We start from the raw sequence: 57671 nt of genomic DNA on the forward strand, positions 1-57671 counted from the left end.
AGCCCTGCTCACAATAGTGAGCGCTACCGTCCAAAGTCTTGCCATCCACTACAATCATCGAATAGGTTCATCGGGAACGAATCTGCTGCACGCCAGTGGAGTATCAGCGCAGCAATCAGTGTTCCATTTACACTTTCATCTGATACCGCGATTCGATGGTGATGGGCTGGATGCGTGGCCAAAACTGCCATCAGCACAGTATGATAAAAACGAGCTTTTGGAAAGGCTACAAATGGAAGATTAACATTGACAACGATAGAGCTACGTCGAAAACGAAGCTGATTAAGCGTTGGCAACAAAGGCAAGCTTTGAAAAGGTAAGGCGGAAATTCCACCACTCAATTGTGCCTAAAATCCCATTGCTGCCGACGTGCTTCGCGCACCGAAGCTGATTACACTTCTTTACTGAAGTGGGTAATCTTAGGAAACTTACCTCGACGTCACCCTATCGTCAACTGTAAAAGCACCTGTGCCGTTCCTGCTGACGTAATTTCTCTACAAATCAAGTTTTCTGAATTACTCTCTGCCACAAAAGCGAATTTCCGCTTCTGCTGTCACTTTCTTACACTACTTATTCATGTATTAGTGGTTTTCCTGATAGGTGCAAGATGTGAGCGATCGCGTTCGAGAAGTTATTGCAGGTGTTGTCCATGTACTACGTGCTTGGCTGTTAGGACGAGTCATTTCCATGATTGCGATCGAGGTTGTAATTGGAATTGGATTGACCTTGCTTGATATCTCCCTTGCCTTAGTTTTAGGGGTCATTACCGGATTGTTAGAGTTTATTCCTGTTGTCGAACCAATTCTTTCCGCAGTTTCCGCAATTGTTGTTGCGATTAGCCAAGGTTTTATGCCCGCAGTTTACGTTGCAATATTTTATCTTGTCGTTCAACAGCTAGAAGGCAATGTAGTCACACCAATTGTGCAGCAGAAAACTGTCTCTTTACCACCAGCAATTACACTCGTTGCAGTTTTAGCAATGGGTGCTGTGTTCGGCGTCCTTGGTTCTCAAAGAGGGGCGAGAAGTGAGTGATTAGTGAGTAGTAGCTAGTGGCTAGTGAATAGTCCTGAGATTTGTTCGCGTAAGCGTGCCGGAGGCAATTATTTTGAATTAAAAGACTCTTCATAACTCATAACTCTTTTAAACTCAGCACTCAACACTGTATCTCCTCGTTCCTCACTTCCTCCAGCTTGCCCAGCAACCCCACTCCTGCTGTTGTAAAAAGAATGGCGAGGATCTAGCGATCAAGTAGTACTTCTGGATCGTCGTCAATCGAGAGTAGAAATTGAATTAAGTCAGTTTGATCTTTGACAGAAAAACCAGCTTGTTTGTCAACCCAGTAATTGTGACCGCTACCATCGACATTAACTCGTTGTAAATCAGAATTAGCACGATTTGCAGCAACGACAGGTTTACGCAGATTGCGATCTACAAGTACCCGCAAACTCGCACTTGGATCGGGTTGGATATTTTGTAGTAACGTACCAGCTATTCCTAACTGATCGGGGTTAGCTACCTTAAAGCCTTTTTTATCAGGTTTGAGTGCTTCTGAACTTGCAGCAACACCTCCATCATGTAAATATGGGGCACTCAGGTAAAGTCCAATTAAGTTAGGAACCTTGAATCCTCCTAGAGGATCGCTTTGCGCGTAAGCTAGTTCAATATCTTCTTTGGGTGTGATATCGGTAGGAACTGGGATAACAGGAGGATCAGGAGGCAAAGGAACCGATACATTAGGTGGATAAGTTTGAGGTGGAACAAATAGTTTAGCAAAACCTTTTGATGCTTGGGCGCGGGATGGTTGCGTACCAATTTTGCGTTGAGCAATCACATCGTGGTTTGTAAAGTAGCGTCCGCTGTGACAATCGACACAACCTGCTTTATTAAAGATTGCAGCACCATGTTTTAAAACTTCGCTATCATCTGTAGGTTGATACGGTGGTGGCGCTAAGGTGTTTTGATACGCCGACATACCGTTAATTTGTTCTGCAACTTTATATCCTGGAGAAGCTGCCATTAACCCGTTCTGCATAAATAAACTACCTTTGGGGTATTCTGGCATTTTGATCACTTCGTTGAAACCTGGTTCTCCTGGGGTGGGATCAATTTTCTCAAAAAATTCTGACGGTTTGACTTTTTCTGGCAAGCGGAATTTAGAATTGGAGGCATTTTGCAGCATCGTCCCTAGATAAATCTCTTTATCAACTCCCAAGAGTTCGCCACCCGCATCAGCTGTCGTTGCGGGATCTGCATTGACACCAAACACAGCATTATTTAATGTTGTTAAACCGTGGAACCAGCCAATAGAAGCAACACCACTCCAACTATAAGGCCAAGAGCCGTGAGTGTAAGATGAGGGAATTTGTGAGGGATTGTTTTTTTAAGTCTCCATTTGAGGTAAAGTTTCCAGGAGGCCAAGATAGCAAGTCAGTATCAACTGCATCTTCCATTGCTTTGATATCTGGTAGACGGGCTTCTTGTCCGTCTTTGTTAATGTAAATGCGATCGCCTAATGGCATTTCTGTAGGATTAGCACTTGCTTGACGAAACAATGCTGCGGAGTTACTTGCAAATGCAATAATTAAACCCGTGTCTACATCATTATTTGGCGCACCCTCTAAAACGCGACCTGTTTCTGAACTTACTGCGGCATGACACAACGCACAAGTCACGCCGACACGTACTTTCCCTCGATCTAGAAACGAGCGAATTCCTAAAGGAAACAGCGAACCTTTGGGAACATCGATACCTGTATTAAGTACTGTACCTGCACTAAAAGTGCGATTACCTACCGTAACATCTTCATCCAAAGTGACTTGTAAATTTGTTGTTGGTTTTCCTCCCAATGCCAAGATTGCTTTGCTCAAACTCCCAATATTCAACGGTCCATCCAGAATTCCGATGACATCAGTAAATAAATACTCATTGCCAAACGTTTCTAAGTAAAACGCTTTACGACCGAGATCGACAAGTTCTTCACTAACTTCTACTGCACCATTTTCTGGCGAAAGTTCTTGTCTTCCTATCTCAGTTTGCAACAGTTGGTCAGCTTCCGCCTGACTTACTGCATGACCTAACACATCATAAGAACCAATTTCCTGCGGTGCAGCCTTCGTTAATGGTGTATATGTGTTGTAAAGACTTGGTGGTGTTCCAGGAAGTGCGAGTTCAATGCGAAAGGCAATAAACCCGACAAGAACAATCAAAGAAATCAAAATAATTATTGGACGTAATCGCATACGTACCTCACTACTAAAGCTAAAAGCAATTAGCCGTTAGCTTTTAGCTAATTGCTTTGATAGGTTTCAGTCGCTAAATTTCCATCGAATCCGTTTTTCGCATCCTCTGCGGTTCGTTAATCAGCCTCAACTTTCCAAGGTTGCCAAGACTTCTGTTTAACATCAATCTCACCTTTCTGAAGAGTTGCATCCCAGCGAGTGACTCCATTTTCTTGCCAGAATTGTAATTTAATACAAGCCTCGCCAACCTCTAAACGGTTGAGAGTAATCTCCGGTATCCAATGTGGCAGACAAGGATCGACATAAAGGAGTTTCTTAGGAGCATCTGCCTGCAAGCCTAAAATTGCTTGCAATAAATGAAAGATTGAACCAGCCGCCCAAGCTTGAGGAACATTAGCTTCAATGTATGGTACTGGAAAAGCACCAGGCGATCTGGTCACACCAGAGTAAAGTTCAGGTAAACGATAGCTAGCAAAATAGCTTGTTGCCTCAAAAAGGTCACGCGCTAGCCGCGCTGTTTCTTCTTTGAAGCCATAGCGCTTCAACCCTAAGGCAATAATGCCATTGTCATGAGGCCAGATACTCCCTCGATGGTAAGAGAAAGGATTAAATGCAGGATTATTCGCTGATAAAGTACGAATACCCCAACCACTGTACATATCTGGTGCAAGTAATTTTTGCACAACCTGTGCTGCACGTTCGGGAGAGACAATACCACTCCACAAACAATGTCCTGGATTTGACGCAATAGTATGCACTGGCTTTTTATCAGGGTCAAGTGTCAAAGCATAAAAACCGATGTCTTCACACCAAAAAGTTTCTTCAAACTGTGCTTGGAGTTTTGCCGCTTTAGTGCGTAGATGACTAGCGCGATCGCTCTCATCTAAATAATCAAAAATTTCTGCTATGCGCATCCACGCATCAAAAACATAACCTTGCAATTCACACAAAGCTTTTGGTGCTTTTACTTGACTACCATCAGGATAGACAATGGCATCTCCTGAATCTTTCCAACCCTGATTTTCGACACCACTGGGCGATCGCGTTTGATATTCTTGAAATCCATCACCGTCCAGATCGCCGTAGCGATCAATCCACTCTAAGCACTGCAAGATCGTATCGCGATAGTCGTGCAACAAGGAGTCGTCACCTGTCCATTTCCAAGCCTCGTGCAGCACAATAAGATACAAAGTTGTTGCATCTGCCGTACCATAATAAGGCGTATGTGGAATTTTCTGGAAATGTGCGAGTTCTCCTTTGCGAATCTCGTGTAATATTTTGCCTGGTTGGGCATCGCGCCAATCGTCCATTTCTGTAGCTTGCAACTGCGCGAGTTTCTTTAACGTTCCGCGAGCAAAACCAGGGTGCGTAATCATGTTTTGCAGCGTGACAATTAAACTATCACGCCCAAAAAGAGTGACAAACTTGGGTACACCCGCCGCTGGAAGCCATACATCAGGACCAAAATCATAATCGTACAGTCGTAATGCACCCATATCACTAACCGACTGACGATATGCTCGATAAACTTCTTCATTGGTAACTGTCACTTCTGTAACTGTTTCTAACCAACGATGATAAAGTTTTTCTAACTCGGTGTTAATTTCTTCATCGACTGCTTTGTAGTAGCAAATATGGATCGGTTCGCGTTTTAGGTCATTTTCTACCAAAATGTAGTTCCCACAGGTGTGCCAGCTTTCGCCTGGTTCTAATGCAATTTCAAAGTTAATCCGACCATTTGCGTAGTGGGGTTTTGAGTCATAGTTACGCGGTTGGTAAATTAAACTGCGGAAAAAATCTTTATTTTTGTAGATCGTATGCAGTTCTTTTTTCTCATTATCCCAGTTTGTTTCCAAACAGCCCCGACGCACTAATTGACCAGAGTTCACTTCAAAAATATCGGCAAAGTCTGATCGCAACGCAATTTCTAGAGTAAACTTTGCTGGTCTGAGTCCGTAGTTTGTTAGATCAAGATCTTCATGAATTCCATGTTCTACTGTACGGCTAATGATTAAAGATAGAGAATTTTGTTCAATATTTCCCTCTTCAGTAATAATTTCTGGATTCGTTAAATAAACTCGTGATGCATAATATGTCGTTGTGGTTGAGCGCAAACGTACCCACGAACTACTATTGGCATAACAGGCGTAGTAACTCAAAAAACGAGTATCTTCGGCAAAAATTCCCAAAAAACCATCTTGCTGAATTTGACCATCCAGGTCAGTAACCATGAACGTTCCGCCATGATTAATGGTTAAAATTGGTGGACCGACGGTGATGCGCATATAACTCCTGATAAATAGATAATAAATAAATGTGAAGGTTGGTAATTGGTAATTGGTAACTGGTCATCATCCACGAGTTTTCAATTAGGTAAACTCACTCCTCACTCCTCATAATTCAAAACGTGCTAAGGCACCGCTACGCTAACAAAACTCAAAACTACTTACTGAAGTGCTGGCAAAACTTTTTCGCCAAAGACATCAATAAACGCCTGCTGTTCGCGGTTGACGTTGTGTAATGTAATAACTTCAAAGCCCAGGTCAATATCTTTTTGTAACCATTCGATGTGTTGTTGGGGATCGGGGGAGATGCGGACATATTGATACATATCCCTTGGTTTGACAAAATCGGCGATCGCATCAAATTGCTGAGGACTGCGCAAATCGGCTAATACTGGACTTGTAAAAATGTTTGTCCGCCACTGATCGTAAGCACCCTCAAGTGCTGTTGCTTCATCTGCAGCATAGGAAAGCTGTACTTTAAGATACATTGGCTTACTTTCTCCACCACCACGCCGAAACGCTTCTACGACTTCTTTTAATTTGTCGTATGGGTGTGATATTGTAATCATCCCATCTGCCCACCCTGCTAACCACTCAGCAGTTTGTGGTGTAATCGCTGCACCAATAATTTTAGGGGGAACTTGAGGGCGAGTATAAAGCTTTGCTTCTTCTACGCAGACTAAACCGTAACGAGTGACTGTTTCGCCTCGCCATAAAGCCCGTATAATCTCGGCACACTCTTGTAAACGTGCGTTACGTTCTTCTTTAGCAGGCCAGCGATCACCTGTAATTTTCTCATTTAAAGCTTGACCACTACCCAAAGCTACCCAAAACCTTTCGGGGAACATTTCGGCTAATGTTGCTGCGGCTTGGGCAATAATCGCTGGATGATAGCGCTGTCCTGGAGCACAAACAACGCCAAAAGTCAAGGGTACAGCTTGCATTGCTGCACCTAACCAAGACCAGGCATAACCACTCTCGCCCTGGCGATCGCTCCACGGATAAAAATGATCCGAACATGATATCCGCTGAAATCCTGCACTATAAGCAGCTTGAGCGTATTGTAGCAGAGTACTCGGTTTAAATTGTTCGTGCGAACAGTGGTAGCCAAACTTAACCATAATACTAATTCGTAATTTGTAATTAATTATTCTCCTGTGCTTCCTCTGCCCCTGCTTACCCGTACGCAGCAACCTTAAAAGCAAAACGCTATCTAAAGAAGCGATCGCAAAAACATTTGCGTGATGTAGTACTGATTTCCTTCGCGCCAAACACCCACACCGGTTTCAGCAAAGACGGAACGTAAAATATTTTCACGATGTCCAGAACTCTCCATCCATCCCTGAACTGCAACAGGGACAGGATCGGAGATATTTGAACTGCGAAACAAATTTTCGCCCACCATTAAATACATGATTCCACCATCGCGCACTCGCTGTGCCGGAGTATCACCCTCTGGTCCTGTGTGACTGAAGAAATTTTCCTGCGCCATTCTTTGACTATATTGCCGTGCCACCTGGGCTAATCTTTCGTTGTTTTCCAGCGGTTGCAAATTGTTCTCCAAGCGAATTTTATTAATTTGTTGGCGGATCGCCACTTCCATTTCAGCAATGTTTGGTGTTTGTGCAGGAATTGAAGGTAACGGTTGATTAATGAACTGATCTGCGCCAGGTATTGATAAGACCAATTCTCTTACAGATTCACACCCTCCTAAAATCAAGGCAATAGGTGTACTTAAAACACATAATCTCCACAAAAATCGACTTTTGTTCATGCAGATGCTGTACTAGCTAAAGCTTTAATACGCGTAGATTCACTGACTCTTCTACCCTAAGCTGGAAGTTCAAAAAGTGGCAATTTCTTCCCTATTTGTAAAATTCACCCTTAACTGAAGTGCGATCGCATGTTCAAATAAATTACCAAATTGTCCTCAGCAAGACTAAGCCAATACCTGCAATTTGCGCAACCTAACTCATGACTAAAATGCCACAATTCCTCCAGCGATTGACAACCAGGGAAACAAGAGAACGCGAAATCGCTAATATTACTTAAGAGACGATCTCCGCATCACCACAAGCTTGATATTTGGTAAAGCATAGGAAACTCTAAACATCGCACTGCAGATTTGTGCTAGGGGTTTAGAGGAATGCGATCGCACTTCTTGGCGTTCATTGTGTTTGTGTCATTGCAGTCTCCTAATATTGACTGTAATTGTGTCATGCTAGCGATCGCAACTGTGTTATTAGTCATAGCTTCTTCTGCGCGTCGATAATCGGTTGCGTCTGGGTGTTCTTAAGAAAAACTGCATGACATTTCCTACAGTACTATCTGTACTACTTTCAGCAACACTGCTACTAATACTGCGTAATCCATGCAAATCTAAATAGCTAAATCCCACTTTGGAGAAAAAGGGAATTAAACAAAATAGAAAAGTATCAACTGTTTGATTGAAGACCCGAAATCCTGAAGGTCCCAAAATCCACACTAAGGGATAGCAAATCCACAACACGGTGAAATATGTTGTTAGGCGATCGTAAAAACTTGATAAATCGCCTCCTTGACTGCGCGTTTTAGCGCGTAATGGTCCCCAAATTCCCCACATCACAACCAAGAATGCAACAACACCGTTGATGTACCACAAATAGCGCACCCAAGGTATCACAGACAAATCAGCAACTAAGCCACACACAACAACAATTACCTGAGTCATCATCAATGCAGCAGGCAGCACCCAATCTTTTTTTGGTAAACGATGCATCCCTGTCCAAGATAGAGCTAATAATAATAAAGGCGTCGTGACAACCCAGTCTAAATAACGTGCGTAGTGGGTTATTTGCCCAGCAACTGCAACTTTCCCTTGCTCTAATTCTCCGTGTGGTAAAACCATTGAGAGATAAGCTAATCCTGACCAAATAGGAATAAATGCTGCAACTAAATACTCATACTGCGGTATACCACGCGGGTTTGTGCTTAGCGAAATAAAGTAAATCGCACCAACAGCCATTCCAACAATATAAAGCCAGTGAAATATAGCTTCTAAATCCATTGCTCCTCCAGAAAATTAATGAGGAAAAGTGTATTAAAGTCAACAAAAAAAGTATTTTACAACAATATTTTGATAGTTGATACTCCTTATAAATAAGGGGATATTCTTGCTTTTTCATCTTCTATCTGAAGGATGAATACAAATTAAAATAGAGTCATTTTTTTAGAGTGTACGTTGTATTCTTGGTAACATCAGCAAGTAGAAATAGAGCAGATTTTTAGTCTTATGTACTTCTCTTCTCTTGCTGTCGGTTGGTACGAAGAATTTGCAAAAATTTGTTTAGGTTAAAACTTCGCGGATCTATTCGCGTACCTGACCGATCAACTGCCCGATGTGTCGTAATTCGATTATCCGGAACGCTACTTTGGGCTATTAACCAAGCAAGCGAACGATATTGTTCTTCTGTGTAACCACTATGTCTTCTTGCATTATTTCTGCCACTTGGTGGAGTTTCTAGTGCTACATGATAAGCAAAGTTATTCACAGAAGGAGGAAAATTTGCATGAGTTTTTACAGCTTCTGGTCCTGAAGTACCATCAAAAACAGAATTTCCTGCACCAAAAGCTCGATATTCTGGTGGGACAAGATAAACAACTGTTCCATTTAGTTTAATTAATGCATGATAGCTTGCTTGCTGCCTTTCGTTGTAATGAGGTGTTTGGAAAAAATTAACTGTACTTGCAGCAGAACTGACTGTTTCATGTAAAACAACAATTGGTTGATTGGTAACAGGAACGCCATTAATATCGGTAGTCAGTCTTGCACCATAATTCGTTGGGTGTACCGGAACAACTTCATAATTTGGTTGATATGCGCTTTGGGAATTGCTGAATAATTGTGCTTCTACAGAAGTTGCGATTGCTTGTGAATTAGCTGGTTGACCCCATGATCCGGCTATGTTTGATATTGGTTTTGTTTTCGGTTGTGGTACGTGCCAAAGAGCTAAACTAAAAGTAAAAAAGCAAACTAATACAGCACTGGTAAATACGCTAATCCAAACTAAACGCCTCATGTTTTTAATTTAAAATTCACTTTAGTGAAACATTTTTTTAGCTTGAGGGCAATAATCTGCACAATTAATTGCCTCCTCCGTTAAAGCAATTTTAGGATTAACAGCACACCTCAAATAAGGATTGCTAGAAAAAAAGCGACAGTTGCTACAAGGAATCTTATTTAGTTGCTGTAAATCGATAACAACATGACTTTGTTTTCGTTTACGAAGCTTAGACAGCATACTGAGAAAAATGAATCCACCAGTAAGTAAGCCTAAAGACCCCCAAAAAGCACCTGTGTTAGGTATATTTACTTGATTCGGCGTTGCTGTATTCTGATTAATTTCTGTACGAGTCAGGTTGCTAAAATTTCTTTGTGCAAGCAAAGAGTTTTGGTTAAGCTTGTGCCCCTGCATACTATTTACCTCAAATTACAGTCACTTATCAGGATTTTGAGCGCATTGAAATTTGTATATCACACGTTTTTCTGGCAAGGATCATACGGTAATACCAAGTTGAAATACCATGTAAACTCGTATTCTTAAATCAACACCATTGAACAATTTCTGCTAACGATCAGTATTTGAAACAATTGTGACGAGAGAGTGACAGAAATTAAAAAGGCAAATTTTGTCATAAAATTATCTTGTTTAAGTAGTGCGATCGCAGAGTATAATTTTTAAACCTAAATAATTTGAGTAACAGCCTCTTACTTAGCGAGAAACACAAATGATGTCCGCTCCTCTATAGCCTATTCATATAACCTTAAAGTAGCATCCGGATGGATTAAATCATGTTTACTACTGATGCTTGCCACAATAACCTGAAATTAAGGCATAGTATTATTGAGATCCACCATCGTTTAATTATTCAAAAATAGCTACAAAAATCTTTCAATCAGAGGAGTAAGGTTCGCTGTGAATTTCGGTCGATGGATTGGCTTAATTGTTCTGCTGATTTCTTTGTATATCCTTTGGCAGATTCGGCAGCTGCTTCTACTCTTACTTACGGCAGTTGTAATAGCAACAGCTTTAAATCGGTTAGTTTTACAACTACAAAGATTAAACGTCAAACGCGGTTGGGCAGTTTTAATTACTTTAACAAGTTTATTGGCGCTTCTCGTTGGCTTTTTTGTCCTTATTGTACCTGCATTTATTGAACAATTTCAACAACTTATTGCTCTACTTCCTACAGGCTTGGTGCGAATTCAAACTTGGCTAAGTTGGTTAGAACTGCAGATCGTCGAACGATTTCCTAATTTACCAGGTAACTTACCTGATATTAGTAGCTTAATTCAACAAATTCAGCCGATTGTTACTCAGTTATTAGGTCAATCTGTTAACTTTTTCTCAACTTCGATTACCGCATTACTACAGTTTCTCTTAGTCCTGGTGTTAACACTGATGTTGCTAGCACAGCCTCAGCCGTATCGTCAGTCATTTATCCGACTTTTTCCTTCATTCTATCGCCGTCGAGTCGATGAGATTTTGACACGGTGTGATGTTGCATTGGGAAGTTGGGCTGTTGGTGCAGTGATTGAAGGAATATTTATTGCAGTCTTAAGTGGATTGGGATTATGGATTATTGGCGTACCCTTAGCCTTAGCCCATGCAATGCTTGCTGGTTTATTGAACTTTATTCCTAATATTGGACCGACATTGAGTGCAGTATTTCCGATCGCGATCGCACTCCTTGATGCTCCTTGGAAATCAGTTGCGGTTCTCATACTATACATAGTTATTCAAAATATCGAAAGTTACTGGCTAACTCCATTAGTCATGGCACATCAAGTAGCTTTGTTACCAGCTATTACATTAACAGCACAGTTATTATTTGCAGGCTTTTTCGGTGCATTAGGATTATTGATGGCACTACCACTAACTGTTATTGCCAAAACATGGTTAGAGGAAGTCTTGTTTATAGATATTTTAGATAAATGGCGTCACCCCCAAGCTAAAGTGATGCATGAGGAAGTCATTTATGATACTAATACAGATTACGATCCAGAAATTAGTGAGGAGTGGAAAGAAGTCTAAGTTCAATGACTAACCATGCTCCTTTTGATCTGCTTGAAGTTTATTTAATTCAAATAAACTAATTATTACGCCTGCAATTGGCACTGATAGAAAAACACCGCCTAAACCTGCAATTCTTGCACCTACTAGCAAGGAAAAAAACATGAAAACAGGGTAATAACGATAATTGATACTCAGGCAACTCCGATTGTTGCGCCAATACCAGGAATTAAGTCAAATACTCCGGCGATCGTAGCAAGTAACAAAGCAAAGGGTGCTTATAATAGTAGCAAAACAACGTAAACTGAGACGCCAAAGAAGAGTGACAAAAGAAAACGTCCCCAGAAAAAACTGAGAAAATTGTGTTGAATTGCATGAGTTATTTTATTGCGCCAATGAGAGGGAAAAACTTATAAAAGAAAATACCATAATCGCTTGCCAGCAAGTAGTATAAACAAGGCGATCGCAGCAATAATAATTAAATTGACAATATTAGTAATAGGGCTTGTAATGTAGCAAAGCCAAATCCTACTCCAGCTAAGGCTTGATTGCGAATTTGTTCTTCAATAGCCTCAAAATCTACTTGAAAGTTAAATTGCTGTGGGCTTGTTCTAGTTGTTCTATTGCAGGTAGAACACTATTTAAGAGTTCTGGGGCTTGGTTGATAAGTTGTTTGCCTTGTGACAAAATCGCTAAATCAATTGTGAAAACTATAGCTAGTAGAAGAAAAATACTTAAGAGAAAGACAAGTATGACGGCTACAGTGTGAGGTAAGAAACGCTCTATCCAACGTATTCGTTGCAATAATTGCTACTATCTTCTTCCAATGAGACTATGCCATGTACGCATACATTTACGGCGGAAATTAGTTAATACTGGCGACGATCGCTTTTGGTTTGCTTGGTCAGAAATAGGTATTGCATACTCTTCTGGTACAATTGGAGATCCATGTTGTTTGGCATAGACTTTAGTAAATTCTGCACCTAAAAATAAAATATGGGCAGCGTAGTAAATCCAGGTGATAATAATTAAAAATGAGCCAGCAACACCATAAGCTGAACCAAAATCTGTTTGACCTAAAAATAAACCAAAAAAGTACTGACCTAGCATGAATAATACTGTAGTGAAAATCGAGCCTACTAAGGCATCACGCCACCTTACCTTGGCATCAGGTAATACAGTATAAATCGCGGCAAATAAAACTGTAATCATACTAAAAGAGACTACAAAGCTAAGAATTTGCCACCAATAGCCCTGCCCAGGTGTTAACTCATTTAAAACATCAACAACTGAGGCTAAGACTGTGTTAGCAACGAAAGAAACAAGAAGTAAAAATGCAATTACTAGCACCATTGCAAACGACAACAATCGTTTACGTAGAAAGTGTGTAATATGCTTCCCTGGTACTGGTTTAACTTCCCAGATTTTGTCAAGTGCATTTTGAATTTGGGCAAAAACTCCAGAAGCACCAAACGCAAAAAAAGCTAAGTTAAAAATTAAGCGGAATGGTCCTCCTGTAGCATCTTGTCGCATATTAGCGATCGCTGTTGCAATCACCTCAGCACTTCCAGTGCCGACAATACCTTGGATTTGATTGACAAGTTGTTGCTTTGCTGTTGCTTCGCCATAAATTGCCCCTACCATCATAATGACAAGGATCATGAGTGGTACAAGCGAGAAAACTGTGTAATATGCCAAAGACGAAGCTAATAATGAAACTTGATTAAATTGCCACTCTGAAAATGTCTCCTTAAGTAGCTGCCATACATTCCTTACATATTTCATGACAATTCAAGAACTTTACTCCTTAGTTTTAATTTATACTTAACGCGGGAAATGTAGCACTATGATTGAGGTTTCTGGATGAGTGCGAGCAATCACTTCTGGTTCTGTTCCTAACATTCGCATACTTAAAATATCAGGGTGATTTCCTGAAGTTAGGATCAGTAAATCGTCAGGTTGTAACATTTTGGCAACGCGGCTGACAAAATTTCCCCGTACATGCTCAATTGTTGCTTCAGTTTGGACTGGAGGAATTTTAGGTGCTTTGCGGCGAGAATTTCTTGTGACGTGCAGTACTTCTAAATTTGCTTTTAGTTCGTCAGCTAGAGTTTCTGCTAAAGATATTGTTTTTTGCAGCTTAGATGAGGCAAAGTCTAAATCAGTGAGTGCAAGAATAACACGTTCAGTATTTCTAATTGGCTGAGCAAATCGCGCTACTAACACAGGTACGGTTGCTTGACGGATAACATTGTCAATGACACTGCCAAAAAAATTATCGCGATAGCTAGAATAACCTTTCCAACCGCAAACAATAAGATTAGCATCGCGTTCTTGTGCTGCTCTGAGAATTCCTTTTTCAATTGAATCATCAACGCGCCCAATTGTTTCGACTGACGTTACTGCTGCATGAGCGATTGTTTCGGCTTTAGCTAAGAGTTCTTGTTGCTGTATTCTTTTCTCAGCAGTTACCGCTCCACTACTGTCACTCAGAATATGTAAGGGTAGTAATGTTCCATCACTATTTTTTGCCAAAATTATTGCAAGTTTTAAGAGATGATCTTCGGTACTAGGGTTAGCAACAGGAACTAGAATACGATCTGCTAACTTTTGTGCTGTCTCTGTTGTCGGAGTTACGGCATCGGGTTTCACGCCTTTGCCCCAACGTGTTGTTATCCAGGGAGAAGCAATACACGTTACTAAAATCATGGCGATCGTGCCATTTACTGTTAGCTGATCGACTAAATCAATCTCAAATGCAACTGTAATTGCGGCAAGAGTTGATGCAGCCTGTGCAACTGAAAGACCAAACATCAACATTACGTTAGGAAACTGCAATCCAATAATTTTACCTGTTCCCCATGCTGGTAAAAATTTAGCAACAATTGCTACAAAAGTCATCACTCCTGCTACTAATAAAGAGCGTGGTTCGCTAATTAAAATACTTGGATTAATTAGCATCCCAACAGAAATAAGAAAAAATGGGATGAATAAAGTATTCCCAATAAATTGAATACGATTCATTAAAGGACTCAACTGAGGAATCAATTGGGTAATTGCAATTCCAGCTAAAAAAGCCCCAATAATTGGTTCAATTTCAATTAATTCAGCTACATAAGATACAATAAATAAGGTAGCAACAACAAAGGTGAATTCTGCACTTTCATCGTGTCCAAACTTCCGAAAAAACCAACGACCAATCTTAGGAACTCCCCATAAAGTGGCAAAAGTATAAATTGTTAAAGCTGGAATCAGAAATAACCAAAAACCTAAGGTTAAACTTCCTTGATGGGCGCGAACAACAACCGCTAAAACAAGAAGTGCTAAAACATTTGCAATTAATGTTCCTCCCAAAACTGTTGTGACAGCTTGAGTACGCATCACTCCTAACCGCATAGCGATAGGTAGCGCCAGGAGGGTGTGCGAAGCAAAACAGGAAGCTACTAAAATTGAGGCAAGTAAGCCATAACCTAGTAGCAACATACTACCAGTTCCTAAGAGCATCGGAATGATAAAAGTTGCTAATCCAAAAACAACTGCTTTATCAGCGTTATACTTCAAATCGTCCAGGCTTGTTTCCAAACCAGCCATGAACATCAAAAATAGCAATCCTACAGTACCAAGTAAAATAATTGTGCTATCACGCTCTAATAGTCCAAAACCATAGGGACCTACTGCTAATCCTGCTAAAATTAAACCGACAATACCTGGTAGTTTGATCCGCTCAAATAATAGCGGGGCAACTAGCATAATTGCCATAATAATAAGAAATACTGGCACAGGATCGGTAATTGGACCAGAAAAAACTGATGGACGAAAAATCTCAACAAGCGATCGCCCAGTATTTTGCGTACACAACCAACTCGCCTGCACGAATGTTAGAAAAGATACTTGATAGAAATTTATGATTTCCATTGTGCTTTGAGTGTAAAGATTGCTAATAGGTAAGGTATACATATCAATTTTTATTCCTAAAAATATCTATATTTAGTTACTTTTTTTAATAAATAAAACCTGTAAATCAAGATATTTGATCGATTGAGCGCCCAGTATAAAAGAACTACAAGTTATTGGCTACAAGTACGGAGATATAATCTTTAATGATTTAAAAATTGTCATTTTTCCATCATATATATTGAATAAAGTAATAAAGATAACGGTTTTTACAAACAGGTAATGGCTAGCAGTGTAACTTTAATCCATAACCTAACTGCCAGAAACAGTGTCGGGGGGCAAATCATATGACAGCAACAGAAGAAAAATTGCTGGAACATCATTGGCATAATCTACCACTACAGGAAGTTGCTCAAAGTTTAGATAGCGATCCTAAAACTGGTTTATCCGCTGCTGAAGTGTCGCAAAGACAGCAAAAGTATGGTTCAAATGAGTTAAAAGGTAAACCAGGGAAAAGCCCAATAATACGGTTTTTGTTGCAATTTAATCAACCACTGCTTTATATCTTATTGATTGCAGGTGCAATTAAAGCATTACTGGGATCTTGGACAAATGCTGGGGTCATTTGGGGTGTTACTGTCATCAATGCAATCATTGGCTATGTACAAGAATCGAAAGCCGAAAGTGCGATCGCCGCGCTGGCTTCTGCGGTAAAAACGGAAGCGACAGTATTGCGTGACGGACAAAAAGTCAGGGTATCTTCCACAGAGATTGTGCCTGGAGATATTGTGATACTGGCTTCTGGAGATAAAGTTCCCGCAGATGTACGATTATTCGATATCCGCAACTTGCAAGTCAATGAATCAGCGTTGACAGGAGAATCGGTTGCGGTCGAAAAAAATACAAGACAAGTAGAAACTGATGCCCCCTTAGCCGAACGCACTAATATGGCGTATGCAGGTAGCTTTGTGACGTTTGGGACTGGTAGCGGTGTTGTGATTGCGATCGGGCAAGATACAGAAACCGGACGCATTTCGCAGTTAATGGATCGCGGAACAAACTTAACAACACCTTTAACACGCAAGTTTGATCGCTTCAGCAAGACGCTGTTGTACATTATCTTGGGTGTTGCGGCTTTAACCGTGGCTGTAGGTATTGGTTACGGAAACTCCTTAATCGATATGTTTGAAGCTGCTGTTGCTTTGGCTGTGAGTGCTATTCCTGAAGGCTTACCTGCTGTTGTCACAATCACACTCGCCATTGGTGTTTCGCGCATGGCACGGCGTCATGCAATTATTCGCAAACTACCTGCTGTCGAAACTCTTGGTGGTGCTACTGTTATTTGTTCTGACAAAACTGGAACGCTCACCGAAAACCAAATGACGGTGCAAGCAATTTATGCCGGAGAACGACAATATAAAGTTACGGGTAATGGGTATAATCCAGAAGGGGAGATTGTTGTTGATATAGATATACCTGATGGTGCTGCGGCACAGCAGAGTGCAGATCTTAACTCAAATGTTGCTTTACATGCCTGTTTAACTGCAGGGCTACTGTGTAATGACTCGCGCATAGAAGTCAAAGATGGGCAGAATACCGTGATTGGCGATCCGACTGAAGGAGCTTTGATTATTGCTGCCAATAAAGCAGGGCTGAATGTTTCTCATGAAGAAGCAATGCCAAGAGTGGATGTAATTCCTTTCGAGTCTGAGTTTCAGTATATGGCAACATTGCATAAGCAGGAGCGTGGACAACGGATAATTTATGTCAAAGGTTCGGTAGAAGCATTGCTACAGCGTTGCGAACAGATGTTGAATGCCCAAGGGGAACTCCAACCAGTAGATGCAGAACTCATTCAGCAACAAGTTGATACAATGGCGAACGAAGGATTGCGAGTGCTAGCTTTTGCCCAAAAAACTGTATCAGCACAGCAATCGCTCGATCGCGATGATATTGCCACAGGCTTAAGCTTCCTTGGATTGCAGGGAATGATCGATCCGCCACGTCAAGAAGCCATTAGGGCAGTCAAAACCTGTCAGGAAGCAGGAATTCAAGTCAAAATGATCACTGGAGATCACGCTGTCACTGCACGGGCGATCGCTCAACGTATGGGCTTTAATCATCATGAAGAAGTGATTGCGTATACCGGAAAACAACTTGCACAGATGGACGATCGCGAACTGGCTAATGCGGTAGAAGATGGTGCAGTGTTTGCGCGTGTTGCCCCAGAACAGAAACTTCGTTTAGTAGAAGCTTTACAATCTAAGGGTGAAATTGTCGCCATGACCGGCGATGGTGTAAACGATGCCCCTGCTTTAAAACAAGCTGATATTGGCACTGCAATGGGCGGCGCAGGAACCGAAGTCGCCAAAGAAGCCGCTGACATGATTTTAACAGATGATAACTTCGCCTCGATTGAAGCCGCAGTCGAAGAAGGACGCACAGTTTATCGGAACTTATTGAAAGCGATCGCGTTTATTCTTCCTGTCAATGGTGGCGAATCAATGACGATTTTAATTAGCGTGTTGCTAGCCCGCGTTCTCCCGATTCTCTCGTTACAAGTTCTGTGGTTAAACATGGTGAATTCAATTGCGATGACTGTACCCCTCGCTTTTGAACCCAAATCAGAAATTGTTATGCAGCAGGAACCACGTAATCCAAACGAACCGCTGCTTTCTCGCAGACTACTGTATCGCATCATCTTGATTTCTGTATTCAACTGGATTTTGATTTTTGGAATGTTTGAATGGGTACTCCGCGATACTGGAAATGTTGATTTAGCCCGGACAATGGCGATTCAATCACTGGTTTCTGGTAGGATCTTTTATCTGCTGAGTTTGAGTCAACTGGGAACTGCGATCGCAACTCGACTCATTGGACGCCGCAGAGAATCATTTAGCGATGCTCGTGCTATTTTAATCGGAATTGTTGGTGCAGTTATTCTCCAAATTATTTTCAGTCAAGTGGGTTTCATGAATACCTTGTTCTCTACAGCGCCACTCAACTGGAATCAATGGCTGATTTGTCTGCTTGTTGGTTTACCAATGATTCCCACTGCAATTATTGCTAACCGTATCGATCCAATCGAAAAGCCTTCTTCAAGAAAAAGATAGCAGCACAAAGGTCAACGGAATTAAGTATTATTTGTAGGGGAGGCATCTTGCCTGCCCTTTACCATTCCAATTCAGCTGGCGCAACTTTGCGTTCGTTACGACAAATATTCAGAATTTGACCACTACGCATTGCGATCGCGCGATCGGCCATTCTCGAAATTCCCGCATTGTGGGTAATCACAATTGTCATTGTGCCTAATTCACGGTTAGCTTGTTCTAAGACTTCTAGTACCAGTTTGCCAGTTTGAAAGTCAAGCGCTCCTGTTGGTTCATCACATAATAATACCTCTGGACGTTTCGCAATAGCTCTTGCGATCGCCACTCGCTGTTGTTCGCCACCCGACATTTGCGCGGGAAAATGATTGATGCGATCGCTCAATCCAACTCGGAAGAGTGCTTCTTCTGGTTGCATTGGACGACGTGCGATGTCTGTCACTAGTGCCACATTTTCTCGCGCTGTCAGGCTAGGAATCAAATTGTAGAACTGAAAGATAAATCCAATGCAGTCTCGTCGAAAGCGGGTTAGTTCTGCATCAGTAGCACTAGTCAAGTCACGATGACCAAAGACAATCTGCCCACTTGAAGGAACATCCAATCCACCTAAGATATTTAATAACGTTGATTTACCGCTACCCGAAGGTCCTAAGACAACAACAAACTCACCTTCGTATAAGTCAAGATCAATTGACTGTAATGCATAAACCTCCACTTCACCCATGCGGTAAACTTTTGTGATGGCTTGCAAATGAAACCCAATGTTTGATCCAGCTGAGGAGTTGGGTAACTGACCGTGTCGGCTTCTCATGGTCAGAGTTAGTTTTATGGCGATGCTTCAAGTTTATGCGATCGCCCTCCATCTTCACAAGATTCTCAAGTTTCTTTCCTAAAGTTGAGCTAAGCAAATGAGATGCAGAGGCTACTATTGTGATCAGCTATCAGGAAAAAATCATTGCGCTTTGGACTGTTTTTTTACTAGGTACACTCTTTCATACTCAACTTGGTTTGATGCCACTGTTTCACGGTCAAGATATTGCGATCGCAGATATCCACAATAATCTGAATATTGCTTATATTCTCTGGGGAATGCTCGGCTTTTTTGTTTTACCCATGTTTGCAATCATAGTCATGGCATTCAATGACTCTAAACGTTATCGAGTTATTCATTTAAGTTTGACAATCTTTTATACCGTTCTGAACTTTTTACACGTTGTACTTGACTTAGAAGTTACACCAATTGCTTGGTATCAAATCGCATTAATGATTGTTTTATTTTTTATTGGTTTGTTACTTAATATAGTTTCATTGCAATGGCTAAGAGCATACAACTACTACAAAAGACTAGCTTAAACACTGGGGTAAAAATGCAACTGCAATCAATTCCTGTTCAGATTCCACAAGGAAGTAATGTCATTTTAGGACAATCACACTTCATTAAAACAGTTGAAGATCTTTATGAAATCATGACTGAAAGTTCATCTCAGATCAAATTTGGTATTGCGTTTTGTGAGGCATCCGGACCGTGTTTGATTCGTGCTGCTGGTAACGAACAAACACTACAAGCTGCTGCTGTCAATAATGCAAAAGCGATCGCGGCTGGACATAGTTTTATTATTGTGATGCAAAATGCCTATCCAATTAGTGTTTTGAACGCAATTAAGCAATGTCCAGAAGTCTGTAATATCTACTGTGCTACTGCGAATCCTGTTGAAGCAATTGTGGCTGAAACAGATCAAGGAAGAGGAATTTTAGGTGTTGTGGATGGTTCGGCACCACAGGCTATTGAAACTGATGAAGATGTGAGAGTACGCCATCAATTTTTACGTCAAGTAGGCTATAAGCTTTAGTTTTAAATAATGAGGCACAAAGAGATCTGAGGTAGTTGTAGATGATATCACTGCCATCTCTATCTAAACGCTTCCCAAAGTTATTGATTTATCTCGGTATTGCGCTAGCAACAGCGATCGCCATTGTCTTATTACTACGTCCCACTCCTGTTGCAGTTGAGGTAGGGCGCGTTGAACAAGGCAAGTTGCAAGTCACAGTTAATGCAGAGGGAATGACACGAGTCCGCGATCGCTACATCCTTGCAGCAGAAGTCAATGGACAGCTAGATCGGATTACTTTAAATGAGGGTGATGTTGTAGAGGTAGGGGATGTTGTAGCGCGGATTGATTCCTTGCCACATACAACTGCTGTTCAAGAAGCTTTAGGGCGTTTAGCAGAATGGCGGGCGCAACGTGCAGGAGTCGAAACGCAACGCCCCAAAACCGCAGCTTTAGCACAAGCACGCAGTCGCATTGCAACAACTCAGGCAAATCAGCGACAAATTGAAGCACGAGTTGCTCAAGCACAAGCTGCTTTAGAGCAAGCCCAGCGCGATCGCCAACGGGCACAATACTTTGCCTCTACAGGTGTCATCTCACGTCAAGCGCGAGAACAAGCCGAATTAAACGAACAAACAAAACAAGAAGAACACAATGCCGCACTCCAAGCCGCACAAGCAGCGCGATCTGAAGTAGCTGTTGCACAAAAAGCTCTTGCCTTACTACAAGCCGAGCAAAGCGATCCTGATTATCTTTTAGAAGTTTACAATGCTCGCATTGCTAGTGTCGAGGCGGAACTAGCACGATTGCAAGATGAAGCTCAACGCACCGAAATGCGATCGCCAGTACGCGGTCAAGTGTTGCGAGTTTTGCAACGTAGTGCCCAAGTTGTGAGCGATGGAACTCCACTTTTGGAATTGGGCGATCCAACAAAACTTGAACTTGTGGTAGATGTTCTTTCTAGTGATGCAGAACGAGTTGCTGTCGGAAATGCGATGCAAGTCACCTCTGGGACAACACAACTAGAAGGTCGAGTACGGCGCGTTGAACCTTCTGCTTTTACAAAAACATCTGCTTTAGGCGTAGAAGAACAGCGAGTGAATGTCATAGGTGATATTGACGCACCAACAATACTTGGTGATGGCTATCGAGTCGATGTGCAAATTGTAGTTTGGGAAAAACCCAATGTATTACAAGTACCGTTGAGTGCATTGTTTCGTTGCAATCAAGCTTGGTGTGTATTTGTCGTTAATAATGGTAAAGCCGAACGACGTACAGTTACAGTTGGGCAACGCAGTGATACTACCACAGAAATTCAGCAAGGCTTAACCGCTGGTGAACTATTAATCTTGCACCCCACAGAACAAATTCAGGATAATCGGTCTGTCACTATAAATGATTGAGTTCTTTTAAAGAAGTTGTGAGTTGAAGAAGTAGGAGTTTTGAATATATAGAAAAGAGTATTTACCTCTGCCCCTTACTTCCTCTGCCATCCAACTACTCGCGGGTTTTGAGTACCGCAACTAAATCAAGTCGGTTCACCTGACGGCGAATGATGACTCCTGAAACGATCGCTGCGATCGCAATAACTCCCAAGGCAAAAGCATAGCTTGTTTTAGTGACAATTAAGGGAATTCGGTACAGTTCTGACTCAAAAGCTGCAGACAGAAATGCTGAGAAACTATATCCTAAAATAAATCCCCACGGAATGGCAAACAAAATAATTGCAGCTTGTTCGCCTAAGAGAATCACTGTGACTTGGACGCGAGAGAATCCCATAATTCGTAACGTTGCTAATTCGCGACTGCGTTCTGATAAGGCAATTCTTGCCGAATTGTAGACAACTCCAAAAGCAATGATACAGGCAAAAATGACTAGAACAGTGGTAAAAATTGCTCTACTGCCAGCAATTGTCTCCTGAAACTGGGCGATCGCGGCTTGACGAATTGAAATTCCTGAAACAGCAGGTGTTCGTTTTAACAGTGCGTAAAGTTGCTCAGTTTGGTTCGTATCAATCGCCAAGAATGCGCCCGAAATCGTTCCACCTTCTTGCATCAATCGATTTAACGCATGAATATCCATGTAAGCAGCAACACCAATCATTTCATCAACAAACCCGACTACTGGAACTGTGCGGATCGGGCGTTCTTCTTCTAAAACTTCAATTGTGAGTAGATCTCCTGGACTAATGTGTAAGATATCTGCTAAGGCTTTGGTTAAAACGATACCATTAGGTGGTAAATTAACTGTGTTGAGTTGTCGATCAATTAAGCGGCGCAATTTTCCTGTTGGTTCTAACCCTGTAATTCCAATAGGGCGCGATCGATGCTCAAAGCGCAAGCGGGCTGCTACACTGCGAAACGGTTCAGAGTACAAAACACCAGGTAAACGATTGACTTCGTAACGGACGCGAGCAGGACGTGGATTATTAAATACAATTGTGACATCCTCACGCTGCACCTGCCGAAATTGAACATCAATCATGTACTCAACAGCATCAATCAAGTAACGTCCCACCACTAGCATTGCTAAAGCCAGTGCAATACCTAAAGCCGCAAAGAAAGCTTGCACCGGTCTACGCTCAATATTCCGCGCAATCATGCGTCCTACAGGAGAAAGCCAAGTATGCAATCCCATGCGTTCGATGAACGTCAGGCGAAACACTGCAGGCGGTTCTGGGCGCATCGCCTCGGCGGGTGGTAGCAACACAGCACGTTGCACAGCAATAAACGCTCCAAAGAGTGCAGCCCCTCCACTAATGACAATTGCGCCAACAATCAATTCAATTCTTGCTTCGTAGCGTAGTACAGGAAAAGCATAAAACTGAGCATAAGTGCGTGTCACAGCATTTCCAAACCATACCCCAATCCCTGTACCGAAAATAGCTCCCAGCAGTACAATCGCCAGCACAAACTTGAAGTAATGAATTCCAATTGTACTGTTGCTATATCCAAACGCCTTGAGTACCGCAATTTGTTCGCGCTGGGTACTCACCAATCGTGATAGTGAGATATGCAACAGAAATGCTGCAATTCCTAAAAAGACAATCGGTACTACCGTAGCTGTTCCCTGCAGTTGAGTAATTTCATCGGATAAAACTCGATGCGAAATTTGATCTTCTCTTCCGTAAGCCCCTAAACCACCATAAGGTGCTAGCAAGCGATCAAGTTGAGAAATTATGTCGGCTTGACTTGCTTTAGGCATCAGCGACAGAGTAACATCATTAAATGCACCATCCATATTAAATGCCGTAGCTAACGCCTCGCGTCCTATCCATAACACGCCAAACCGCTCGTTGTCTGGAAACAAATTTCCTGCACCACGAATTTCATAAATATATTCAGGCGAAAGCGCAATACCAACAATCTGCAACGATTGCCAACGTCCATTGATAATGGCTCCTAGCATATCTCCTAATTGCAGTTGATTTGCATTAATAAAGGCTTCACTGACTAATACTTCATTGTTACGCCCTGCTTGAATGTATCGCCCTTGACGCAAATAAAGATCGTTAAGCATGACACTCGGCTGTTCAGGAATTGATACCAACCGTCCGATCGCTGGTTCATCGCGCTGTGGAATATCGAGTGTGACATCCATCACGACTCGTGTTTGTACTTGTGCTACCCCTGAAATAGCAGCAATTTGATTAACAAGTGACTCTGGCGCACGCTTCAGTTGTACGAATATATCTGCAAAACGATATTGCCCATAATATGTCGCTTGCGATAATTGCAGTGAATCATATGCACTTAACATCGAAACAAAGCTAGCAATACCACAGGCAACAACTAATGCGATCGCGATCCCTTGTCCTCGCCAATGCAAGAGATCTCGCCAGAGTTTTTGATTGAGAGGTGACATGGATGCCTACCTAATATCTACGTTCGGTTAAAGGCTACTCGCTAGTAGAGGAACAGAAAAAAGGTATAAGCTATGCGGTACTTCTTACATCTTTGCAAGGTTTGATGATAGAAAATACAACAAGTTATATATGTTAAAGAAATTCAAGTTATTGTCGCAGAGATATTACTACAATCCACCTCTTGAACGAATAATTTGCCCAGTAATCCATTGTGCTTGTGCCGAAGCTAGAAATAAGATAATATGTGCCGCATCTTCTGAAGTACCAACACGCCCAAAAGGCGATCGCATTGCAAGTTGATCGCGAAATTCTGCGTTCATCCAACCCGTATCTGTCGCGCCAGGATCGACTGCATTAACTGTAATACCTTTATCTGCCAAACTAGCACTTAAACTGATTGTTAGTGCCTCAATTGCTCCTTTAGTAATTGCATAAGGGAGATTCTTTGGCATTGGTGCTAAACTTTGACCAGAAGTTAGATTGATAATTCTACCGCCATCGCGTCCATCGTGACGCTGCGCAAATTCTTGACATAACAGTGTAGTTCCCCGTACATTCACTGCATAGTGTGTATCAAGTAAATCAGCAGACAATGAGTAGATATCAACTTGTTCGTCATATGCTGCATTATTTACTAAAATATCGACAGAACCCAGCAAATTTTCTACTTGATCAAATAGTTGTTTTGGTATCTCTGATTCAGCAAGATTCGCTTCCAATCCAGCAGCTTTTACTCCATAAGATTGCAACATGGTAACAATTTCTTCTGCTTCTCGATCGCGACTTCCCCAAGGCATCAAAGCATCGTAAGGACGATAATAAGTTGTAAAAACATTTGCCCCAGCTTCTGCAAACGCCCGCGCGATCGCAAAGCCAATTCCTTGAATGCGACTCACTCCCGTCACTAAAGCCACCTTATTAAATAACCCGTAATCTTTCACTACTTCTGCACTGTGGTTTATTTCTAATCAAAAGAAGTCTGACATCCAAGGTGAAGAACTAACAAAAATCTGTGTTGCTATTGATAAAGCTGTTTCTGTAGCTTCTAACCATCCTACAAGTTGCAATTGCTGTGGTGTAAATAATCCTGTGTATAGGGGAGATAATCCTCTGACATCAAGTTTTAGTTCTCCTTTCCCTCCTCGTACTACTTCACCGCGTCCTTGTGCTACTTTTAAAATGAATTTGTCGTTATTTTCTACAATCAAGTCATCGCGAACTTCCAAATGCAATTCGGTTACTAATTCTTGTGGATAACCACGTTTCTCTAAAGCTTTTATAACATCTACAATTCGTACCATCCAATGCTCTAAGTTTGCTACTTTAGCAGTTTGTTCTGGCAAAACTAGCGTTAAAAAATTATGAGGAGAAGCCCTCCATCGTACTTTCTCAACTTGCGAGCGGTGATCGCTAATAAATGACCAGAAACGCTGCACTGCGCCTGCACTAAGCAAGACAAGATCGCGGATTATAAGACAATTGCTATTATTGACTTCCTGTTGTTTAAACAGTAGATAACCTTCAGATCGATCGCCAATCAGATAAGCATAAGTAGATAATTCAACGATCTCTTGCCAAATCGATTGATGACGTTGCAAATAGCCATTTGTTGATTTTGCTTGCTGCTGATAGAGATTGTGGAGTCGATTGTCATCCACATTTACAGCTTGCATTGGTAGTGTGCGATCGCGCATCATGATACTTTGTGTGGGCATTTCCCAAGTGCAAAGGCTTCCTCCTTGTTCGTATCCGGCTTGGCGATACAATCGTTGTGTCGCCGCATACAAAGTAGAAAGTGGTATACCCTGGTTGTAAAGTTCTCGAATCGTTTGTTGCATGAGTTCTAGTGCTGCACCAGAACCGCGATATTCTGGGGCTATACCCACTGCTTGGATTCCTCCCATAGGAACGCATTCACCCCTAAACCATTGTCCTTGGGGAAGAATCACTAAACCACCAATAATTTGGTTTGAATGACGGATGCTGCGGAAGTTTTCTCTACCAACACGTTGAAGGTAAGTTTTGATGCTGTCGGGTGGAGAGTTGAAGCACTGCTGTAAGATTTTTCCTAGTTGTTGCTCGTCTTCAGCATTAGAGATTGTATCGTATTCAAACTGAGACGTCATGACAATGGTGCTCGTTGTACTACAAGCATAAATATATATGTATTACAAATATGAGGCAAGCGATCGCGCTTGATTAATCCACACTTGCATTTCACTTCGAGAAGGACACAAATCGCGACGATGGAGTGTGGCAACTTGCAATCGCAAAATTTGTTGATATAACCGATGCAGTGGAGTTTGCGCAAGTTGTCCAACAGATATGATTCCTATATGTAGTAGTACGCCACAATGTTGACAGCCAACACTAGGAATCCGTGCTAAATCTGCTAAAGCTACCCATTTGTTGACAGTTTCAACTCGCACTCTTAACTGTGTTGCTAAAGCTTGTCGTTGAGGAGACGTTTGATGTTGTAGTAGTTGTAGCGTTGTTGAGATACCAAGTTGTGCAAGTTGTGCTTGTTCTTGGATGTTTAATCCTGGTAGTTCGCTAATTTGCCAATTCTTTTGTAGAATTTGAGTTGGAGACGAACGATTTACTTTTTGCATATTTTTGGAAGTGATACCATCTCACTATATTCTTGTTATAAATTGCTCTTTTTTGAGTTAAAACTCGATTTAACAAATCCGTAAATTAATCCCACCGCACTACTTAATCCTAAAACATTAACAAACTGAATCGAAGCCAGAAATCCGCCTCCATCAGTATGTTGGTATTGGTACAAAGTCAAGGGAGTATCTGGAATTCCCAAAATCAATGTTTCTACACCAAGCATCGATAAAATTACCGGTAGCACAAACCCCAATCCTAGCCAAATCACTACCATGCTGATCGCAAAGCCTGTCAAGAAATCCCAGAATAAACTATTTGCTGAATGCGCTACGCGGCGATCGCCTGATTTACCATAGATGCGTAAGCCAATGACTGTATCTTCTGCTAAGATGTGCCGAGGGTAGCGCCAAACAATCGTACTCACCCACACATCGACAATCGCGCCTGCGGCGTTGATTGCAAGTGCGATCGCTAACCACGGCGTCTGCAATCCAACCATCAGCAACACACCTAAAACTGAGATGATCGCGAATGGCGCAAGCGTAATCTGTAAAAATTGATTGCGCGTGAAAACTTTGCTCGAAGTTGCATAAGCATAAGGTAAGACAAAGTGCGATAACCCTACTCCATAACGCGGTTTACCACCATAAATCGACATTACCGCACCGTGAATAAGTTCGTGCAAGACAATTGTTAAGACAATTAGAAGTAATGTTCCTAGCCATCCTTGCACTTGCGAAAAGGCAAAATTAATGTCTTGATTTGTTCCTGTGAGGAAAGCATAAATCGCTAAAAAAATCGGTAAAAATAAGAAAAATCCTGCTGTAGCCAGAAAGAAAAACTTCGCGGCTAAAGTACGAGTGACTATTAATTCATCTAATAGTTGATAGCCGCGTTGTTGTAGTTTTTGTGTCTCAAAGGAAGTAGGATGTTTCAGATGTTTCATTTGTCGCTTCCTTGTCTATTCGGTTGTTCTAATACTGTTTGCTGCAAAATCGGCAAAGAGTTACGAAATTCTATAGCATAAATGTCTGTTGGTAGTGCAATTCCCGCATTCATGAGTGACTCTTTAATTGCTTGCGCTACCTGCGAAGTTGCTTCTAAGAAAGCCATGCGGCGCGAGTTTACCCAAAAGCGAATTTCAAGATTTACGGTACTCGGTGCAAGTTCGCGAACTAAAATATCTATTGGTTGACTGACTTCTACGCCGCTGATTTTAGAAATAGTATCTCTAATAATCTGTTTTGCGGTATTAATATCAGCAGCATAATCAATTCCAACCATTACCGAACTGCGACGCACTGGGGAAGCTGTATTATTAGTAATGCTCGCTTGAAAAACTTCTTGATTGGGAACGTAGACCATCCGCCCATCATAAGTTTGAATTGTCGTCGCGCGGAGTTGAATTTGAGTAATTGTGCCTTCAAATTCTTTAATAACGACTTGATCGCCGAGTCGAAACGGTCGAGCAGCTAGTAAAATGACACCAGAAATATAATTACCTAGAATATCTCTGAGACTAAAACCGATTGCAACCGTGGTTAATCCTAACGTACCGAGTAACGCGGTAAAATCAAGTCCTAAGACTCCTAAGGCGATTATCGAACCAATGACCCATACTCCACCGTATCCTAATTTAGCAATGAGGATTTCGGTACTGCGATCGCCTTCGGTGCGTTGCGCCCAACCGTATGCAACTTGTCGTACTCCCCGCGCGATTCCCCATGTCAACGCCACAACGATTAAACCACCAATAATCGAGGGTAAATTATCGATAATGTCGCGGGTTAACTCGCGCATCGTGATATTAACGCGCTGCACAACATCAATGGCTAACGGTGGCTGATCGAAGGCTTGATTGAGTTCATTCGCCCACTGTTGTGCTAATTCTTCAACAGAAGCACCAAAATCTTCTGCATCTTGTTGCGTGACCGTCATTAACACGCGGTTATTTACTTGCAATGTCGCGATATTGCGTTGCGGACTTGTCTGTACAGTAACAGTTTCTATCGTTTGCGATCGCGCTAAGACACTAGCAATTCTGCGATTGATAATTTGCGCACGTTCTGTTGCATCAAGTTCCGGTAAACTACCGACTTGAAAAATTGGTCTTCCGCGTACTAAAACATCGGCAAAAAACAGTCCATCTACAGAATCTTCTACCGATGGCTGAGGCGGAGTTTCAATGATAGGAACATTTTGGGCTAAACCGATATGACTTCTGACTAGTATCAAGCTAGTTACAAACACGACAATGCGTATTTTATCAGCTTGTTTACGTTTGCCCATGCCTTACTCTCTACTATACGCTCATAAACACAACAATAGTTTTTATTCTTTCTATAGTGAGAAGTAAGCTTTGTGTCATAACGCTTACGCTAGCGTAGCGCATTTTCTGTGGTTCGTTTCAAAAAAGATATCTCAGACAACAATATTACTATAGTGGGCAATGCCCACCATGCTCTTTAATAACGAAAGATACCTGCTATTGGTGAATTTCCTGGTACAAATTCAGGCTCAACCGCATAGACAGTACCACTATTTATCAAAGTATGAATTGCGGCTAAATCCATCAAGTCTTCATCACCAGTTTGCTGTTCGTCATGAACCTCAACTTGATTATTCTCTGAATCAAAGCTACCCCACTTTTGAACGCCAATTCCTACAAATAACGAATCAACGCGCTGAAAGTAGGCGGCGGAAACAACTTCTGATATATTATCGCTTGTTTGTCCTGTTCCTACTAATTCTTGATAGCGTTCCACAAGTTCTTGTTGATTTTTCTCAAAATGAGGTTGCACCATTTCCCAAGCTTGCGCGTGTAATTCTTCAGGTTTGGAAATATCAGGATTACCTGTAACACCACCATCAATTAAATAAGGGTAGTTATTAGCTTCTTTGTAGATTGGAAATAAGTATTCTACTCCAGCTAAAACAAGCGGAAATTGTTGATTTTTGAGTAATTCTTGAATACCAGAATCTACCTTGCGGAAGTAGCGCAAGATATTTTCTTTTTGATCGTCTTCGCCTGCGCCTTGTCCGTGGAATACTGCAGCGCGTACGCCTCCACCTTGTGAAGTTCCAGTATGAAATTGTAGTTGCTTTTCAGGATCGTCGTAACGTAATGCTTCGGCAATACTTTGTGGGACATCTTCTAATTCAATTTTGCTGATACTATAGCGTGTCCCTTGGAAAAGTCGAATTTGATTTTGACTGAGTGCGAGTAGATAAAATCTACCATCGTTAGTAAGTAACTGTAATAGCGGCTTGAGGTGAAAGCGATCTGTTACGACAACTAATTCATCAAAGTTGAGGGGAACTTGGTAGTAGCTAAAGAAATTATCTGCAATAAATATTGCCAGCCCATCGCTTTGATGTTGCCAAAATTGATAATCATCAAGTTCCTGTGCCCGTACTAGCATGTCTCTTGCATCTTGCGGACGCATGCCTACTTCGATTAATTTATCTTCAGCTTCTTTGATTAAATTTTTGAAGCGGACTGGATCTTGCTGTGTTTGAGTTCCTAATTTATGTGTAGGCATATAGATGGAAACACAGATACCTTTTGGTTGTTCAATTAATATTTTTGCTTCTTCAATTGAAAATAATTTCATGTAATATTCTCCGATTTGGTCAAAAGATTGATATGGCAGTCTTGTTGGGGATACAAAACAGTTTTTAGAGCGAGATACATTAGTGTAGCCTTTTGGCAGAGTGGTGTATAAAGTACGTAAAGAAAAATATGAGATGTTCTTTTGAACTCTTACTAACTACTACAAACTGCTTAAATTTACACAAGTTGCATATTGTTTCTTATGATAAACATTTTGTCTTTTATTTACTTCCAACTAACTTGGTAAATAATTTGTATATTGTCTATCTAATGATTGAACTTTGCTGTTAAAGATAAATGTGGTAAAAAAATACATCTATCTTAAAGTTGATCTTTACGAAAAGTGAGACAGAAGACTAATAGCTGTTAATTCAAGGATAAATGGTGATTTTTAGTAGAAAGATAATATTTTCTTAACGTTTATTTGATAAGTTACAGAAGTGTGACCCTAATACACAACTTAAATGCTTTGCACGATTTTTAGTAAAGCATTCAAATAGCTCATCTATAACTGCCTTTTTTTAAGCAATGGTCAATATTATTAGGGCATCATAGAGGTTCAGAAGCGTTACTTTAACTGGCTTTTAACCCTGACCTCTGACCCCTAATTTTATGCAGACTCGCTGTAATTCATCAATATTGCAGACATATCACCTATGGATTCATTTAAGTTACAATTACTTCACGCTACTGACTTAGAAGCTGGTATTTCTGCTGTTGAGGATGCACCTCGGTTTTCAGCAGTTGTTAATGGACTGAGATCGGAATTACCTGAACAAACGCTTCTTATCTCTTCTGGTGATAATTATATTCCTGGTCCTTTTTTGCTAGCGAGTGCCGATCCAAGTTTAGATGAAATATTAGGAAGTGCTGGCGCTGGGCGAGGCGATATCGCGATCGTGAATGCGATTGGCTTTGATGCTTCAGCATTGGGTAATCATGAATTTGACTTGGGAACAGGACAAGTTGCAAGTGTAATTGCGCCGGATGGCGATTATCCTGGGACAAGTTTTCCTTATTTAAGTGCTAATTTAGATTTTAGCGAAGATGCCAATCTTAGCGATTTGGTTGTTCCTGAAGGACAAGCCCCACAACCGAATAGTATTACAAAAAGCGTGGTGTTTGAAGTAGATGGCGAAATTGTTGGTGTTGTTGGCGCGACGACACCGCTACTCGAATCGATTTCTTCTCCTGGTGATGTGATTGTTTCACCACCCGATCCTGAGGACTTGAATGCACTAGCAGCAGAAATTCAAATTTCAGTAGACAATTTGACTGAACAGGGAGTCAACAAAATTATTCTGACTTCTCACTTACAGCAAATAGCACTTGAACAAGAATTAGCAACATTACTCGAAGGCATAGATATTATTATTGCTGGTGGATCGGATACGATTTTAGCGGATGAAAGCGATCGCCTCCGTCCTGGTGATGAAGCAGCAGATCCTTACCCAATCTTGACAGAATCTGCAAATGGTGAACCTGTTGCCATTGTGAGTACTGATGGTAACTATAACTATGTGGGGCGCTTAGTTGCCGAATTTGACGACAATGGGGTATTACTATCAGAAAGCATCGATCCTTTAACCAGTGGTGCTTATGCTACCGACAATCAAGGTGTAGAAGATCTCCGCAATCTTGTAGCGAATCCTGATGCTGTCGTTGCCGATCCTGATGTTGTCGCAATTACAGCGGCTATCCAAGAAGTTATTTTAGAAAAAGACGGTAATCTTTTTGGTAGTTCCGATGTATTTCTCAACGGTGAAAGAGAGGATGTTCGCACTCAAGAAACAAACTTGGGGAATTTAACTGCTGATGCTAATCTAGCTGCGGCGCAGGCTGTTGATGACTCGGTTGTCATCTCCATCAAGAATGGCGGAGGAATCCGCGCGCCTATTGGTGTCGTTAATCCTGAAACCGGAGAAACGCTTCCTACAGCAGCAAATGAATTAACAGGTAAAGAAGCAGGCGATATTTCGCAGCTAGACATTGAAAATGCACTACGCTTTAATAATGAACTGAGTTTATTAACTTTAACAGCCGAACAACTTCTTGCAGTTATCGAACACGGAGTTGCAGCTACTGCATCAGGTGCTACTCCTGGTCAATTTCCCCAAGTTGCTGGTGTATCTTTTAGTTTTGACCCAGATTTGGAATCAGGAAATCGAGTTCAATCTTTAGTTGTTGAGGATGCAGACGGCAATCCTAGTGATGTTATTGTTGAGAATGGAGAACTTGTCGGCAATCCCGATCGCGAGTTTCGCATAGTCACTCTGAACTTTTTAGCAAGTGGAGGAGATGGCTATCCCTTCGATCAATTTGCTGAGGCTAACTCAGAAAGATTAAATCGAGTTGATCTAACTGATTTAAATTTAGCTTCAGGAACTGCAACTTTCGCCGATCCTGGTACCGAACAAGATGCTTTAGCTGAGTATCTCCTCGCCAATTTTGTAGAAGAACCTTATGATATTGCAGATGTTGATCCTGGACAAGATAGTCGGATTCAGAACCTCAACGAGCGCAGCGATACTGTCATTACTCCTTTAATCGATACTTCTGATGCAATTAGTTTAGCTCCCATTGGCACCTATGAGACAGGTATCTTCGATGAAGGTGCAGCAGAAATTGTCGAGTACGATCCTGAAACACAACGTCTGTTTGTTGTCAATGCAAATAGTGCCACGCTGGATGTTTTAGATATTAGCGATCCGACTAACATTCAAGCACTTGAGGCAATTTCACTAACCTCATATGGTGCTGTAGCTAATAGTGTTGATATTTTCGATGGTGTACTAGCTGTAGCAGTAGAAAATGAGGATACACAGCTCCCTGGTAACGCTGTATTCTTTGATACTGATGGTAAATTTTTAAGTTCCGTAGAAGTTGGGACGCTGCCTGATATGCTGACCTTTACTCCTGATGGTAGTAAAGTATTAGTTGCAAATGAAGGCGAGCCAAGTGACGATTACACGGTTGACCCTGAAGGTTCAGTAAGTATCATTGATGTCTCAGGTGGTTTTGAAAACCTGACACAAAATAATGTTACAACGGCTGGCTTTACTGCGTTTAACGATCGCAAAGAAGAACTGATTGCAGAGGGAGTCCGAATCTTTGGACCTAATGCCACGGTTGCTCAAGATATAGAACCGGAGTACATCACAGTTTCCTCTGACTCTACAACTGCTTGGATTGCTTTGCAAGAGAACAATGCTTTAGGCTTGCTTGATATTGCTTCTGGAGAAGTTACTGATATCTTGCCTTTGGGCTTTAAAGATCATACGCTTCCAGAAAATGCATTCGATGCTAGCGATCGCGATGACGCGATTAATATTACCAACTGGCCCGTATTTGGTATCTACCAACCCGATGCGATCGCAAGTTACGAGGTCGATGGCGAAACTTTCATTATTACTGCCAACGAAGGCGATGCTCGCGATTATGATGCCTATAGCGAAGAAGCACGGATAGAAGATTTAGTTCTCGATCCTGTTGCTTTTCCTAATGCTGCAGAATTACAAGCAGAGGAAGCACTTGGCCGTTTAATTGTCACGACTGCCAACGGCGACACTGATAGTGACGGCGAGTATGAAGAACTGTACGTTTTTGGAGGTCGTTCGTTTGCGATTTGGACTGAGGAAGGAGAGCTAATTTACGATAGTGGTGACGAGTTTGAGCAAATTACAGCAGCGCTGTACCCCCAAGAGTTCAACTCTGACAATAGCGAAAATGACTCATTTGATAGCCGTAGTGATGCCAAAGGACCAGAACCCGAAGGCGTGACCGTTGGTGTTATTGATGACCGGACTTATGCGTTCATTGGTTTGGAGCGGATTGGCGGGATAATGACTTACGATGTCACTGATCCTACTAATCCACAGTTTGTTCAGTACATCAACAACCGTCATTTTAGTGGTGATACTGAAGCTGGTACAGCAGGCGACCTAGGTGTAGAAGGATTAACATTCATCTCTGCTGAAGATAGTCCAAATGGTAAGCCATTAATAGTTGCTGCTAATGAAGTCAGCGGAACGACAACTGTTTTTGAAATTACGGTAAACAGTGACGGTACTCCTGAACCAATCGGAGAACTCATCTTTGGTACAGAAACTGATGATGAGTTGTTTGCAAATATTAGCGATACTGTCTTTGCAGGTGCTGGTAATGATATTGTTGATGCTTCTACTGGTGGCGGTGGTAATCAACTTTATGGCGGTGATGGCGATGATGAGTTGTTTGCTGGTAGTGGCGATCGCCTATTCGGTGAAGCAGGTAATGATATTCTGAATGCTGCTGTTGGCAGTGGTGGTAATCGCTTGTATGGCGGTGACGGGAACGATACCTTAATTGGTGGTACAGGCGATTACGCGAAGCGTAGCGCTGGAGGCGATCGCTTATTTGGTGGTGAAGGCAATGATGTTCTCTTTGCTGGACAAGGCGATAACCTCTTAAATGGTGGTGCTAATACAGATCAGTTTTGGATTGCTTATAATAGATTGCCTGATAGTGTAAACACCATCACAGACTTCCAAGTTGGCACTGATATCATTGGTATTGGCGGATTAGCCGGAGTGAGTAGCTTCAGTGACCTCACGCTGACTCAAGACGGGGCTAACACACTAATTAATGCTACAGATACAGACTTAGCTGTACTGAGAGGCATTCAAGCAACTGCGCTTGACAGCAACAGTTTTGTGTTTGCTTAGTTGTTTCTTTTAAAAGCAACAAATTGCACCTCTTGCCTGTAAAAGGTGCAGTCATTTTTTTCATAGTTCAGAGTCGGGAGTTACACGCTTGATTCACTACAGAACCATCTTGCAGGTGAATAATCCATTTTGCTTGAGCCGCTACATCGCGATCGTGAGTCACAATCACAATCGTAATTCCTTGCTCGTTTAATTCTTGCAGAAGATGCATCACATCTTGCGATGTCTTAGTATCTAACGCTCCTGTTGGTTCATCAGCAAGGATCATAGCAGGTTGGTTGACTAAAGCACGGGCGAATGCGACTCGTTGTTGCTGCCCCCCAGAAAGCTGGTTTGGACGCTTGGCAAGGTGTTCGCTTAGACCTACACTTGTCAAGGCTTGGATCGCCCGTTGGTGTTGCTCCTGCTGGGATAGGTTGGCATAAACCATAGGTAACATCACGTTTTCTAGGGCTGTAGCACGCGATAATAGATGAAACTGTTGAAACACAAAGCCAATGTGCTGATTGCGGATATACGCTAATTCATCCTCATTCAATGTTGTGAGGTTTTTGCCTTCGAGAAAATACTCTCCTGTCGTTGGACGGTCAAGACAACCCACAATGTTCATCAGGGTAGATTTACCCGAACCAGAGGCTCCCATGATGGCAACGTAGTCGCCTTGCGCAATCGACAAGTCAACTTGCTTCAAAACTGGTATACTGACTTCTCCAAGGCAGTAAGTTTTAGTAATTGCTTCCATTCGTACCATTGTTGTCATCTTACTCGCTCCGCAAAGCAACAATAGGGTCTAATTGAGCCGCATGATGTGCTGGTATCAATCCCGCCAGTAATCCAATGACGCAAGAAATTCCTAAGCTGGTAGCGACTGACCACAGGGATACGACAAAGGGAAATTGGAAAATTGTTGCAGCCCCGAAGGAAATCACAATCCCAACTCCAACCCCGATCGCTCCTCCTGTGCAGGAAACCACCACAGCTTCTGCTAAAAATTGGTGTAAGATTGCTGCATTCGTAGCACCTACTGCTTTGCGAATTCCGATTTCTCGCGTCCGTTCCACAACGGAAACGAACATAATATTTGCGATCCCAATTCCACCGACGATGAGTGAAATGCCTGCGATCGCGACTACCATTACAGTAAATAAACCAACTACGCTATTGAGTGTATTAATAAGATCTTTTTGATTTGTTATCCGAAATGTGTCAGGTTGCGGTGGATAAATATTGTGTCGCAAGCGCAAGAGATTTGTAACTTGAAATTGAGCTGCATCCAAATACACTTCAGAGTTAGACTTTAACCATAAGCCACTAATAGCAAGACCCGCTAACGCATTGTTACCGACAATTCGCGCTGACATATTCGTTAAGGGAATATAGAGTTGGTCATCTTGGTCAACTTCACCCAAAGCGCCTTTGGGTTCCATCACACCAATAACTTTGTAACGTTCTCCTTGGATGCGGATGTCTGCCCCTACTGCACTTGCATTCAGACCAAAAAGGCGATCGCGTACTTTAGAACCCAAAACAACAACTGGGTTAGCCGCGTTCACGTCATCTTGACTCAAAAATTGCCCTTCTTGTGGGTAAATATTTTTAACTTCGGGGTAATATTTATCCGTACCGATCAGATTTGTGACAATCTTCTGCTCAGCATACACAACTTGTACTTGAGGCTTTTGTAAGAAGGCAGAAACTGCTTTAGCAGCGGTTACTTGCTGGGACACTGCTTGCGAGTCTTCCCACGTTAAGGTTGCTGCACCTTGGCTACTGTTATTAGTAGTGACACCAGCTTGTACTAGCAGGACATTCGTACCTAGAGCTTGTAGCTTTTGTTCAGTTGCCTTTTGTACTCCCTGACCAATTGAGGTAATCGCGATCGCTGAGCTAATTCCAATGATCGTGCCTAGCGTTGTCAGCCCCGTACGCAATCGATTACTCCACAATGCATCAGCTGCCATCATCAATACTTTTACCGTTGATAATCTACGGTATCGAACAGGAGGTGACATTATTTGAACCTTCCAATAAGCAACTAAAGTGGGCTGGGTTATGAACCACGACCTAGAGTTGGAACCATCGATTGAGGTCGAAATCCTTTTGGAAAACTGACAAATATTCTTTCCTCTCCCTTCAATCCAGAGAGTACTTCGGTTTTATGATTAGCAGTGACTCCAGTGACAATAGGAGTAAATAACGTGCGATTTCCTTGAGTTACAAAAACACCAGTATTATTTTCCTGACGCACGATCGCAACTGTAGGCACAACCAAAGCATTTTTCAGTTCACCCACCTTAAACTCCACATTCACATTCATGCCAGATCGCAGGAGTTGTTGTGCGTCTGAAAGCAGTACAATTTTCACTTCAAAACTGGTGACATTTTGCTGCGTAATTGATTGGGTAGCAATTTGAGTTACTTGACCTGCAAAAGTTTTGCGTGGATAGGCATCAGCCTGAAGAATCACCTCTTGCCCCAAACGGATTTGGGAAATGTTGCTTTCTGCTACGTATGCCACCACCTGATTATTCGCAACAAGCGACATAATTGAGGAAGAAGTCGCTGAAGAGACAGAACTGCCAGCCGTAGTTGGAGTAACAAAAGCACCAGGATCGGCAAACTTACGAGCGATCGCACCATCAAATGCAGCACGAATCACAGTGTCGTTAATCTGTGCTTGGATCGTTTGCACCGCACCCTGTGCCTGGGTAACTTGAGCGCGGGCTTGCGCAACTTCTTCTGAGCGCGGTCCTGCTTGCGCTAATGCTAATGCTTGTTGTTTTTGCCTAACTTGAGCGCGGGCTTGCGCAACTTCTTCTGAGCGCGGTCCTGCTTGCGCTAATGCTAATGCTTGCTGTACTTCCATGACTTGTGCTTGCGCACTATCTCGCGTTGTACGAGCTTGATTTAAAGATTGCAGCGAAATTGCTCCGGCGTTGGCAAGTTCTTGATTGCGACGGAAGTCATCTTCAGCTTGCTGCAATTGAGCCAGTGCATTGTTTAACCGTGCTTGAGCTTGGGCAATATCTTCAGGGCGATTCCCAGCTAATAGTTTTTGCAGATTTGCTTGTACCTCAGTAAGTTGTTCTTGCGTCTGGGCAATATCTTCAGGGCGATTTCCAGCCAGTGACTGTTGTAAGTTTGCCTGCGCTGCTGCTAGTCTTCCCTGAGCCTCAATGAGTTGCCCCTGCAAATTAGAGTCATCCATGTATGCTAGAATCTGACCTTGCTTGACACGATCGCCTTCTTTAACAAGCAAACTTTTCAATACCCCTGCGGTTTTGGGACTAACGTTTATTGACTTTTCTGGCTGAACAGTGCCGTTAGCAGCAATAGTTATAGGCAGACTCAACCGTTCTACAGCAACGGTTTGTGCTTGGTGTTTTGCTTCTTGGCGCGGCATCACAATTGTTTGGTGATAAACTGCATACGCACCTCCTGAAACGAGGGATAAGATGATTAACCTCAGTAGCAATTTAGTAATTTTGTGTTTGCCTAATTCTTTTAAAAATTTGATAACGAGTGATTGCTGGCTCGCCTGTGAAGTCATAATTTCGTTTCTCCTGCAGTATTCAGGATTGAGAAAGTTGTACCGTTTTGCCTTAACGCTGCTATGTCTGCAAAGCTGAGGAGAAAAGAGATGACATAGTAGTATTTCAGTCCGGTAATACAGCGCCTCTACATCAATATCCGCTAAGTATTCCTTGCCGCTTGGCTTGGCGTTCAGCCCATTTGAAAACGAATAAACCTAAAGCGAAATAACCTATTCCATTGAGCAAAGCAAGCATAAAGTGGGTGAGGCTTAAACTTTGGTTTCTGACCATTAAATTGCGTAGTTCCTCTGCACCAGTTGCCATTGGTAACAAGATTCCTAAGCCTCTTAACGGAGCAATCCAAGTCGCTATAGGAACTGCCAGCAAAAATAACAAGCCAAACCGGAAGAATCCCAGTAGTTGCTCAACGCGCTTGAAAACCAATGCCAAAGCCCCCATCATAAATGACATACCATAAGCACCCAACAGTAGAGTACTCAAAGGCAAAAGGAGTGTTAATGAAAAATAAAGATGAGTTCGCGTAAACAGCATAATGATGATTAGCACACCTAAAATTAAAGCAAGACGTAACCCTAAATTGGCAATAGTTCGTACTAAGAAGATTTTGGGTGCCCCAAAAGGTGAAAGAAAAATTTGTTCTAGCGTTCCGGTTTGTGCTTCCATTTGAAGCGCTGCAGCAATATCATTGACAATGAAGAGTACCAAGGTCCAGAGCACATAGCCAACCACAATTGTACTGAGGCGATCGCCGAGATGAAGTTGCGATCCGGCAACAAAGCGGGCACTGAGGAACAGTCCATAAAAAATGAAAGTTGTAATGACTAATCCAGCGATCGCTTCAATTGGATAACGAATAAACTCAGTCCAAGTCCGTTTAATTTCCGTGAGTAACAGTTGCAGCACGACTTTCTCCTATAAGTTTTAAAAATATTTTTGTCAGGTCAGCACGGTCTTGTTTAACTTGTACTAGCGGCAACGGACTCAGTACGTTTAAAATCTGATACAGTCCTTCAGGCGTGCCAGCATAAATCATCTTTTGTGACTCAACGACTGCACCTATTGCTTCAATTTTGCGAGTTCTGACATCATCTAACTCGCCTAAGAATTCAATGATGTAACCACAGTCAGAAAATTGCTTCACAATTCTGGCAGTTGGTTCTAGTGCGATAATTTCGCCGTTTTGAACAATAGCTACCCGATCCGAAATTTCCTCTGCAATATTCAGTTGATGAGTAGTCAGGAGGATGGCACACCCTTCTTGCGCTATTTCCCGCACTAAAGCTTTGACGTTTTGGCTGGCTTCCACATCTAAGCCTAAAGTCGGCTCATCTAACAACAATAGTCGCGGCTGGTGAATCAACGCGACAGCGATCGCCAACTTTTGCTGCATTCCCCGCGAGAGTGCCTGAACAGGAGTGTGACGTTTGTGCAATAATTCAAATCTGTCCAACAAAGCTAGACCTCGACGATGCGCAGCTTTGCGATTCATTCCTCTTAAAACCCCAAAATACTCTAAATTTTCTTCTGGAGTCAGCCGCCAGTAGAGATTGCGATTACCTTCTAGCACTGCACCTAACATCTGTAGTGCCTTTGAATTGCGATGCGGGTCACAACCGGCAATTTTGACCCAACCTGTATCTGGTCGAATTAGACCAGCAATCATTTTGATCGTGGTTGTTTTCCCAGCCCCGTTAGCACCAAGAAAAGCTAAGACTTCTCCAGGCTCAATCTTTAAGGATAATTCGCGCACTGCTTCAACTAGCTTGCCGCCCTGTCGGTAGGTTTTGCGGAGTTTATAAGCTTCTAATGCAGTCATGGCTATGATAATTGCTCAGTGGATAGTAATCAGCCGATGCAATCTGCTTGTCAGAGAAAAAGCACGGCTAGTGCGTGGCGTTTAGTTAGTATGTAAGTGCTACTTGCCGAGGTAGTCGATAGACTTTCGTTGGTTCTAGCGGTTGCTGTCGTACTGCCGTTATTTGGTCGAACCAAGCGATTAGAGCGAGTGTCGTGTTAATTCGCCAGCTAGCTGACACATCTCCAATCCCAACTGCAGCCTGCCGCATTACTTGAATAAGCTGCGTCTTATCAAAGACTCCTAAATCGCTAATGCTTGAATTCCGAACCATTGCTTCTAACTGAGGCAAATGTTTAGATAGCCCAATCCAGTAAACATCGTTAAACGATTTTTTGTCGCGCCTGGTGCGAATGGCTTCTGGAAGGATTCCACGCATAGCCGTTTGCAGCACAGGTTTAGGCATACCAGGAACTTGTCTAAGTGTTGTAGGAAGACTCAGGCAGAAACTCAGCAGACGAGAATCGCGGAAAGGATGCGAGTTATGCATACCATGTGGCGCTGCTAGATACCATCCAGACCAATCACCTACACTGGATTGAATAGCACACAGATCAGTAGACAATGTTGTTGAGTTGCTGCTTACCCTACGAGCGTTGTTGATTCCCAGCTGCTGCATTTTATAATTGCGCGCAAATTCGGGAAGCACCCAAGGAGGAATCGAAAAAGTTCCTAGGTTGGGCCATCTGCCAAACCCGTGGTGTAAGAATGGTTGAATTCCTTCGCGTGTCAGAATCGGGAAATTAGGCTGAATACCACATCGATACAAGATTGACCACACATTGAGGTTACTAACTTGGGCTAAGCGGTTAGCTTGGGAAAGTGCTAACGAATACTGACCTTGACGTAATAAATCGGCAATACAAAGCCAATTTCCAGCTAGCAGTTCGTCACTGCCTAAACCTGTTAAAATTGTATCTGCTCCACTTTGCGCAGCAGTCTCGACGAGAAGTTTTTCCATACTCAAGCGAAATAAACCTGCATAAGGTTCGTCGTGGTAAGGAATTTCCTCACTAAACCATTGAAAGTCTACTGCGTTGTCTGCTTCTATTAAATGAGCTACAGTTGGTCCACCCTGGTTAATGACCATCTCAGCATAGGCTTGCTCTCCAGCTAAGCTATGTCGTTTATAAACTGCCGTCAGAGTATGTAAGTTTGGTTGCCCTACACCTGATGACATCCAGTCGCGAGCAATGCAGACTACGCTAGAGGAATCCATTCCTCCCGATAAGTGTGCTGCAATTTGTCCTCTATGCAATCGTTCTTTGACGGCTTGCTTAAAGAGCTGAGCGTATTGTTCGCCAGCTTCTTCTAAGAGAATACTATTGTTATTTCTGTTACTTCCAGCTTTTGAGTTCCAATCCCACCATCGATACTTTTCCACTTGTCCAGTAGAAGTGATTGTCAGCATTGTGCCAGGAAGTACGCGCTTGATGACATCGAAAGGTGTTCTCTGTGTAGGTAGCTCGACAGCAGGAGATGGGCACATGAGGAACTGTGCTATGAATTCACGGTCAAAGGCTGTATTTGGTAGCAAATTGAGAAGCGATCGCACACTGTTACTGATAGCCATCTGCGTTCCTTGGACAAGCCAATATAGCGGCCAGCAACCAAGAGAATCGCGTAAAGCAAACAACTTTTGCTGCGAACTATCCCACACAACTAAAGAAAACTCACCCTCTAGCTGCTCAAGTCCTTTGTCACCAAGATGGCAATAGGCTGCTAAAGCGATCGCAGCATCTGATGTGCATTTTTGTACTGCGGACTGCGGCAATCGAGCCAGCAATTCATCCTGATAACACAAATGCCCCAAAAGTACAGCTGCATTTCCTGAGTGGTAGTCGCGGGCAAAGGTCACTAAAGCAGGTCGCGCAGCATCATCTCTATGCGGCGAAAACACATGGAACTCAATTTCTCCATCCTCACTAGCAAAAACGTCAAATCCTACGCGCATCACTTTCTCCTTTGTTAAATAGATCAGCTATACCGTGCTGCAGCTATAAAGTTCTCACAGTTGCTTTGATTGTCTGTGACTGTCCAGGAACCACACTCTACCCAGGCGTGTGCTTGGAACGGATACAAATTGATACCAACTACCAGTTCCGCAGGAAAATGAAAAGTAGTTTTAAGAATCTGCCATCCTACAAGTGCCCGCTCTTTACAAGCCATTGGCAGAAGGGGATATTTTGCTGCACCTTCTCGAACTAAAGCATCAACTGCTTGAACTGCCTCTTTATCAGGTACTTTGTAAGTAGTAGAACGTTGCCAACGCCGCCACAGCCGAATCGTTCGCGTCCAACCTAGAGTGCGAATGCTAATCCAAGCTAGTGTTAATAACACAGAGATGGTTAGGTATGACGGTAGTTTAGGATGTTGCAGTTGTGGTAGTTGATCAATTAATTGCTTGCGTTGTAGATCGTGTAGTAGCTTGTTAGCGTCAGCTTGTACTTGTTCTTTTGTGACACCGTATTCGTTGGCGATCGCTTGCGCTGTTTCTTCAGGATTGCGATCGAGTAAAAGCATTAACATTTTCGTGCCAACTGTGTCTAATCCATAGAACTTACCGCGATTGAGTCCCAGCAGTCGTGCTACGCCGTCTTGAAGAACCACGATCACGTCTTGCTTGAGTCGATAAGCTCCACTTCCTTCAACAATTACCGTAGGGTTAAATTTTTGTTGTACTGAGTAAGACATAAATACTATCCTGCTGATTTTTTGAGTTACTCATGACACTAATAACTACAAATGCAGCTATTTCAAGTTGTAAAAAAGAGGCAGCTTTAGAGAGTAGCTTAATAAGCTGCCTGTATGAAATATGGCTTAATAATGCATAGCTTTTAAAGCTATCTTGCTAAGAACATTAATGTTTCACACACTCACAATGGCTATTTTTGGATTGCTTACCACCAGAGCAGCCAGTTGTACCAATCGTAATAGCCGATCCAAGAAAAGCCTTGGATTTTATCAATATTTCCGAGTTTATACAATTCTGGTGCGCGGTAGCTAGAGTTATTTACTAATGCCATCTGTTGACTCATGACTGACTCCTTTGATTGTTATTTGGGTTTAGATAGTTGGTAGGAAACAGGCAGCTTTGGAGAACAGATTGATAAGCTACCTGTATCATACGTGGCTTTTTAATGCTTAGCTTTTAGAGCTATTCTCCTGCTAAGCACATTGATGTTTTAACAAGCTCATATCGGCTGTTTACAAACCGATTAAAACCAGATCAACCAGTTGTAAAAGTCATAAAAGAATCCAACGATATAAAACCCTTGGATTTTATCGATATTTCCAAGTTCATACAATTCTGGTGCGCGGTAGTGAGAGTTATTTATTAATGCCATCTGTTGACTCATGATTGACTCCTTTGATTGTTGTTTGGGTTTAGATATCGTGTCACGCTTTTTTTAGCGATTCACTCAGCAAGCGGTTTAACTGCTTGCCTGATTGATAAGTTACTAAGTTTGCACAGATAAAGTAATACTTGTTTATGTAGATTTAGTTGCTCACCTTAGAAAGTTAAATTGCACAAAACTGCAACAATGCACTTTGCTAAAGAAAATGTGTAGCCAAACCAAACGTATTAAATTTAATACGTGCAAATGTTGTTAGATAGCCTAAGAAATAAAATTTAGAAGAGTATCTTTGCTAAATTGAGGCTGATCAGCACATTGATAAGTTAAAGCAGGAAAATATTTGTACTATTAGCAGCTCTAATATTTTTTTATTAATACGTCGAGTAGTTGATATATTGACTGGATTGTAACCTAAAACTATAGCTAATGAAACTTATTACTTTAATTGCATAACATTATTTATCAAACCAATGAAAAAATAATAAATTATTTTTTTAGTTTTAACATGATACAGAAAAAAATAATCAATAGAAAAATACAATAAGATATCTTCGCATGAGAGAAATGCTAAATTAATCTTGAGTTTTTGCCTTACAGAGAATGAATTTTTAGACTTACTTTTAGTGCCTATTTTTTAAGCTTTTTAAAGAATTAAGTTAGTTATCAATTAACATAAATATAGTAGTGAGCATCTAATAATCGTTGATCGTTGAAGTAGTGGCGATATGCTCAAACCAGTGTATGACAATAGTAAATACTAGTAGTACGTTGTATGCCTACTTAAATCAATAAATGACCTCTTCTCAAATTGTCTTTTTGATAAATGACTAGTTTGAATCAAACAAAGTCAACTTATATACAATCATCATACTTAATTTTGCTTTTTATACAAAAATTTAAGAAAACTCTGTATTTTAATTTGAAAAATTAGGTAAATATATACAAAAGTAGTACGATTGATTCTCCTTACTCAGCTGACAGCACAACAAGTAGTCAAAAGCTTAAAGGATTTCTTAAGTAATAATGAATCGTTATCGAATAAATAGGCGCTCATTTCTTAAATACGCGGCTGCTGGATTTGCCGTCTCAAGTGTTTATTTCATAAAAAGGACAAGCGCTGCAACTAACTTGCAGCCAGTGCAAGGGCTACCAAACAATCTGACACGAACCTGGATTGGGCGATCTTTCTGGGCAAATCGTTTGCAAGATTGGCGATTGCATCAAGGTTTCATCGAATGTTTAGCAGGAGACGCTGGAGATGAGATCCGAACAGTTTCGCTGCTTACCCGTGAATTAATTCCAGGTTCAAATGCTGCACAAATGAGTGTTGTTGTCAAGCGTTTAACAGATAATGGTGGAGGATTTTGTGGGTTTCTGATCGGAGGTGGCGGCGGACAGCTAGACTACCGTGCAGCGGCGCTTGTACAGAAAGCATCTGGTATCGGCGGTGGTTTGCTTTGCACTTATGATGGTCATCGCCTTCGGTTTCGCGAACACACTAGCGAACAGCGACCTTTGCAATTTGCTGAGCTACCATCACAGCAAGTAGGTTCGATAAATCCAGTTACTAATCTCGATGAAGAGGTCTTACTACACCTCGATATATCTCCTCAGCCAAATGGTAAATTCCAGTTACAACTAACTGCCTCGCAGGTAAAAACAGGTCAAGTATTAGGGAAAGCCATTTTAAAAAACGTTGCTGATGCTAGTATTTGTGGCAGTATTTTACTTGTTTCTTCTCCCTATACAGGACAAGCAGGAGCAAGATATGGATTTCGCGATCCTCGCACGGGTGGGAACAAGATAGCTGCACGTCCTCAAAATACGCTTGGTCCAATCTTGGGAACTATGTATTCACTCAATGGCAAAGTTCTCAAAGTCTTAGCTCAGTTTATGCCCATCGGCGATACACAAGCACGCGTAGCACAATTTCAGTATCGCAGTACTAACGGAGCTTGGCAAAGTGGTTCTGAGGCGACTATTGGAGTAGGATACACAGCGCTGTTTCGCTTAACTAATTGGAACTCTACGAAAGATTGGGAATATCGAATTGTTTATAAGTATCAAACATTAACAGCATATTACAACGGTATTATCCGAAAAGACCCCATCAACAAATCGTTGACTATGGGACTGGTTAGCTGCACGATCGCTACTGCACGTCCCCTCGACAGTGGTATAGGTAAACCTGAACTACCCAATGCGGAACTTTTAGGACGCTACACCTCGCAAAACATTTATTTTCCTTACTCTCAGCTTGTACAAAATCTTCGTCGTCATCAACCTGATTTACTACTCTTCGTTGGCGATCAACTCTATGAAACCAGTCCAACGCTGAAAGACACGAGTAACTTAGTACTAGACTATTTGTACAAATGGTATCTCTGGTTGTGGTCTTTTCGCAGTCTCACACGCAACACTCCCACCATTGTTTTAGTAGACGATCACGACGTTTACCAAGGTAATATTTGGGGAGAAAATGGCAAGCCTGCTCCCAACAAAGATGAAAATCGCGGAGGTTACGTCTACACAGGTTCATTTGTCAACCTAGTTCAGCGAACGCAATGCGGTCACAATCCAGACGCTTACGATCCGACGCCAGTGTTACAAAATATCAATGTTTACTATGGTGCTTTCCGCTATGGTGGGGTTAGTTTTGCAATTCTAGAGGATCGCAAGTTTAAGAGTGCAAGTACAACACAACCACCTATACTATTGGGAGAACGACAAGAGAAGTTTTTAGAAGCTTGGGCGCAAGACAAACAAGGGGTACGCGCAAAGGTATGTATCACGCAGACTGTTTTTGGTTGCGTTGCAACAGATGAAGATCGCCGCCCCGTAATCAATAACTATGACTCTAATGGATTTCCGCAAGCAGGAAGGAACCGTGCGATCGCGCTTTTGCGCAAGGCAGGTGCGTTGGTTGTCTCTGGCGATCAGCACTTAGCTAGCTTGGTACGACACGGAATCAACAATTTTACTGATGGTGTTGTGCAATTTTCTGGACCTGCAGGAGGCGCACTTTGGCAACGATGGTTTCAACCTGCTGGACTTTTGCCGAATGGTGGTTCTACGCCATACACGGGGGATTTTATCGATGGATTTGGTAACAAAATGCGCGTCTTAGCTGTAGCGAATCCCAAAATTACCCAAAAATATCATGTAGATAATTCCTTTAGTAAGAGCCGTAATCTTGGCGATAGAAGGCTTAAAAGCGAAGGATACGGTATTATTCGCGTCAATGCAAACGAATATGCGATTGAGTGCTGGTCTTGGGATATCGATCCTACCTCCACTAATGCCAAGCAGTTTCCTGGCTGGCCTTATCGTTTGCCTTTCACTCAAGTTTAAAGCTGTTAGCTTGCAGTTTGAGCTAAGAAAGTTGAGTTAACTCTATTCACAATTTGTAGCTTTGCGAAGCAGTAATTAGTCTATCGCAAGATTGAAAAACCTCTGTCTAGAGCACGATTTGACTAATAAACCAAATGAAGTAAAAATAGGATGCCCAATTTGATGTAGATTGTATTCTATGAAACTAAATCGTTTAATACGCTTTTCAACAGTGAAACGTTGGATAGCAACAATGCTTTTATGTCTATCAGCGATCGCCTTTTTCCCAGCGTACTCTGCAATGGCTGCTCCCAATGCAACCTTAATTGCAGCAGATCTTGGAGATCAGGTTCAAGAGAAAACCAGTGAAGATGCTGGACGCGCGAAAAACTTTATCCGCGACACTGCAGATAGCGTCGAGGAAACTGCACGAAAAAATGCTAAGCGAGTTGACCAAGCAACCGATGATGGTAGTTTCGTTGAGCGCAAAGCTAAGCGAGATGCAGCCCGTATTGAGAAAAGAGCAGAAGAAGATACAGCGCGGACTCAAAAAGCTGTAGACAATACAAAGAACGTTATTGAACGTACAGTTGATAGTATCAAAGATGCTTTTAGCGATTAAAAACTAAACAGTAGCTAAAAAGATTAATGTGCATTGTTTCATTTGTTGCATCCACTTAAAACGAAAGAAGCAATGTACATTAAACTTCATACATCAATGCGATCGCTTCGGACGCTACGCGTAATCGCGAATTCATTCGCTACTAAACTTAAACAATCCACTGCGGAATTACTGAAAAAGATTCTACTAATTGTGATGACTCGCACATCTACACCTCTTTGCCTTGCTTGAATCAGTGCAGCACGAGTATGAGGATCTTCAACAGTTGGACTTGCTGTGAGGTTGTATTCAGGTTCTTGGCGAAAAGCCCCACATAGATAAAGAAAAAGGAATGTAAACAAAGCTACTCCAGCAACACTGCCAGCAAGCCATGCAAGTAAGTTTCTTTTAGCCATCGCTACCTACCTCCCGCTTTCCTGATTTTGCTAGCAGTTTTGCAACAACGTATATTTTATCAGGTTAAGTGTATAAATATACCTTGATCTGAATGAATGTACACCTGTCTTTTGATATGGGGAAAGTAGAAGTTAAGTAATCCCAGCTCATTAAAACACATGCTTAAGTAAAAGGCAGGCAAGATGTCTATCCCACATTTGAAGGTTGCTTTAAAACTTTGGCTATGTGTCAATTACTAACGCTTTAAGTGATTTTTGCGGCTCAGTTGCAGAAGTTCCTTGTTGATATGCTTGATGAATTAAGTCAGCAACTAAACCTGTCCACCCTGTTTGGTGATTAGCCCCAAGTCCAGCGCCATCATCGCCATTGAAGTATTCGTGGAATAAAATCCAGTTTTGCCAATGAGGGTCATTTTGAAACTTCTCGATACTGCCAAAAACAGGTCTGCGTTGTGACGATCGCAGAAAAATTCGCATTAACCTTTGTGCAAGTTCAGTAGCGATTTCTTCCAGATTCATCAATTTACCTGAACCTGTGGGATATTCAACAGTAAACTCATCACCTAAATAATTGTGATATTTCTGTAGCGATTCAATAATGAGGAAGTTCATAGGAAACCAAATAGGACCACGCCAATTAGAATTTCCCCCAAACATCCCGCTAGTAGACTCCGCCGCTTCGTAATCTACGCGATGTTGATGACCATCAACCTCAAAAATATAAGGGTTTTCTACATGAAACTTAGAAAGTGAGCGAATGCCGTAATCACTCAAAAACTCTGTTTCATCTAACATTTTTTGTAGAATCAGTTGTAGTTTATTGCGATTAACAATTGCGAGTAATCGTCTTTCTCCTATTCCTTCAGCTTCCATACAAGCAATGTTTCTTGTCAAATTCGGACGATTAGTAATAAACCACTCAAATCGCTTTTTGAAACCAGGAAAAGCATTTAAAGTTGCTTGTTCTAGAACTTCTACACCAAAGATAGGGACAAGTCCAACCATAGAACGTACTTTGAGATGTACCCGTTGATTATCAGGAAAATGCAGTACGTCGTAATAAAAATCATCGGTGTCGTCCCACAGATGTACATCTGTGTCACCTATATGATTCATCGCATCAGCGATATAGAGAAAATGTTCAAAAAACTTACTGGCAATGTCTTCGTAAGGGGGATTATCTTTGGCAAGTTCAAGTGCGATCGCCAACATATTTAAACAATACATCCCCATCCAACTTGTACCATCAGATTGATCGAGATGACCGCCTGTCGGTAATTCTGAACTTCGGTCAAAGATTCCGATATTATCTAGCCCTAAAAATCCCCCCTGAAAAACATTATTGCCTTCTTCATCTTTACGGTTTACCCACCAAGTAAAATTGAGGAGTAATTTCTGAAATACACGCTCTAGAAAATCTTTATCTGCACGTCCATACATTTGTTTTTCAATTTGATAAACGCGCCAAGTTCCCCACGCATGAACAGGTGGATTGACATCACTAAAATGCCATTCATAAGCTGGCATTTGTCCGTTGGGGTGCAAATACCATTCGCGTGTGAGTCGATCCATTTGACGCTTGGCAAAATCAGGATCGATCATGGCTAGAGGTAAGACATGAAAAGCTAAATCCCAAGCAGCAAACCAAGGAAATTCCCACTTATCGGGCATCGAAAGAATGTCATCATTAAATACATGAAGCCATTCTTTATTACGTTCATAAGTTCTATTTGGTGTAGGTTGTGTCGGATCGCCTTTTAACCAATCTTCAATAACGTAGTGATAAAATTGCTTTGTCCACAGTAAACCGGCAAAAGCTTGACGTTGCACGCTTTGTACATCTGGATCGGTAATATTAGGAGAAATGCGCTGATAAAAATCATCAGCTTCTTGTTGGCGTATTTCAAAAATCCGATCGAATTCTTCGCTAAAAGGTGCTGATAAATCTGCTGTGTTGCAAAGTCTTAAATGGACAGATTTTTCTTGTCCTGCACCAATATTGAAGTTATAATATGAAGAAACTTTTGTACCTATTTGGTCAGGATTAACAGCTTCTTTTTTACCATGAACGACATAATCGTTTATACCATCTTTGACGTAAGGTGACTTATTCGGTTCGCCAAATAATCTTTGATGATTTGTCTCGTTTTCAGTAAATAATAATTCTGGTGATTGATCGCAATATAACCATCTTTCACCTAAAGTAGGATGTGCCGCCTCTACTAAACTAATATCTGATTGAATTTTCTTTAAAATTGGTTTTTGAGCGTTTTCTTCCCAAGACCAAGTATTACGAAACCAGAGAGTTGGCAGTAAGTGTAGTGTTTTTTCTTCGGAACTGCGGTTAATAACTTTAATTTTAATTAAGATATCTTCGTCGGTGTTTTTTGCATATTCCACAAAGACATCAAAGTAGCGATCGCCATCAAAGATTCCGGTATCAAGTAACTCAAATTCAGGCTCGTGAAAGCCACGGCGTTGGTTTTCTTGGACTAATTCTGCATAAGGAAAAGCTTGCTGCGGATACTTGTACAAGCACTTCATGTAAGCATGAGAGGGAGTATTATCAAGGTAGAAGTAATACTCTTTAACATCCTCACCGTGATTGCCTTCAGGTCCTGTTAAGCCGAAAATGCGTTCTTTGAGGATAGCGTCATTGCCATTCCACAGTGCGATCGCAAAACACAACCGCTGGTGATTATCCGAAATTCCGGCAATACCATCTTCACCCCAACGATAAGCACGGGAGCGAGCATGATCGTGTGGAAAATAGTCCCAAGCTGAACCAGTAGCGCTGTAATCTTCACGCACAGTCCCCCATTGGCGTTCGCTAAGGTAGGGTCCCCAACGTCTCCAATAAGCTTTACGAGTGCGGTTTTCCTCTAGTCTGATTTCTTCTTGAGTCATCAATGTCGCTCCCTAAAAGCTACTTATTCTATCTTCTATTTTCCAGAATTGTGCTTTCTAAGTCCGCGCCTTGCAGATTTGCCCCATCTAAGTAGTTTGCACCTTGGAGGTTTGCCTCTTCTAAGTCAACATCTCGTAGATCAGCACCACTTAAGTTACATCCTGCGCATTGTTTAGTTTCAAGCAGACGTCTTAACTTCAGGAGATTGTGACTGTGTTGCTGATTGAGCTATAACTTGGGGTTGCTGTAGAGATTCAACAGCAAATCCTAAAAACCGAGCGTTACAGGCGCAATCAACTTTTTGGCAATTAACATTCTTATTTGCTACTCCCCATTGTTATTATTTTTACTAATTTTGCCAAAGGAGTACTTTATTAGCTTCTATTTTTAAGCTGACCATGCCTCGCGAAAGTCTGCATAAAGGGTGAGTCCGCCATCAATAAATAACGTTTGTCCAGTGATATACACGGCTTCATCCGAAGCTAAAAAAGCTACAGCAGCAGCCATTTCTTCAGCAGTTCCCGCACGTCCCATCGGGATATGACTTTCCACTTCTGCTTTCTTCTGAGGGTCTTCTGTCCAAGCTTCGTTAATAGGAGTTACTGTTGCCCCTGGTGCTACAGCATTAACGCGAATACCTCTATCTGCGTACTCTAGAGCTAAAGTTTTTGTCAGATTTTCCATGCCACCTTTGCTAATAGAATAGCTGATGTACATCGGTCGAGGAATAATTTCATGGACGCTAGAGATATTAATAATGACTCCTTGGCGGTTTTGGGAAAGCAGATGTTTTAGTGTCTCACGCGCACACAAATAAGCACCGCGCAGGTTAACTGATATCACCTGGTCAAAATCATCGGTTGCAACTTCGTGTGAAGGACACTCAGTTTGAATTCCGGCATTATTGATTAGGATATCTAAACTACCAAATTGTGCAACAACGGTATTGACCATCCGTACAATGTCTTCTTCTTTAGAGACATCGCCTTGCACTGGTAATGCTTTGACACCACAATTTTCTACATCACCACAGGCTTTTTGCATCATTTTTTCTTCAGTGTCTGCCGCATCTTCTGGGCTTTTGCGGTAGTTGATGGCGACATTGACGCCTTCTTGTGCTAAACGAATTGCGATCGCTTGACCAATCCCAGAAGTTGCACCTGTAACTAAAGCATTTTTTCCTTTAAGACCCTGCATAAGCACTAATCTCCAAGAATGCAACAAGATAATTTTATGGGCGTACCGTAGTACGCCCTTTCACTATGTCACTTACAGGTTAAGGTTTGGGGGAAGAATGACACTATCAATTGCATGGATAACGCCATTGCTTGCTTGGATATCAGGTTGAGTCACAGTAGCATCGTTAACTCTCACTTGGTCAGCTGCAGCATCGACTTGTACATTGACAGGATTACCCTCAGCTGTTGCTACCTCTCCTGATTGCAGTTGATCTGAAGTAACTTCTCCAGGAACTACGTGGTATTGCAGGATTCTTCTTAAGGTTTCGCGATTTTCTGGCTGTACTAACTCTTGGCGTGTAGATTCAGATAACCCAGCAAAAGCTTCGTTTGTAGGAGCAAAGACAGTGTAAGGTCCTTCACCTTCTAGGGTATCGGCTAAACCTGCTGTATTAATCAACTCAGTCAATGTACTAAATGATGGATCTCCAGATGCAACATTAACAATATCATCTGTAGCTCCTGTGGTTGGAGTTGTTGGAGTTGTTTGGTCAGCTGGTGTTTCACCAGGTGCAGGAGTAATCGTGGGAGTTACTTCCGGTGCTGGAGATGTCTGTGTTGTCGTTGTTTGTGGCTCACACGCTGCTAATACAGGTAGAATTGCTAGCCCACCTAAGAATCCAGCAAGCTTTGTGATTGTATGTTTACGATTCTTCATGAGATGTTCCTGATTATTTTCTCAATTTGATTATGTTAGTCACCAGTTACTATTTACTAATCATTAGTCACTGGTCACTAATCGCTATTGCAGATTTGCGGGCACATTTTCTGGTACAGTCCATACATAAAGCGTATGTTGGCGACTGGGACCTTGAACTTGAACTACGTTGTCAGGTTGCCACTCTCCCATATCGAAATCATGGGAAACAATGCGAGTACCAGGTTTTAACTCTTGTAGTAGCTTCGGACGTAGCTTAATATTGATATCTGGCAAGAGATAAAGTGTGACTACTGTGGCTTCACTCAAATCTGTTTGAAACAAGTCTTGTTGGACAATTTGCACGCGATCGCTTACATTAGCCGTTTCTGCATTCTGGCGAGCACGTTGCACTAGTTCAGGGTTAATTTCAACTCCATAAGCCCGACTTGCATCAAAGTTTTGCACAGCAGTAATAGGAATTCTACCATCACCGCTACCCAGATCGTACAACACATCGTTACTTGTGACATTTGCCAACTGTAGCATTTGGTTTACGACTTCTTGCGGAGTAGGCACATAAGGCACATCTGGTGAGCGTTCTTGCGGTTGAGTAGGCTCAGTTGCTGGTGCTGGTGATTGCGTTTGCACCGTTGGCGATTGTGCTTCTGCTTCAAATTGACGTTGTTGATTACATCCTGCCAATAGCAAGCTACCTATACCCACACCGGTAACTAGCAAATTTTTAATTGTCTTGAGATGCATATTCTCATCCTTTGCTACCAATTGGATAAATGTTTGTTACCCTGGGACGTTTAATGTCTTTATCTCCCTCGTTGTCAATTCCAGTTTCAAATTCCCAAATGATAAACTCTGTCCTGCGTTCAAACTTGTTGGTTACGATTCCAGAACAGAAGTGGTATGCCTGAAATCACAACGAATAAACCTAATAGCGCTCCAACTCCTGTATAGGTCAAACTAGAGTAAAGCAAATAAATACAAATAAGACAAAACAGCAGCGGAGTTAGGGGATAAAACGGAACTTGAAAAGGTCGTGGTATGTGTGGTTCGCGCTGTCGCAAAACAAATAAGGCGATCGCAGAAAGCAAGAAGAAGAACCAAAACACAGGTGCAGTGTAGTCTACCATTGCTTCAAAGCCATTACGAGGCGCGATAGTTCCTCCTAAAACTAATACTAAGGAAATAGCACCTTGAGCGAGTAATGCACCTATCGGAGTATTGCCATTGTTTCTCCACTTACTGAGAAATTTGAATTGTGCAAAGTCTCGTCCTAATGCATAATTGGTTCGCGCACCTGTAAAAATTGTGGCGTTAGTGGCACCTAAAGTAGAAATAGCAATGAGGAAGCTAATAAATACAGCGCCAGGTGTTCCAAAAGCATAACGCATCAAGTCTGCTGCCACAGCCTCTGAACCAGCGGTTCCAGCAAGTCCTAAGCCTCGAAGATAGGCAAGGTTAATCAACAAATAAATCGTTGAGATAATACAGATACTCCAAACCAGCGATCGCGCCATATCGCGGCGGACATTGCGGATCTCAGCGGAAATATACGCAGCTTCGCTCCACCCGCCATAAGACAGCAAGACAAAAATCATGACTATACCTAAGCTGCTTTCGGTTGTCGGAGTGATTTGTTGTGGAGGACTTGTTGTTATCAGTAAACCAACGCCCACAACAAGAAGTAACCCTAACACCTTAGCTGCTGTTAACAAATTTTGCGCGATCTTGCTTTGTTGTACGCCAATAATATTCAAACCTGTTAATAGTGCGATCGCTAAAGCACCATAGACTGATGGTGAATAAGCGCCCAAGCGCCACAACTGTGAAGCATAATCACCAAATACGAATGCTAATAAAGCAATTGAACCAGTTTGAACTACTGTCATGCGTGCCCAAGCAAATAAAAAAGCCACCGATTTGCCAAACGCTCGTAGCAAGTAGTAATAATTACCACCGGTGTGTGGATAAGTTGTTGCTAATTCGCCATAGCATAATGCACCCAGCAAAGAGACAATGCCTCCTAAAACCCAAGCACCAAGAGCAACAGCCCCATTCCCACTATTCGCTGCCACGAGTGCTGGCGTTTCAAAAATCCCTGCACCGATAACTATACCAACAATGATTGCGATCGCATCTCCAAAAGCCAGTGCAGGTTTGGGTGTTGTAGCAATGCTACTAGCTATTCCCTCTCGATTTAAGTTATGTTCCCGTTGACTCACTACGGTTTATTTCCAGGTTTGCCTACAGCGGGATTCAGCGAGTGATACAAGTCAAATGTATCTACTACGAGGGGAAGCTAAAGCATGGTGCTTCATGCCTCCCCCTTCGTTCAGTAAAGGTCATACTAATGTGACTCTAGTTTCTTGCAGGCGCGTTGCCTCTATCGCCAGGGTTAGGACGGTTACGGTTAGGTCCACCTGCCCAAGGTGGTGAACCTTGTGCTGGACGAATCTGAATCACAGAACCATTAGCACGAGTAATTGAGAAGGCATCAAATTCACCACCTCTACCCAGTTCGCCATTCACGGTAACTTCTTCTTCAGGAGAGAGATTGATTTGTTGCCACCAACGTGGTCCAGCATCTACAATGATTTGCCCGCTACCATCTTCAAGGATGAAATCGTTACCAACTACACTCGTCACTCTACCGGAGATTGTTGTCCCAGGAGGGCGCTGCTGCAAATCACTAATTCTTGTTTGCGAGCGTGCTACGGTAGATATCCCTACTGTAAAAATTGACGCCGCTATAGTTAAGCCAATTAGTAATTGCTTGTTCATAGGCTGAAATCCTCATATTGTCCTTACTTTATAGTTTCAAAAGTAAATGTGACTGTAGAGTGACAGCAACATGAACATCAGGTGACAGTAAAGTAACTTCAGGTAATCCCTAAGTGTACGCTGCTGTCGCACTTAAAGGCTCGTACCAACTTAGGGATATTACCTAATTTAAATTTAGAAGTTGTAACCAACTCCGATCAATAGTCCAACTTCAGTATCATCAATGAAACCAATGTTGACACCTGCAGTTGCTGTAAATTGCTCTGTTAATGGCACGTCAACTCCGCCACTAATTAGTGCACCTACAGTACTGTCTTCTCCTGTAGAAATTGCAATCCCAGCACCAATATAAGGCGCTATGTTGAGTTGTGCATCTGCCACTCCTGTTTCTGCAGGTGGGAAATCTGCCGTAATTGGTATCGCAATTACTGTATTGTCACCAATGTATGCTGCTGGTCTCACAGAAAAAGTGTCGGTCAATCCTATCTTGCTATAAACAGCAAAAGCACCTTCACTCAAAGTGGTTTCTCCACCAAATCCGATGTTACCACCAATTCCGATGTAGCTAGCACCACCACGAGTTGCTGTACCAGGTACAATAGCAGGCTCTACAGTTGTATCTGGAGTTGTTGTATCAGGAACTTGCTGCTGAGTAGGACTTGGGAAAGTTGGATCTGGTTGAGTTGGTTCTGGAAAGGTTGGATCTACTGTTCCAGGTGTTGGTTGAGTTTGGGTAGGTCCTGGAAAGGTTGGATCTACTGTTCCAGGTGTTGGCTGAGTTTGGGTAGGTCCTGGAAAAGGAGTACCTGGTTGAGTTTGAGTCCCAGGCGCGAACGGATCTACTGTTCCAGGTGCTGGTTGAGTTTGGGTAGGTCCTGGAAAAGTCGGATCTGTTGTTCCAGGTGCTGGTTGAGGTTGCACGAGATTTGGACTAGGAGTTGGTTGGGTTATGCCACCTTCTGGTGTTGTTTGGTTTAATGGGTTAGGAGGACTTGATTCAATACGGTCATCAATGTCACCTTCCGTTGGTCCTAAGTTATCAAGATTAGCTTGACTTAATATGGTGGAAGCATTGCCATCTGTCCCAGGCGCGTTTCCATCCACCACCAAATTGCTCTCCGCTTGAGTCACTCCAGATGCTGACCCAATAACAAGCGCAGATGCTGAAGTGGAAACATTGCTGTTTACATCTGCAGTTATTTGCACATCATTATTAACGGTTTGAGCTTGAACCGATGCTGCACTGGTAACAACTCCCACCGCAGTGAGACTTGCTATCAGTGAAGCACGCCTGAACGAAATGGTTTTCATACGTTATTCCTTGTATTCCTTACATTGACCTCTGTGATTCAGGGTGATAGACTGGATTGAGTACTTCCAGTCTTCCTGAAGAATGTGACGCAAATGTGACAAAGCGTCGGTATCAAAAAGATTTCTGCCAAAAGTAATAGTTGACTTTCTTGGAGAAATTTAGGTTTCTACCAGAAAGAGTAGGCACAAGGTTGTATAAAAATTGTTTTAGCTTTCATATTCTGCTCCTCACTCCTCTTATCGTCTACAATCGAGTAATGATTGTTAACTGGATTTAACATTACTTCTGATAATATTGCAACATCTTGTCGCTTTTTGTATCTACCCTCCGGTATCTAATTTAAGTATTAAATGTATAGATTTGGTATCATTATGAGATCGTAGTGATACATATTAATTGATTATATTTTGATAATTTCTGTTTGTTTTGCATCTGTACGGTACAGCTTAGAGTAAGGG

Annotated in this window: 48 protein-coding genes; 10 read left to right on the forward strand and 38 right to left on the reverse strand. The window is 42.1% G+C overall.

Annotated elements, in window-relative coordinates:
- Together IQ230_RS01595 and IQ230_RS01600 are read left to right on the forward strand one after the other, a co-directional pair.
- Nucleotides 1-244, forward strand: a 244-nt coding sequence (locus IQ230_RS01595; RefSeq protein WP_193930193.1) for an HIT family protein, incomplete at its 5' end; no start/stop codon positions are given.
- Between the two features lie 365 nt (nucleotides 245-609).
- On the forward strand, nucleotides 610-1032 hold the full coding sequence (locus IQ230_RS01600; protein ID WP_193930195.1) for an AI-2E family transporter: 423 nt from the start codon (nucleotides 610-612) through the stop codon (nucleotides 1030-1032).
- A 205-nt stretch (nucleotides 1033-1237) separates the two neighbouring features.
- Here the strand turns inward: IQ230_RS01600 and IQ230_RS26335 are convergent, their stop codons facing one another.
- The 8 genes from IQ230_RS26335 to IQ230_RS01635 form a co-directional block, all read right to left on the reverse strand.
- Nucleotides 1238-2266, reverse strand: a complete 1029-nt coding sequence (locus IQ230_RS26335; RefSeq protein WP_322742251.1) for a di-heme oxidoredictase family protein — start codon at nucleotides 2264-2266, stop codon at nucleotides 1238-1240.
- 58 nt (nucleotides 2267-2324) lie between these two features.
- Nucleotides 2325-3239 (reverse strand): hypothetical protein, encoded by a 915-nt coding sequence (locus IQ230_RS26340; RefSeq protein ID WP_228054494.1) that lies wholly within the window; start codon nucleotides 3237-3239, stop codon nucleotides 2325-2327.
- A 116-nt stretch (nucleotides 3240-3355) separates the two neighbouring features.
- Nucleotides 3356-5524 carry an amylo-alpha-1,6-glucosidase gene (locus tag IQ230_RS01610; protein ID WP_193930197.1) on the reverse strand — a complete coding sequence of 723 codons (2169 nt, stop codon included), beginning with the start codon at nucleotides 5522-5524 and terminating at the stop codon, nucleotides 3356-3358.
- Between the two features lie 161 nt (nucleotides 5525-5685).
- Nucleotides 5686-6645: a TIGR03885 family FMN-dependent LLM class oxidoreductase gene (locus IQ230_RS01615; RefSeq protein WP_193930199.1), complete on the reverse strand. Its 960-nt coding sequence runs from the start codon at nucleotides 6643-6645 to the stop codon at nucleotides 5686-5688.
- Between the two features lie 92 nt (nucleotides 6646-6737).
- Nucleotides 6738-7298: a CAP domain-containing protein gene (locus tag IQ230_RS01620; RefSeq protein WP_193930201.1), complete on the reverse strand. Its 561-nt coding sequence runs from the start codon at nucleotides 7296-7298 to the stop codon at nucleotides 6738-6740.
- A 468-nt stretch (nucleotides 7299-7766) separates the two neighbouring features.
- Nucleotides 7767-8570 carry a bacteriorhodopsin gene (locus IQ230_RS01625; RefSeq protein WP_193930203.1) on the reverse strand — a complete coding sequence of 268 codons (804 nt, stop codon included), beginning with the start codon at nucleotides 8568-8570 and terminating at the stop codon, nucleotides 7767-7769.
- Between the two features lie 223 nt (nucleotides 8571-8793).
- Complete coding sequence (locus tag IQ230_RS01630; protein WP_193930205.1) at nucleotides 8794-9582, reverse strand: peptidoglycan recognition protein family protein; 789 nt, start codon at nucleotides 9580-9582, stop codon at nucleotides 8794-8796.
- A 21-nt stretch (nucleotides 9583-9603) separates the two neighbouring features.
- Entirely contained in the window at nucleotides 9604-9978 is a 375-nt protein-coding gene (locus IQ230_RS01635) for a hypothetical protein (protein WP_193930207.1), read from the reverse strand.
- Between the two features lie 501 nt (nucleotides 9979-10479).
- Between IQ230_RS01635 and IQ230_RS01640 the strand changes: the two genes are divergently transcribed.
- Nucleotides 10480-11598: an AI-2E family transporter gene (locus IQ230_RS01640; protein WP_193930209.1), complete on the forward strand. Its 1119-nt coding sequence runs from the start codon at nucleotides 10480-10482 to the stop codon at nucleotides 11596-11598.
- A 9-nt stretch (nucleotides 11599-11607) separates the two neighbouring features.
- Here IQ230_RS01640 and IQ230_RS27250 read toward each other — a convergent pair whose 3' ends face one another.
- The 4 genes from IQ230_RS27250 to IQ230_RS01655 form a co-directional block, all read right to left on the reverse strand.
- A complete protein-coding gene (locus IQ230_RS27250; protein ID WP_265576178.1) occupies nucleotides 11608-11742 on the reverse strand; it encodes a hypothetical protein in 135 nt (44 codons plus the stop codon).
- A gap of 414 nt (nucleotides 11743-12156) precedes the next feature.
- Nucleotides 12157-12381 (reverse strand): hypothetical protein, encoded by a 225-nt coding sequence (locus IQ230_RS26345; RefSeq protein WP_228054495.1) that lies wholly within the window; start codon nucleotides 12379-12381, stop codon nucleotides 12157-12159.
- A 9-nt stretch (nucleotides 12382-12390) separates the two neighbouring features.
- Nucleotides 12391-13362: a YihY/virulence factor BrkB family protein gene (locus IQ230_RS01650; RefSeq protein WP_193930211.1), complete on the reverse strand. Its 972-nt coding sequence runs from the start codon at nucleotides 13360-13362 to the stop codon at nucleotides 12391-12393.
- 39 nt (nucleotides 13363-13401) lie between these two features.
- Nucleotides 13402-15534, reverse strand: a complete 2133-nt coding sequence (locus IQ230_RS01655; protein ID WP_193930213.1) for a cation:proton antiporter domain-containing protein — start codon at nucleotides 15532-15534, stop codon at nucleotides 13402-13404.
- 284 nt (nucleotides 15535-15818) lie between these two features.
- On the opposite strand from IQ230_RS01655, the gene IQ230_RS01660 reads away from it, so the two are divergent.
- The gene (locus IQ230_RS01660) at nucleotides 15819-18584 is read left to right on the forward strand and encodes a cation-translocating P-type ATPase (protein WP_193930215.1); all 2766 of its coding nucleotides are present in this window, start codon (nucleotides 15819-15821) and stop codon (nucleotides 18582-18584) included.
- A gap of 58 nt (nucleotides 18585-18642) precedes the next feature.
- Here IQ230_RS01660 and IQ230_RS01665 read toward each other — a convergent pair whose 3' ends face one another.
- Nucleotides 18643-19389: an ABC transporter ATP-binding protein gene (locus IQ230_RS01665; RefSeq protein ID WP_193930216.1), complete on the reverse strand. Its 747-nt coding sequence runs from the start codon at nucleotides 19387-19389 to the stop codon at nucleotides 18643-18645.
- A 119-nt stretch (nucleotides 19390-19508) separates the two neighbouring features.
- On the opposite strand from IQ230_RS01665, the gene IQ230_RS01670 reads away from it, so the two are divergent.
- Genes IQ230_RS01670 through IQ230_RS01680 form a run of 3 tightly spaced genes read left to right on the forward strand, consistent with a single transcriptional unit; the run spans nucleotide 19509 to nucleotide 21810 of the window.
- A complete protein-coding gene (locus IQ230_RS01670; RefSeq protein ID WP_322742252.1) occupies nucleotides 19509-19931 on the forward strand; it encodes a hypothetical protein in 423 nt (140 codons plus the stop codon).
- Nucleotides 19892-20428, forward strand: a complete 537-nt coding sequence (locus IQ230_RS01675; RefSeq protein WP_228054496.1) for an adenosine-specific kinase — start codon at nucleotides 19892-19894, stop codon at nucleotides 20426-20428. The genes IQ230_RS01670 and IQ230_RS01675 overlap by 40 nt, the downstream gene beginning before the upstream one ends.
- A 41-nt stretch (nucleotides 20429-20469) precedes the next feature.
- Nucleotides 20470-21810 carry an efflux RND transporter periplasmic adaptor subunit gene (locus tag IQ230_RS01680; protein ID WP_193930218.1) on the forward strand — a complete coding sequence of 447 codons (1341 nt, stop codon included), beginning with the start codon at nucleotides 20470-20472 and terminating at the stop codon, nucleotides 21808-21810.
- Between the two features lie 94 nt (nucleotides 21811-21904).
- Here IQ230_RS01680 and IQ230_RS01685 read toward each other — a convergent pair whose 3' ends face one another.
- The 7 genes from IQ230_RS01685 to IQ230_RS01715 form a co-directional block, all read right to left on the reverse strand.
- Complete coding sequence (locus IQ230_RS01685; RefSeq protein ID WP_193930219.1) at nucleotides 21905-24271, reverse strand: ABC transporter permease; 2367 nt, start codon at nucleotides 24269-24271, stop codon at nucleotides 21905-21907.
- A 168-nt stretch (nucleotides 24272-24439) separates the two neighbouring features.
- On the reverse strand, nucleotides 24440-25213 hold the full coding sequence (locus IQ230_RS01690; protein ID WP_193930220.1) for an SDR family oxidoreductase: 774 nt from the start codon (nucleotides 25211-25213) through the stop codon (nucleotides 24440-24442).
- Nucleotides 25214-25240: 27 nt separating this feature from the next.
- The gene (locus tag IQ230_RS01695) at nucleotides 25241-26398 is read right to left on the reverse strand and encodes a GNAT family N-acetyltransferase (RefSeq protein ID WP_193930221.1); all 1158 of its coding nucleotides are present in this window, start codon (nucleotides 26396-26398) and stop codon (nucleotides 25241-25243) included.
- Nucleotides 26399-26440: 42 nt separating this feature from the next.
- Nucleotides 26441-26884: a DUF4332 domain-containing protein gene (locus IQ230_RS01700; protein WP_193930222.1), complete on the reverse strand. Its 444-nt coding sequence runs from the start codon at nucleotides 26882-26884 to the stop codon at nucleotides 26441-26443.
- A gap of 35 nt (nucleotides 26885-26919) precedes the next feature.
- Nucleotides 26920-27834, reverse strand: coding sequence for a DUF3267 domain-containing protein (locus tag IQ230_RS01705; RefSeq protein ID WP_193930224.1), 915 nt, complete (start codon nucleotides 27832-27834; stop codon nucleotides 26920-26922).
- Nucleotides 27831-29177, reverse strand: a complete 1347-nt coding sequence (locus IQ230_RS01710; protein WP_193930226.1) for a mechanosensitive ion channel family protein — start codon at nucleotides 29175-29177, stop codon at nucleotides 27831-27833. The genes IQ230_RS01705 and IQ230_RS01710 overlap by 4 nt, the downstream gene beginning before the upstream one ends.
- A gap of 176 nt (nucleotides 29178-29353) precedes the next feature.
- Entirely contained in the window at nucleotides 29354-30502 is a 1149-nt protein-coding gene (locus IQ230_RS01715) for a baeRF7 domain-containing protein (protein WP_193930228.1), read from the reverse strand.
- Nucleotides 30503-31157: 655 nt separating this feature from the next.
- Here IQ230_RS01715 and IQ230_RS01720 point away from each other — a divergent pair.
- Nucleotides 31158-35204, forward strand: coding sequence for a choice-of-anchor I family protein (locus tag IQ230_RS01720; RefSeq protein ID WP_193930230.1), 4047 nt, complete (start codon nucleotides 31158-31160; stop codon nucleotides 35202-35204).
- A 67-nt stretch (nucleotides 35205-35271) separates the two neighbouring features.
- Here IQ230_RS01720 and IQ230_RS01725 read toward each other — a convergent pair whose 3' ends face one another.
- The 9 genes from IQ230_RS01725 to IQ230_RS01765 form a co-directional block, all read right to left on the reverse strand.
- Nucleotides 35272-35955, reverse strand: coding sequence for an ABC transporter ATP-binding protein (locus IQ230_RS01725; protein WP_193930362.1), 684 nt, complete (start codon nucleotides 35953-35955; stop codon nucleotides 35272-35274).
- A 10-nt stretch (nucleotides 35956-35965) separates the two neighbouring features.
- Nucleotides 35966-37216 carry an ABC transporter permease gene (locus tag IQ230_RS01730; RefSeq protein WP_193930232.1) on the reverse strand — a complete coding sequence of 417 codons (1251 nt, stop codon included), beginning with the start codon at nucleotides 37214-37216 and terminating at the stop codon, nucleotides 35966-35968.
- Nucleotides 37217-37254: 38 nt separating this feature from the next.
- Nucleotides 37255-38754: an efflux RND transporter periplasmic adaptor subunit gene (locus IQ230_RS01735; RefSeq protein WP_193930234.1), complete on the reverse strand. Its 1500-nt coding sequence runs from the start codon at nucleotides 38752-38754 to the stop codon at nucleotides 37255-37257.
- Between the two features lie 133 nt (nucleotides 38755-38887).
- Nucleotides 38888-39661, reverse strand: a complete 774-nt coding sequence (locus IQ230_RS01740; RefSeq protein ID WP_193930236.1) for an ABC transporter permease — start codon at nucleotides 39659-39661, stop codon at nucleotides 38888-38890.
- Complete coding sequence (locus tag IQ230_RS01745; protein WP_193930238.1) at nucleotides 39633-40574, reverse strand: ABC transporter ATP-binding protein; 942 nt, start codon at nucleotides 40572-40574, stop codon at nucleotides 39633-39635. The genes IQ230_RS01740 and IQ230_RS01745 overlap by 29 nt, the downstream gene beginning before the upstream one ends.
- 85 nt (nucleotides 40575-40659) lie before the next feature.
- On the reverse strand, nucleotides 40660-42567 hold the full coding sequence (locus tag IQ230_RS01750; protein ID WP_193930240.1) for an asparagine synthase-related protein: 1908 nt from the start codon (nucleotides 42565-42567) through the stop codon (nucleotides 40660-40662).
- A gap of 23 nt (nucleotides 42568-42590) precedes the next feature.
- Nucleotides 42591-43307 carry a lasso peptide biosynthesis B2 protein gene (locus IQ230_RS01755; RefSeq protein WP_193930242.1) on the reverse strand — a complete coding sequence of 239 codons (717 nt, stop codon included), beginning with the start codon at nucleotides 43305-43307 and terminating at the stop codon, nucleotides 42591-42593.
- A gap of 206 nt (nucleotides 43308-43513) precedes the next feature.
- A complete protein-coding gene (locus IQ230_RS01760) occupies nucleotides 43514-43651 on the reverse strand; it encodes a hypothetical protein (protein WP_193930243.1) in 138 nt (45 codons plus the stop codon).
- Between the two features lie 180 nt (nucleotides 43652-43831).
- Nucleotides 43832-43972: a hypothetical protein gene (locus IQ230_RS01765; RefSeq protein WP_193930244.1), complete on the reverse strand. Its 141-nt coding sequence runs from the start codon at nucleotides 43970-43972 to the stop codon at nucleotides 43832-43834.
- Between the two features lie 1023 nt (nucleotides 43973-44995).
- On the opposite strand from IQ230_RS01765, the gene IQ230_RS01770 reads away from it, so the two are divergent.
- A complete protein-coding gene (locus tag IQ230_RS01770) occupies nucleotides 44996-47323 on the forward strand; it encodes an alkaline phosphatase D family protein (protein ID WP_193930245.1) in 2328 nt (775 codons plus the stop codon).
- Nucleotides 47324-47534: 211 nt separating this feature from the next.
- On the forward strand, nucleotides 47535-47924 hold the full coding sequence (locus tag IQ230_RS01775; protein ID WP_322742254.1) for a hypothetical protein: 390 nt from the start codon (nucleotides 47535-47537) through the stop codon (nucleotides 47922-47924).
- 86 nt (nucleotides 47925-48010) lie between these two features.
- Here IQ230_RS01775 and IQ230_RS01780 read toward each other — a convergent pair whose 3' ends face one another.
- The 9 genes from IQ230_RS01780 to IQ230_RS01820 form a co-directional block, all read right to left on the reverse strand.
- A complete protein-coding gene (locus IQ230_RS01780; protein ID WP_193930247.1) occupies nucleotides 48011-48319 on the reverse strand; it encodes a hypothetical protein in 309 nt (102 codons plus the stop codon).
- 222 nt (nucleotides 48320-48541) lie between these two features.
- Nucleotides 48542-51226 (reverse strand): MGH1-like glycoside hydrolase domain-containing protein, encoded by a 2685-nt coding sequence (locus IQ230_RS01785; protein WP_193930248.1) that lies wholly within the window; start codon nucleotides 51224-51226, stop codon nucleotides 48542-48544.
- A gap of 28 nt (nucleotides 51227-51254) precedes the next feature.
- Complete coding sequence (locus IQ230_RS01790; protein ID WP_407646594.1) at nucleotides 51255-51428, reverse strand: pentapeptide repeat-containing protein; 174 nt, start codon at nucleotides 51426-51428, stop codon at nucleotides 51255-51257.
- A gap of 186 nt (nucleotides 51429-51614) precedes the next feature.
- On the reverse strand, nucleotides 51615-52424 hold the full coding sequence (locus IQ230_RS01795; RefSeq protein WP_193930249.1) for a glucose 1-dehydrogenase: 810 nt from the start codon (nucleotides 52422-52424) through the stop codon (nucleotides 51615-51617).
- 72 nt (nucleotides 52425-52496) lie between these two features.
- A complete protein-coding gene (locus tag IQ230_RS01800) occupies nucleotides 52497-53123 on the reverse strand; it encodes a fasciclin domain-containing protein (RefSeq protein WP_193930250.1) in 627 nt (208 codons plus the stop codon).
- An 84-nt stretch (nucleotides 53124-53207) separates the two neighbouring features.
- On the reverse strand, nucleotides 53208-53867 hold the full coding sequence (locus IQ230_RS01805; RefSeq protein WP_193930251.1) for a class I SAM-dependent methyltransferase: 660 nt from the start codon (nucleotides 53865-53867) through the stop codon (nucleotides 53208-53210).
- 119 nt (nucleotides 53868-53986) lie between these two features.
- Nucleotides 53987-55342 carry an APC family permease gene (locus IQ230_RS01810; RefSeq protein WP_193930252.1) on the reverse strand — a complete coding sequence of 452 codons (1356 nt, stop codon included), beginning with the start codon at nucleotides 55340-55342 and terminating at the stop codon, nucleotides 53987-53989.
- A 136-nt stretch (nucleotides 55343-55478) separates the two neighbouring features.
- Nucleotides 55479-55901: a DNA-binding protein gene (locus IQ230_RS01815; protein WP_193930253.1), complete on the reverse strand. Its 423-nt coding sequence runs from the start codon at nucleotides 55899-55901 to the stop codon at nucleotides 55479-55481.
- Between the two features lie 174 nt (nucleotides 55902-56075).
- A complete protein-coding gene (locus IQ230_RS01820) occupies nucleotides 56076-57212 on the reverse strand; it encodes a hypothetical protein (RefSeq protein WP_193930254.1) in 1137 nt (378 codons plus the stop codon).
- Between the last annotated feature and the right edge of the window lie 459 nt (nucleotides 57213-57671).

This window comes from Gloeocapsopsis crepidinum LEGE 06123 (genome assembly GCF_015207655.1).
GTDB lineage: Bacteria > Cyanobacteriota > Cyanobacteriia > Cyanobacteriales > Chroococcidiopsidaceae > Gloeocapsopsis > Gloeocapsopsis crepidinum.

What these genes read in the sequence shown, in the direction of transcription:
- IQ230_RS26340 (WP_228054494.1), bottom strand. Translation starts at nt 3,239, where the DNA reads ATGCGATTACGTCCAATAATTATTTTGATTTCTTTGATTGTTCTTGTC.
- IQ230_RS01610 (WP_193930197.1), bottom strand. Translation starts at nt 5,524, where the DNA reads ATGCGCATCACCGTCGGTCCACCAATTTTAACCATTAATCATGGCGGA.
- IQ230_RS01615 (WP_193930199.1), bottom strand. Translation starts at nt 6,645, where the DNA reads ATGGTTAAGTTTGGCTACCACTGTTCGCACGAACAATTTAAACCGAGT.
- IQ230_RS01620 (WP_193930201.1), bottom strand. Translation starts at nt 7,298, where the DNA reads ATGAACAAAAGTCGATTTTTGTGGAGATTATGTGTTTTAAGTACACCT.
- IQ230_RS01625 (WP_193930203.1), bottom strand. Translation starts at nt 8,570, where the DNA reads ATGGATTTAGAAGCTATATTTCACTGGCTTTATATTGTTGGAATGGCT.
- IQ230_RS01630 (WP_193930205.1), bottom strand. Translation starts at nt 9,582, where the DNA reads ATGAGGCGTTTAGTTTGGATTAGCGTATTTACCAGTGCTGTATTAGTT.
- IQ230_RS01635 (WP_193930207.1), bottom strand. Translation starts at nt 9,978, where the DNA reads ATGCAGGGGCACAAGCTTAACCAAAACTCTTTGCTTGCACAAAGAAAT.
- IQ230_RS27250 (WP_265576178.1), bottom strand. Translation starts at nt 11,742, where the DNA reads ATGTTTTTTTCCTTGCTAGTAGGTGCAAGAATTGCAGGTTTAGGCGGT.
- IQ230_RS01650 (WP_193930211.1), bottom strand. Translation starts at nt 13,362, where the DNA reads ATGAAATATGTAAGGAATGTATGGCAGCTACTTAAGGAGACATTTTCA.
- IQ230_RS01655 (WP_193930213.1), bottom strand. Translation starts at nt 15,534, where the DNA reads ATGTATACCTTACCTATTAGCAATCTTTACACTCAAAGCACAATGGAA.
- IQ230_RS01660 (WP_193930215.1), top strand. Translation starts at nt 15,819, where the DNA reads ATGACAGCAACAGAAGAAAAATTGCTGGAACATCATTGGCATAATCTA.
- IQ230_RS01665 (WP_193930216.1), bottom strand. Translation starts at nt 19,389, where the DNA reads ATGAGAAGCCGACACGGTCAGTTACCCAACTCCTCAGCTGGATCAAAC.
- IQ230_RS01675 (WP_228054496.1), top strand. Translation starts at nt 19,892, where the DNA reads ATGGCTAAGAGCATACAACTACTACAAAAGACTAGCTTAAACACTGGG.
- IQ230_RS01680 (WP_193930218.1), top strand. Translation starts at nt 20,470, where the DNA reads ATGATATCACTGCCATCTCTATCTAAACGCTTCCCAAAGTTATTGATT.
- IQ230_RS01685 (WP_193930219.1), bottom strand. Translation starts at nt 24,271, where the DNA reads ATGTCACCTCTCAATCAAAAACTCTGGCGAGATCTCTTGCATTGGCGA.
- IQ230_RS01695 (WP_193930221.1), bottom strand. Translation starts at nt 26,398, where the DNA reads ATGACGTCTCAGTTTGAATACGATACAATCTCTAATGCTGAAGACGAG.
- IQ230_RS01700 (WP_193930222.1), bottom strand. Translation starts at nt 26,884, where the DNA reads ATGCAAAAAGTAAATCGTTCGTCTCCAACTCAAATTCTACAAAAGAAT.
- IQ230_RS01705 (WP_193930224.1), bottom strand. Translation starts at nt 27,834, where the DNA reads ATGAAACATCTGAAACATCCTACTTCCTTTGAGACACAAAAACTACAA.
- IQ230_RS01710 (WP_193930226.1), bottom strand. Translation starts at nt 29,177, where the DNA reads ATGGGCAAACGTAAACAAGCTGATAAAATACGCATTGTCGTGTTTGTA.
- IQ230_RS01715 (WP_193930228.1), bottom strand. Translation starts at nt 30,502, where the DNA reads ATGAAATTATTTTCAATTGAAGAAGCAAAAATATTAATTGAACAACCA.
- IQ230_RS01720 (WP_193930230.1), top strand. Translation starts at nt 31,158, where the DNA reads ATGGATTCATTTAAGTTACAATTACTTCACGCTACTGACTTAGAAGCT.
- IQ230_RS01725 (WP_193930362.1), bottom strand. Translation starts at nt 35,955, where the DNA reads ATGGTACGAATGGAAGCAATTACTAAAACTTACTGCCTTGGAGAAGTC.
- IQ230_RS01730 (WP_193930232.1), bottom strand. Translation starts at nt 37,216, where the DNA reads ATGTCACCTCCTGTTCGATACCGTAGATTATCAACGGTAAAAGTATTG.
- IQ230_RS01735 (WP_193930234.1), bottom strand. Translation starts at nt 38,754, where the DNA reads ATGACTTCACAGGCGAGCCAGCAATCACTCGTTATCAAATTTTTAAAA.
- IQ230_RS01745 (WP_193930238.1), bottom strand. Translation starts at nt 40,574, where the DNA reads ATGACTGCATTAGAAGCTTATAAACTCCGCAAAACCTACCGACAGGGC.
- IQ230_RS01750 (WP_193930240.1), bottom strand. Translation starts at nt 42,567, where the DNA reads ATGCGCGTAGGATTTGACGTTTTTGCTAGTGAGGATGGAGAAATTGAG.
- IQ230_RS01755 (WP_193930242.1), bottom strand. Translation starts at nt 43,307, where the DNA reads ATGTCTTACTCAGTACAACAAAAATTTAACCCTACGGTAATTGTTGAA.
- IQ230_RS01760 (WP_193930243.1), bottom strand. Translation starts at nt 43,651, where the DNA reads ATGAGTCAACAGATGGCATTAGTAAATAACTCTAGCTACCGCGCACCA.
- IQ230_RS01765 (WP_193930244.1), bottom strand. Translation starts at nt 43,972, where the DNA reads ATGAGTCAACAGATGGCATTAATAAATAACTCTCACTACCGCGCACCA.
- IQ230_RS01770 (WP_193930245.1), top strand. Translation starts at nt 44,996, where the DNA reads ATGAATCGTTATCGAATAAATAGGCGCTCATTTCTTAAATACGCGGCT.
- IQ230_RS01780 (WP_193930247.1), bottom strand. Translation starts at nt 48,319, where the DNA reads ATGGCTAAAAGAAACTTACTTGCATGGCTTGCTGGCAGTGTTGCTGGA.
- IQ230_RS01785 (WP_193930248.1), bottom strand. Translation starts at nt 51,226, where the DNA reads ATGACTCAAGAAGAAATCAGACTAGAGGAAAACCGCACTCGTAAAGCT.
- IQ230_RS01795 (WP_193930249.1), bottom strand. Translation starts at nt 52,424, where the DNA reads ATGCAGGGTCTTAAAGGAAAAAATGCTTTAGTTACAGGTGCAACTTCT.
- IQ230_RS01800 (WP_193930250.1), bottom strand. Translation starts at nt 53,123, where the DNA reads ATGAAGAATCGTAAACATACAATCACAAAGCTTGCTGGATTCTTAGGT.
- IQ230_RS01805 (WP_193930251.1), bottom strand. Translation starts at nt 53,867, where the DNA reads ATGCATCTCAAGACAATTAAAAATTTGCTAGTTACCGGTGTGGGTATA.
- IQ230_RS01815 (WP_193930253.1), bottom strand. Translation starts at nt 55,901, where the DNA reads ATGAACAAGCAATTACTAATTGGCTTAACTATAGCGGCGTCAATTTTT.
- IQ230_RS01820 (WP_193930254.1), bottom strand. Translation starts at nt 57,212, where the DNA reads ATGAAAACCATTTCGTTCAGGCGTGCTTCACTGATAGCAAGTCTCACT.